Genomic DNA, 57,671 nt, shown 5'->3' on the forward strand with positions numbered 1-57,671 from the left:
GCGACAATGATTTCGGGCGCCGACATTTCGGCGGCGAGGCGCCGGGCGATGGCGAGCGATTCGGCAAGGCTCGTCGCCACATGCGCGCCGGGCGCGGCGTAGCCGGGGCTCCGCGTGACGACGACGCTCTCGCGGCCAGGCAGGGGGCGGCCGATCGATTCCCAAGTGCGGCGGCCCATGATCATGGGCCGGCCCCAGGTGCGCGCCTTATAGCGCTGGAGATCGCTGGAGAGACGCCAGGGGAGGCCATTACCGACCCCGATGACGCCGTTCTGGGCCCGGGCGACGACGGCGACGAGTTTGGGGGTCATGCGACTCCTTTATACGGCAATCGGCGCGGCAATGGCCGGCCAGGGGTCGTAGCCTTCTACCGCAATGTCTTCATAGCGGAAGTCGAGGAGCGAGGCTGCTTCGGGGTTCAGCGCGAGGCGGGGCAGGGGCCGAGGCACGCGCGTGAGCTGCAGGTGGGCCTGCTCGATGTGGTTGAGATAGAGATGCGCGTCGCCGAGGCTGTGGATGAAATCGCCGGCGACGCAGCCGGTGGCCTGCGCGACCATGTGCGTGAGCAGCGCATAGCTCGCAATATTGAAGGGCACGCCGAGAAAGACGTCCCCCGAGCGCTGATAGAGCTGGCAGGACAAGCGCTTTTGTCCGTCCACCTCCGCCACATGGAATTGGAAAAGGCAATGGCAGGGCGCGAGCGCCATTTTGTCGATTTCGGCCGGATTCCAGGCCGTGACGACGAGGCGGCGCGAGAAGGGGTTTCGCTTTATTTCCTCGATCAGCCAGCCGATCTGGTCGATCGTTTCCCCGCCGGGCGAGGGCCAGGCGCGCCACTGCGCGCCATAGACGGGCCCGAGATCGCCCTTCTCATCGGCCCATTCGTCCCAGATAGTGACGCCGTTTTCCTTCAGATAGCCGATGTTGGTCTCGCCCTTGAGGAACCAGAGCAGCTCGTGGATCAGGGATTTCAGATGCACCCGCTTGGTGGTGACGAGCGGAAAGCCCGCCGAGAGATCGAAGCGCATCTGATGGCCGAAGATGGAGAGCGTGCCTGTCCCCGTGCGGTCCTCCTTGCGGACGCCCTCGCGCAGGATCTTGTCGAGAAGGGAGAGATATTGGCGCATGGGGTATTTAAGGGGCCCGGGGGCGGGAGTCTTGGAGTTGGGAAGATTTACTTGGGGGAAAAGGGCCCTCATCCGACCCTCGCTGACGCGAGGGCCACCTTCTCCCGCGAGCGGGAGAAGGAGAGAACCCCTCGGTTGCCGATGATCCAGAAATCTGCCGCCGCGACTCCTTCTCCCGCGCGCGGGAGAAGGTGGCCGCCGAAGGCGGTCGGATGAGGGCGACATCCCAATTCCCCCGCCCCCGCCTTTGCAGCTCCGTCATCCTCTCCCTATATTCTCTCCCCGAGGGGAGCGACGCTCCCCAATAAGAGGGAAAACTCATATGCTGCGGTTTCTTGCGCAAAAGCGCGGATCGCTGATTTCATTGGCTTTCGCGGCGCTGTTGGCGCTGGCGCCGGCAATTGCCGAGGCGCGCATGGGCGGAGGCGGGAGCGTCGGCTCGCGCGGCTCCAAGACTTGGTCGGCGCCGCCGTCGACCCGCACGGCGCCCGGAACGGCCTCGCCATTCGAGCGCAGCGAGACGCCGCGCCCGAGCTATGGCCAGAGCCAGCCGGGTTACAATAATCCGGCTATCGGCGGTTCGTCCTTCGGCCGCGGCCTGCTTGGCGGTCTCGCCGGGGGCCTGCTCGGGGCGGGGCTCTTTGGTCTCCTGACCGGCAACGGGTTCTTCGGCGGCATGGGCGGCTTCATGTCGATCATCGGCCTGCTGTTTCAGATCGCGTTGGTCGCCTTCCTGGCCCGCATGGCCTTCGTCTGGTGGCAGAGGCGCAATGCGCCGGCCGGCGTCGGTCCTCAGGGCTCGACCTTCGGCTTCATGGGCGGCGCGCCTTTCGGCGGGCGTCCGATGGGCGGCTCCGGCGCGGGCCCGATGGGCTTTGGCGGCGGGGCGCCGCAGCGTCCGCGCGCGACGCCGATACAGATCGCGGCCGCAGACTTCAACGCCTTCGAGCGCCTGCTCGGCCAATCGCAGGCCGCCTATAGCCGCGAGGACGCCGGCGCGCTGGGCCAGATCGCTACGCCGGAAATGGTCCGCCATTTCGACGACGAGCTGGACACGAACCGCCGCAAGGGCGTCGTCAACCGCGTGACCGACGTCAAGCTTCTGCAGGGAGACCTCTCGGAAGCCTGGCGCGAGGGCTCGGATGAATATGCGAGCGTCGCCATGCGCTTCTCGCTGAACGACGTCCTGGAGGATCGCGCCACCGGCAAGCCGACGCCGGGCTCCACTGGCCCGACTGAGGCGACCGAGGTCTGGACCTTCCGCCGCCCGGCGGGCGCCGGCCCCGACGCCTGGAAGCTTTCGGCGATCCAGCAGGCGGCGTAAGGCAAAGACTGCTATTGAGAGGCGCTCCCTCCGTGAGGAGGGAGCGCCTTTTTTGTGATCTGCGGTCGGGCGAGTAGCAATCTGGCGCCGTGAGCCACTCAACCTCCCCTTTACGGGGAGGTCGGCGGTCGAAGACCGACGGGTGGGGCTCTCGCCGCTACGACAAGGGTTGGGGCGTTACCCCACCCAACCGCGCTTGCGCGGGGCCACCCTCCCCGTAAAGGGGAGGGATGAGCTCGCGCCCGGCATTCGCCAGATTGCCTCGTTGTCGAGACGAAGTTGACACGCCCACAGGACGCTCTCCCCATCGACGCCATGCTGTCCGATATTCGGGCGGCGCTCTCGGCCTCTCCTAATCTCGTGATCGTCGCGCCGCCCGGCGCCGGCAAGACCACGCGCGTTCCGCTGGCGCTGCTCGACGCGCCATGGGCGAGGGGCGGGAAGCTCATCCTGCTGGAGCCGCGCCGCCTTGCCGCCCGCGCCGCCGCGAGCCGCATGGCGGCGACGCTTGGCGAGCAGATCGGCGAGACCGTGGGCCTGCGCATGCGGCTCGAGTCCAGGGTCTCGGCCAAGACTCGCATCGAAGTCGTCACCGAAGGCGTCTTCGCGCGCATGATCCTCGACGATTCGGCGCTCGATGGCGTCGCCGGCGTGCTCTTCGACGAATATCATGAGCGCTCGCTCGACGCGGACTTGGGCCTCGCTCTGGCGCACGACGCTCAATCGGGGTTGCGCGACGATCTGCGGCTTATCGCCATGTCAGCGACGCTCGACGGCGCGCGCGTCTCCGCCTTGATGGGTGACGCGCCGACGGTCGTCTCCGAGGGGCGCGCCTTCAATGTCGAGACGCGCTATCTGGGCCGCGATCCCAATGAGCGCATGGAGGACGCCGTCGCCCGCGCCGTGCTGCGCGCCCTCCATGAGGAGAAAGGCTCGGTGCTGGCCTTTCTGCCAGGGCAGGGCGAGATCCTGCGGACTGCCTCCCGCCTTGCAGAGGCGCGGTTGGAGGACGTGGACATCGCGCCGCTCTATGGCGCGCTTGATCGCGGCGAGCAGGACCGCGCCATTTCGCCCTCGCCTCCAGGGAGGCGCAAGGTCGTGCTCGCGACCTCCATCGCCGAGACGTCGCTGACCATCGAAGGCGTGCGCGTCGTCGTGGATTGCGGCCTGTCGCGCGTGCAGCTTTACGAGCCGGATTTGGGCCTCTCGCGCCTCGAAACGGTGCGCGCCGCGCGCGCCAGCGTCGATCAACGGCGCGGCCGCGCCGGGCGCACGGAGCCGGGCGTTTGCTACCGCCTTTGGGACGAGCCGCAGACGGCGTCGCTTCCCGCCTTCGCCGCGCCTGAGATATTGGCGGCTGATTTGTCGAGCCTCGTGCTCGATCTCGCCGCTTGGGGCGTGGCCGATCCGGGTCAGCTCGCCTGGCTCGACCCGCCGCCGGCGCCGGCCTGGAAGGAAGCCGTGGCGCTGGCCCAGGAGCTTGGGGCGCTCGACGCCGATGGGCGGCTCACGGAAGAGGGCAGGGCGTTGCGCGCGCTTCCGCTGCCGCCGCGCCTTGCGCGCATGGTGCTGGAGGCGGCGCGCCATGGGGAGGCCGAGCGGGCTGCGGAGCTCGCCATGCTGCTGTCCGAGCGCGGGCTCGGGGGGAATGACGCGGATTTGTCGCATCGGCTGGACCGGCTGCAGTCGGATGGCTCGAAGCGGGCGAAGGACGCGAGAAGGTTGGCGGGAAATTGGGCGAGGATGGCGAAGGCGGCTTTGCCCCCTCCCCAACCCTCCCCCGCTAAAGCGGGAGAGGGAGCAGATCGCGGCCTTCATCGAGAGTGTGGCAGTGCTGATCGCGAGCGTTCCCTCTCCCGCGAGAGCGGGGGAGGGACAGGGAGGGGGCCTATCCGCAACGCCACCGCCGCGCCTCTCTCCGACGGCGCCCTCATTGCGCTTGCCTATCCCGACCGCATCGCCAAATCGCGGGGGGCCAATGGCGATTTCCTCATGGCCAATGGCCGCGCCGCTAGCCTTCCGGTCGAAGACCCACTGTCGCGCGCGCCCTTTCTCGCCGTCGCAGAGCTGACGGGCCGCGCGGCCCAGGCGCGTATTCTTGCGGCCTGCGCCCTCGACGCGGAGGAGGTGGAGAGAATCGCCGGCGCGCGTATCGAGGCGCGCGACGAGACAGTCTTCGACCCTGCGACCGCAAGCCTGCGACGGCGCCGCTTTCGCCGCCTCGGCGCGATCCGCTTGAGCGAGCAGAACCTCTCCGTCGAGGCCGACGAGGAGAGCGCGCGGGCGCTGGCGCGGGGGATCGCCGCGCTCGGCGTCTCGCGCCTGCCCTGGACCAAGGGTCAGACGCAGCTTCGCGACCGCGTGGCTTTCTTGCGCCGGGCGGAGGGTGAGGAGTGGCCCGACGTCTCGGACGCGGCGCTGGCCGAAGGCGTCGAGGCGTGGCTCGCGCCTTACATCGTCGGCCGCGTCAGGCTGGGCGACATCGCCCCGGGCGATCTCGACGCGGCGCTTACCCATCTCTTGCCCTATGATCTCATGCGCCGCCTCGACGCCGAAGCGCCCACGCATTTCGAGACGCCGGCGGGCTCCCGCCATGCGCTCGATTACGCCGCGCCCAACGGGCCGCTGCTCTCCGTGCGGGTGCAGGAGCTTTACGGCCTTTCGCAGCATCCGGCGCTGGCGCGCGGCCGGGTTCCGCTGACATTGGAGCTGCTCTCGCCAGCGCATCGGCCGATCCAGACGACGTGCGACCTGCCGAGCTTTTGGGCGGGCTCGTGGAACGACGTGAAAAAAGAGATGAAGGGCCGCTATCCGCGCCATCTTTGGCCGGACGAGCCGGCCAAAGCCTTGCCGACCACGCGAGCGAAGCCGCGAGGAACATAGGAAACCCGTGACTCCTGCCGGCCGTTTAAGAGGCTCGCAAACTTTTGTCCCGACGATGGCGCGAGGCCTATTCGCCAGCTCGCATCGGCACGCCAGGGGGCGTCATGCTCGGAAAGCAAGTTTCATATGCGGTGATCGCAGTGGTCGTCAGCGTGATCGCGGCGAATGTGCTCATGCGTCTTGGTCCTCGTTTGGGCGCAGACGTTGCGCCGCAGAACGCCAAGCCGCGGCCCGTCGCTCAGACTGTGGCGCCCACGCGCGCCGCGCTCCCTCTGCGCATGGGAGAAATGCGCATCTCGGCCGATCGGAGAGGGCAATTCTCGACCGACGCCGAAATCAATGGCGCCCGCATCTCTGGCATGATGGTCGATACCGGCGCGACACTCGTCGCGCTCTCATATGAGGATGCTTCTGCCGCCGGTCTCTTTCCGGCGCCGGCGGACTATAAGTATCAGGTCAACACAGCAAATGGCGTCGCCCATGTGGCGCGTGCAACCCTCAACGACGTGCGCATCGGCAATATCGTGGTTCATAATGTAGAGGCGGTGGTCGGCGAGCGCGGCGCGCTGTCAGGGAGCCTCTTGGGCATGGCCTTCCTCTCCAAACTGTCGCGCTTCTCCGTGGAATCGGGAGCGCTGGTGCTGCAGCAATAGCTTAGGCTTAACGGTCTGGGGGATGAGGAAAATTTGGCCGGCGCGGCGGGACGGTGTAAAGGGAGCGCCGTCGTTTAGCTCGCAAGGACCACCCATGCTGCCCAAGCCCGTTTCAGCATTGACTCCAAATACTTTCGAATATGAACAAAAGCCTCTTGTGAAGCCGACAGGCTTTCGCGAATACGATGCGCGTTGGCTGTTCGGGCCCGAACTTAATCTGATGGGCGTGCAAGCGCTCGGCATGGGTCTCGGCACGTTGATCCACGAAATGGGCGTCGCGCCGGACATTGTTACCGGCCATGATTATCGCGCCTATTCTTCCTCCATCAAGCTCGCCTTGGTCGCCGGCCTCATGGCCTCGGGCGTGCGTGTGCGCGACATCGGCCTCGCCCTTTCGCCCATGGCCTATTTCGCGCAATTCGAGCTCGACGCCCCCGCCGTCGCCATGGTCACAGCATCGCATAACGACAATGGCTGGACCGGCGTGAAGATGGGCGCGCAGCGGCCCGTGACTTTCGGACCGGACGAGATGAGCCGCCTGAAAGAGATTGTGCTGTCCGGCAAGTTCCGGCAAGCGGGCGGCGGCTCGTACCACTTCATCGAGAATTTCGGCGCGCGCTATCTCGACGATCTGACCCGCCGTCCGGCCTTTGGGCGCAAGATGAAAGTCGTCGCCGCCTGCGGAAACGGCACGGCCGGCGCCTTCGCGCCGCAGATGCTCGAACGTCTGGGTTGCGAGGTGATACCCCTCGACGTCGAGCCTGACTATAACTTCCCGCGTTACAATCCCAATCCCGAAGACATGGAGATGCTGCACGCCATCGCGCATAAGGTGCGCGAGACGGGCGCCGACGTCGGGCTCGGCTTCGATGGCGACGGCGACCGCTGCGGCGTCGTCGACAACAATGGCGAGGAGATTTTCGCCGATAAGATCGGCGTGATGCTCGCGCGCGATCTCTCCAAGGTCTATCCCGGCGCGAAATTCGTCGTGGATGTGAAGTCGACGGGCCTCTTCGCGACCGACCCCGAACTCGTGTCGCGCGGCGTGCACACAGATTATTGGAAGACCGGCCATTCCTATATCAAGCGCCGCGTGAACGACCTCAACGCGCTCGCCGGCTTCGAGAAGTCGGGTCATTTCTTCTTCAACGCGCCGATCGGCCGCGGCTATGACGACGGGCTGCTAACGGCCGTGCATGTTCTGGAGATGCTCGACCGCAACCCCGACAAGAGCATGGCTGATCTCTACACCGACCTGCCGAAGACCTGGGGCTCGCCGACCATGTCGCCGCATTGCGACGACGAAAAGAAATATGAGGTCGTGAAAAAGGTGACCGCGCGCATCGAAGCCATGAAGGCGCGTGGCGAGACGCTCATCGGCCAGCCGATCCGCGATGTTGTGACGGTTAATGGCGTGCGCGTGACCGTCGCTGACGGCACATGGGGGCTGGTGCGCGCCTCGTCCAACAAGCCGGAGCTGGTTGTCGTGGTCGAGAGCCCGGCGTCGGAAACGCAGCTGCGCGAAATGTTCGGCGCGGTGGACGCTATCCTTCGCGAAAATCCTGAAGTCGGCGCCTATAATCAGACGATTTGATCACCCGGCCACCAAAAGGCTGGCGCTCGCACGCCCGCCTTTTTTAATTGATGGAATCGGCTTCGTTTGGTCTGCCGTCATTCCCGACGCTCGCGAATCGAGTGATCGGGAATCGAGAGCAAAACTAGCGCATTTTGGCACTGGATTTCCCGGCGGGCTTTCAGCCCGCCGGGAATGATTCGGCTAGCAAGCCTTCCAACGGAAATCGCATCATGGCGTCGAGCCGTTACAATTCGTTCCCGACGTCATGTAATACTGAATGTGAGGGGGTGAATATGTGTTGCGGACAGGCCCATAGCTCGTTCGCTGCATGACCCAGGTCGGCGACGAGCTCCATTTGAACATCTCGAAATGCACGCCCGGCGTGTAGGCGTAGACAACGTCGGCGACGATCATCGGCCCCGTGGTCGGATTGACGCCATTCGTGACCTGAACATAACTCGTCGGGATCGTCGTGACGGACACGGGCGCCACATCCGCCGGCGAGAGAACCTGGCAGGGGCGCGCCGTCGCGCCGTTGCGGGTGACCGACCAGCTTGTTTTCCCCTGCCATGTGGTTGCCGTCACCGCGGTGATGTTCACCTCGGAAATCGTCATTTTCATAGACGTGTCGGTGGTTGGCAGCCCCATCAACACATTCGCAGCCGAAAAGATCGACGTGATGTCCGCTTCGCTCAAACCCGCTTGCCCGCTTGCGCAAGTCGTAGCGGAATTGCCCGCCGCGGGATTCGGGCAATCGATCTTTTGAGCCGTCAGATCGGCGAGCGTGTGCGCGACGAGATCTAGCCTCTGAGAGGTGCGCATGCCGCGCGACAATTCGACGAGCCCCATATAGATCACGAGCATCAGGGGCAGGATCAAGGCGAACTCGACGGCCGCCATGCCGCTGTCGTTGAGATTTGGCCGGCGGCTGTTTCCACTAATACGCATCGTCAATTATCCTGGCTCGACACGGAATGCGGCGATCCCCATGATCATATAGCTCCAGGCGCCGTTATATTGGGTTTGACCATTGCGGATTTGCGAGAAGCCGCCGCCTCCGGCAAGCGTGCTGCCGCCCAGGAAGCCCATGATCACCGAGGTCGGATAGACGACACGGACGATGGCGATTTGTCCGGCAGTGGGCATTGTGATCGTGGTCGAGCGGGGAGCCGCAGTAAAGGTGTTGCCGGTGCTCGCGGTCGCCCAGCTCGTGGGACTGCTGATGTCGACCATAAGTTGCGAGCAGTCGAACATGGTAGACAAGGTCCCAGGCTTGACCACGCCGCTGGCCTGCCAGGTACAGAGATATTGATCGACAAATTGCTGGTAGGTCAGATTCGCGGCCGTGCTATGCGTCAGCACTGCGCGACTTGCCATCTCGGTTGCCATCTGCAATTGAGCGGTCCGAAAATAAACTGTGCCGGTCTCGAAGATGGCGCCGATGAGCCCGATGAAGGGCACGCTGATCATCGCAAATTCGACGGCGGTCACGCCCCTGCGGTCGACAAGGAAGCGTTTTGGCGCCAGTCGCACTGCGTATCGTATGAGTCTGTTCGTCAAGCGAGCCGCCATCTCTATTTCCAGCGCGTTCCTTCGAAACAAGCTGGCGCCTGAGGGTTTCCGACCCGTTACGAAATCTTCGCTGTTGCGGTCTGTATCGATCGAATTCTTGGCTACGGCTTCCGTAGCCCACTTCAGCGACGCGCAGACGACGCGGCGGCGTCATGCGCCTTAACCGCGTCGATCGTCGTATTCATATATTGCACGTCATCCGCCAGATCGACGGCCTTCGCACATCTTGGATTGCAGGAGAGCGACTCGCGATGCAGCCCTCGTTGAACGACGATCTTGTCTTCCGAGGGCACGACAGTGACGATAGACTCGCCGACCTGCGCGCCGCTGCGATCGAGAACGATGAGATTCGTCGAGCCGAAGCTCTTCCCCGTGATGACCATGAGCGGGCTGTTCTTGAGCATCGTCACGTCGGCGATCAGCGGATTGCCGATCACCAGTGTCTGCGCGCCTTGGGGGATCTTCACGATACGCGCATAGTCGATGTCCACGCGAATGGCGCGGTCATCGGCGGGCGCGGCCGATGCTGCCGCGTGAAATCCTGCGACGCTGACGATCACAAGCAAAGCCTCACGCAAGAGAAGCAGAGACAGATTCATTCGGTTCACCATGCAGCGGGCCTGTCGGCGGCTTCCCGCGGGCTGGAGGCTTCCGCGCTGTTCGGGTGAACGAAAAAGCGAGGCGGCTCCGCTGATCAACTAAACCAGCTAATGGTGAAGGGATCGCTAAAAATGTATCGATTTCAATCCGAGATCCGAGGCATGCGAACAACGACGAAAGAAGCTAGAATTTTCTCGGTTAAACAAGCGAATGGATGAGGCGTCTTCACGCCAATGACGCAAACAAAAACATGGCGCTACGCTCCGAATGCGATCAACGAACTTGAAAGGTTTGCAGGGTAGCTTGCAATTATTCGCTCGAGCCAAGACACACGGAGCGGCTCGACGGATCGGGAAAAACAATTCGGAGCAGGGAATATGAACAAGATCTTCGCGCGTTTCGTGAAGGATGAGTCTGGCGCCACCGCGATCGAATACGGCCTGATTGCGTCGCTCATCGGCGTCGTCATCATTGGCGCAATCACGACCCTCGGCACCAAGCTTTCGGGAACCTTTTCGAAGGTTGCCGGCAACCTCGCCTAACGACCTCCTTCTCATGGAAGCTTGGGGACGGCCCCGCGACGGGGCCGTCGTCGTTTCGAGCTGTATATTTCCTCCTGCGTGCTTAACGGCAGGTTAATGGTTCAATCATAATTTTGCCCGCGGCGCCTTCACACGCCCTCCCTTGCGATTCCAGGCAGGACCTACATGATCGAGACAGCCGCACTCATCATCTTCCCGACACTGATGATCTTTGCGGCCTTCTCCGACCTTTTCACCATGACGATCCCGAACCGCGTTTCGCTCATTCTCATCGTCGTCTATTTCGCTCTCGCGGCCTATATCCCGCTTTCCTGGAACACGGTTGCGGTGCATGTCTCTTGCGGGCTTGCCGTTCTGGCGCTGACTTTCGTGCTTTTTCAGCGCGGCTGGGTCGGCGGTGGCGACGCCAAGCTCGCGTCGGCGACCGCGCTCTGGCTCGGATGGGAGAATCTGCTCGACTATGGCCTTATCGCATCCATTGCCGGCGGCGCGCTCACCCTCGTGATCCTAATCATGCGTTGGAACGAGCTGCCCAACCGCTTGCTCGCCGTAAAATTCATCGCGCGTCTTGCCGAAAAAACGAATGGCGTGCCTTATGGAATCGCGCTGGCGATCGCCGGCCTGCTCATCTATCCGCAGACCGCGCTCTGGAGCCGCCTCGGCGGGCTGTAATCGTCCACGCTTGATTGGCGTCCGCGCCAACACTCTTACCTCTCTGCAAACAAGTTGCATGAGGATTTGCCTCCTCGCAGAGGCTAAACCGCGAAAAATACTAATCTCGTAAGAACTAATTAACCCTAATTTGACTTTTCTGCGCTTGAATTTCAACCAACCGCGGTGTGGCGGGGCGTTGGATTCGGCACGATGAATAAAGCACAAATCGTAGTTCTGGCCGTCGCGGTCGCCGCTGGCGGCGCGGCGTTCATGATGATGAACGCCTCCAGCCCGCCCTCGTCTCCCGTCGAAGTCGCAGCGCCTCCGCCGCCGGTCAACGTCGATCAAGTGCTCGTCGCCGCCCGCGATCTTCCTTACGGGACGGAGATCGCCGACGCCGACACAAATTGGGTCGATTGGCCAACTGCCGCTCTTCCTCCGGGCGCACTGACGAAAAGCGCGGCGCCGAACGCCAAAGAGGATGTGAAATCCTCTTATGTGCGTATCCCCGTCTCCGCGAATGAGCCTGTGCGCAAGGAGCGCCTGGTCAAGGGCGTTACTGCCGGTCTGATGTCGACCATGGTGGCGCCCGGAAAGCGCGCCGTGGCCATCGATGTGACGCTCAACAACACGGCCGGCGGCTTCATCCTTCCCAACGATCGTGTCGACGTCATCCGCACTTATCGCGACGTAGAGGCCACAAAAGATCTGGGGCATGAGGTCTATGGCTCGGAGGTCGTCCTTTCCAATGTGCGGGTCCTGGCGATGGGCCAGACCATCGAGAAAAAAGGCTCGGAGCCCGTTGTAACCGGTTCGACGGCCACTCTGGAACTCGATCCCCATCAGGCCGAGCTCGTCGTGCTCGCTCAGCGCACGGGCCAGCTCGTCCTTACCCTACGACCAATCACCGACGCGATTGCAAAGGATGCGTCGGCCGAAGCCCCAAACGACGGCTCGGTCGAGGACAGCTTGACGGTCGTCAAGCATGGCGTCTCAACAAATCTTCGAATGAAGTGAGCGCCCTCGATGAAAGCCTTGGCCCTGTTCCAACAACTTTTCGCGGAGCGCCCATGAGCCGTTTGACGCATAATCTGATCGGCGCGGCAATGGCCTCGATTGCGATCATCTCCGGCGCCGGCGCGCCAGCATTGGCGCAGGGGCCGCTTCCAGGCGGAATCGAATTGGATAGCGGCGCCACGCTTTCGCGCCGCATCATGATGGGCGTCGGCAAATCCATGATCGTCGATTTGCCGCGCGATGTCTCCGAGGTGATCGTCGGCAATCCGAAAGTCGCCGACGCGGTCGTTCGCACGCCGCGCAAGATATATTTGATTGGCGGTGAAAACGGCCAAACGACTGTCATCGGGCTGGATGCGAACGGGCGGCAGGTGGCCAATCTCGAAATCAGCGTCGGGCGCGACGTTGGAGAATTGATGCCTCTGCTGAAAGCGGCGTTGCCGAAGTCGAACATCATCGCGCGCACCGTCAACGACGTCATTATTCTCACCGGCAATGTCGGTTCCGCCGGCGAAGCTCAGCGCGCCGTGGATATCGCCAAAGGCTTTGCCTCTCGGGTCATGGGTTCGTCGGGCGGGGGAGGCGCAGCTTCGTCTCCCGTGCAGGGCGGCGCCTCGGCGGCCGATGGATATGTCGTCAACGCGATGACCATTCGCGGCGAAGAGCAGGTGATGCTCAAGGTCACTGTCGCCGAGGTCAACCGAAACGTCATAAAGCAGCTCGGTTTCTCGCCGCAAGCGGGTGGCGATCTGCTGTTGAATGGCGGTTGGGGCAAATTCGTGCAGGAAAATCCCTTCGCCGTGAACGGCGGATTGAGCGGCACCGCCCTTACGATCAACGGACCCAACAACACGGCCGCGACGCTGAAGGCGTTCGAGCGTTACGGCGTGTCGCGCATCCTCGCCGAACCGACAGTCACGGCAATCTCGGGCGAGCAGGCGAAAATGCTCGTCGGCGGCGAAATTCCCGTGCCTGGGTCCTGCGGCGCGACGTCGAGCGGCTTCTGCGTGAACCCCGGCATCGTGTTCAAGCCCTATGGCGTGTCGTTGAACTTCATTCCAGTCGTGCTTTCCGAGGGGCGAATCTCCTTGCGGCTGTCGACCGAAATCACCGAGGTCGACAAGCAGAATTCCTACACTTACGCCAATGTGACCGTTCCCGGTTTCAAGAGCCGCAAGAATGAAACGACGGTCGAGCTACCATCGGGAGGCTCGATCGCCACTGCGGGGCTGCTCTCGCATTACACTCAGCAAGCGATAAACGGCGTTCCGGGTCTTCTCAACCTGCCCATTCTCGGCACGCTATTCCGATCCCGCGACTATCAGCGCAACGAGTCGGAGCTGCTCATCATCGTCACGCCCTATGCTGCGCGCGCGCTTACCCAGCAGGAGATTTCGAGACCCGATGACGGTTTCGCCGACGCGTCGGACCCGCAGGCCTGGTTGCTGGGGCGCGTTAACCGCATTTATTCGACCCGCAGCAATCCGCAAATGATGCAGAACTTCAAGGGTCGCATCGGCTTCATTCACGACTGACGCGCGACGGCCGCGAGGGATGAAAAATATGTCCATGCAGATGCAGACTGCGAAGGCCCCCGGCGTCTTCGCGCAGAAATCCGGGCCCAGCGCGAGACGCCTCAGCGGGATTTTGGCGGCGCTTCTTGCGGCGCCTCTCGGCGCCTGTGGGGTTCAGCGGACCTTGCCGCCCCCGGTGACGCCTTACGATCATCATGACCGGCATCCTGTCGTGCTGAGCGACGCGCCGCAGGTTCTCGATATATTTCCCTCGTCGCTGCACGGTCGGATCGACAATGACACGCAGGGACGCATCAACGAATTCGCAGCGCGTTACAGGCAATTTGGACACGGTCAGATCACCATGTTGACTCCCGTTGGAAGCCCTGCGGCTGTTGCGAGCGCCGGGGAGGCGAATGCGGTGCGCCGCGCGCTCGCTTTCGCGGGGCTTGGCGGAAATTTCACCACGGGCACCTACCCGGTCACCGATCCAAAGCTCGCCGCGCCCATCCGTCTCTCTTTTCAATCCTTGAAAGCGAAGGTCGCTGGTCGTTGCGGCGAATGGCCAAGGGATCTTGCGTCGGGTTCATCTGTGGACGGCTGGGAAAACCAGACCTATTGGAATTTTGGCTGCGCCTCGCAGGCGACGCTCTCCGCGCAGATCGCCGATCCACGGGATCTTGCCAATCCGCGCGGCGAAACGCCATCTGATATCGAGCTGCGCATGCGCAACATCAATAAAATGCGCCGCGGCGAAGAACCAAGCACAATGTGGCGGCTCAAGGCGACCGACATCAGCCAGGTCGGCGGAGGAAGCTAATCATGTCCGACAAGCACAGCGAACGCGCATATGGCGACGCTGGGACTCAGATCGCGCCGGTGCCGCGGATTTCGATTCAGGGATTCTGCGAATCTCAGGACGTCGCGCAGGTGATCGAAAACGCGGCGAGCGATCGCCGAATGAGCAAAGCCCATGTGAAGGTTCACATGGGCGGCATCGCCGCCGCCATCGAAGCCTATCGTACCGCCCCGACTCCCAATCTGATCGTCCTCGAGACTTTCGCGGATCGGGCGGTGCTGACGGAGCAGCTCGATAGCCTTGCCGAGTTTTGCGACTCGGGAACGAAGGTGATGGTCATCGGCCATGAAAACGATATTGCGCTTTATCGTGAGCTGACGGCGCGCGGCGTCAGCGATTATGTCGTGGCGCCGCTCGATGTTCTCACCTTCATCGCTCAGGTGTCGCACCTCTATAACGGCCCTCACGCCGAAGTAATTGGGAAACTGATCGCGGTCGTTGGCGTCAAGGGCGGCGTCGGCGCTTCGACAATCTGCCACAACCTTGCTTGGTCGGTGTCGCGGCAGCTCGAGTGCCAGACCGTCATCGTCGATCTCGATTTGCCATTTGGCACCGCGGGGCTCGATTTTAATCAGGACCCGCCGCAAGGCATAGCAGACGCCGTGTTCTCGCCGGAGCGGTTGGATACGGCCTTTGTCGATCGCCTTCTGTCGAAATGTAGCGATACGCTCAGCATTCTGGCCGCCCCGGCTACTGTGGAGCGCCTTTACGATCTCCAGGAGCAGGCCTTCGACGCGACGCTCGATATTCTACGATCGACGACGCCGTGCTCGATCTTGGATGTCCCACATCAATGGTCGGGCTGGACGAAGCGCGTGCTGGTCGCGGCGGACGAAGTGGTTCTCGTGGCCTCGCCCGATCTCGCTAATCTGCGAAATGCGAAGACGCTTATGGATGCGCTTCGCGCCCAGCGCGTAAATGATCCAACCCCTCGGCTCGTGCTCAACATGGTTGGCGTTCCCCGGCGCCCGGAAATCGCCATCGCGGAATTCGCAAAGGCGATAGAGGTGGAGCCTGTCGGCATCGTTCCATTCGAGCCGAAGCTTTTCGGCACGGCGGCGAATAACGGCCAGATGCTCGCGGAGGTCGAGGCGGGTTCGAAAATCGTCGAAGCGCTCGATGACATCGCCCGGCAACTGATGGGGCGCGTTGCGGTGCGGCGCGCCAAGAAAACGCTGCTCGCGCCGCTGCTGGAACATTTCGTGCGCAAGAAGGCGAGCTGAAGATCTTCCAAAACATCCTAAGCGCGGGCCAAGGATAATCGGCAATGTTCGGAAAGCGTACGAGTGTCGGCGATATGGCGCAGCGGCCCCGCGGGCCGGCTTCTGCGTCCATGGCCAAGCCGCAACTGCCTTTGCCTGCGGCTCCAAGCTATGAAGCTTCGGTCCCGGCCCCCGCTCCGGCGCCCGAGCAAAAGAAGTCCGAAGAATATTATCTGACGAAGAGCGTCATCTTCGGCGCGCTGATCGAGGCGATCGATCTGGCGCAGCTGTCGAAGCTCGACCCGGAGAACGCACGCGAAGAAATCCGAGACATCGTCAACGAAATCGTCGCCATCAAAAATGTCGTGATGTCGATCGCCGAGCAGGAGGAGCTGCTCGACGACATCTGCAACGATGTTCTGGGATATGGCCCGCTCGAGCCCTTGCTCGCCCGCGACGATATCGCGGACATCATGGTCAATGGCGCCTTCAGGACCTATATCGAAGTCGGCGGCAAGATCCAGCTGACGAACATACGCTTTCGCGATAATTCGCAGCTGATGAATATCTGCCAGCGTATCGTGTCCCAGGTTGGCCGCCGTGTCGATGAATCGTCGCCGATTTGCGACGCGCGCCTGCTCGACGGTTCTCGCGTCAACGTCATTGCCCCGCCGCTTGCGATCGATGGCCCGGCGCTGACAATTCGTAAGTTCAAGAAGGACAAGCTCACCCTCGACCAGCTGATGCGCTTTGGCGCAATTTCGGCGGAAGGCGGCGAGGTGCTCAAGATTATCGGCCGGGTTCGCTGCAACGTGCTCATCTCCGGCGGCACAGGCTCGGGCAAGACGACGTTGCTGAACTGTATGACGAATTACATTGACGGCGACGAGCGCGTCATCACCTGTGAGGATGCCGCGGAACTGCAACTCCAGCAAGCGCATGTCGTCCGACTTGAAACCCGTCCGCCGAATCTCGAAGGGCAGGGCGCGGTCACGATGCGCGATCTGGTCAAGAACTGCCTGCGTATGCGCCCCGAGCGCATCATCGTCGGCGAGGTTCGCGGACCGGAAGCGTTCGATCTTTTGCAAGCGATGAACACCGGTCACGACGGCTCGATGGGCACTCTCCATGCCAATTCGCCACGCGAGGCTCTCGGCCGCCTCGAGTCGATGATCACCATGGGCGGGTTCTCGCTGCCGGCGAAGACCATCCGGGACATGATCGTCTCGTCTATCGATGTGATTATTCAGGCCGCTCGCTTACGTGACGGCTCGCGTCGCATCACACATATCACCGAAGTGCTCGGCCTCGAAGGCGACGTCGTAACGATGCAAGATCTTTTCGTTTACGAAATCCTCGGTGAAGACGCGAATGGAAAGATCATCGGCCGACATCGTTCGACAGGCATCGGCCGTCCAAGATTCTGGGAACGCGCGCGGTACTATGGCGAAGACGAACGACTCGCGGCCGCGCTCGACGCCGCGGAAGTCGACGACCTAGAAAAGTAAACTTGCTGAGGGGCGAGGGTATGGATCGGCAGATTATTGTCGTGGCGTTGATTGGGGTCGCCGTCGCGGGCCTGATGTACGCCTTCGTCTATCCCTATCTCTCGGGAGATATCAAAGCCCAAAAGCGTCAGGCGGCCTTGGTCGGCGGCCCCTCTGACCGTGCAGCCAACACGAGAGTCGGCGATCCGGCGAAGCGGCGCAAGGCGATCGCGGACAGCTTGAAGGAAGTCGAGGATCGCAACAAGAAGCAGCGGGTCACGCTCGAGCAAAGTATCGCCCAAGCGGGTTTGACCTGGTCGAAAACGGCTTTTCTTGCCGGGTCGGTTGGGTTTGGGCTGCTTGTTGGATTTCTGGTGTTCGTCGTCAACGGCGACATGCTCGTCGCATTGGGCGCCGCCGCCGTCGGCATATTCGGATTGCCGAACTGGATGCTCTCATTCTTGCGCAAGCGTCGCATTATGAAGTTCGTGGACGAGTTTCCGGGGGCGATTGAGGTGATCATCCGCGGCGTCAAGGCGGGTCTGCCGGTAGCAGATTGCTTCCGCATTATTGCGTCGGAGGGTCAGGAGCCGGTTCGCAGCGAATTCCGACGCATTGTCGAATCTCAAGCGATTGGTCTTTCGCTCGGCGAAGCAGTCGACCGCTTCACCGAGCGCGTTCCTGTGGCCGAAGTGTCGTTCTTTTCTATCGTGATCAACATTCAGCAGAAGTCGGGCGGCAATCTTTCGGAGACGCTGTCAAATCTGTCCGGTGTCCTTCGTGATCGCAAGAAGATGAAGGGAAAGGTGCAGGCGATGTCGTCCGAAGCAAAGGCTTCCGCAGGCATCATCGGCAGCCTGCCTTTCCTCGTCGGCGGAGCGGTGTTTTTTACGACGCCGTCCTACATGATGATCCTGTTCACAACTACGATCGGCAAAATCATCATTGGAGTATGTCTTTTGTGGATGGCTATGGGCGTGTTCATCATGCGTAAGATGATCAATTTCGATATGTGAAAAAAGATAGTAATGCGAGGGCGGCGAGATGGACGGGATTGTAGAGAAGATCACAAACACGCATTTCCTCGTCAGCGCGCTGACGGCGATTGCGGTGATCGCGACCATCATAACGCTGGCCATGCCGCTGCTGAGCGACGACTCGCTCGCCAAGCGTATGAAAAGCGTCTCCAGCGAGCGTGAGAGAATCCGTCAGCGCGAACGCGCGGCCGCAAAGAGCCAGCAGCAGATCAAGGGCCTTCGCCACGAGTCGAAGACCTATATGAAGAATGTTGTCGATAGATTTTCCCTATCGAAATGGCTGAATACGGAGGACGCGAAAATGAAGCTCGCGTCTGCGGGCTTTCGCGGGCCGCAGGCGGAGATTGCGTTTTTGTTCTTTCGGCTCGTGACTCCGATCGGTTTTTTCCTTGGGGCGCTTTTTTGGGTTCTTGTCCTCAGCGACCCCGAGACGGGTATGCTTTTCAAGGTCGGCGTCGTGCTCGCGGCGACCTATCTCGGCATCAAGGCGCCGGAGCTGTTCATCAGCAATACGATCGCCCACCGTCAGCAATCGATGCAAAAGGCCTTTCCGGATGCGCTCGACCTGATGCTGATCTGCGTCGAATCCGGCATGTCGATCGAGCACGCTTTTCGCAAGGTCGGCCAGGAGATCGGCGCGCAATCGCTTCCGCTCGCTGAGGAGTTCGCGCTCGCGACGGCTGAGCTTTCCTATCTTCCCGACCGGCGCACGGCCTACACCAATCTTGCGGCGCGCACGGGTCTTGACGGCGTGAAGCAGATCTCCACTGTTCTGATCCAAGCCGAGAAATATGGCACGCCCCTCGGTCAAGCGCTGCGCATCACGGCGCAGGAAAGCCGCGACCATCGCCTGATGGAGGCGGAAAAGAAAGCCGCAGCCTTGCCGCCGAAATTGACCGTGCCGATGATCATCTTCTTTCTGCCGGTGCTGATGGTTGTCGTGCTGGCGCCCGCGGCGATTCAAGTCATGCAGACGTCCGGCTGACGCTTCATGGACGAGGCGCTCGACAAAAAGCGGCGCCTCGTTCATGAAGCGCGCATGGCCTCGACCTTTGTCCGTGATATTCGCGCTTGTCTGCGGTTTTATTCACGTCTTCCGGTTCCCCTGGGAGACGACGGCCACGCAATGCCTGATTTCGCGCGCGTGAGCTGGGCTGCGCCTTTTGCGGGGGGCGTTATCGGGGCTATCGGCGCCGGCGTGGTCTTGATAGGCGTATTCCTGCATCTGCCGAGCCTTGTCGTTGCGGCCTGTGCAGTGGGCGCGCTGACCTTGGCGACGGGTGGGTTGCATGAAGACGGTCTTGCTGATCTCGCGGATGGATTCGGTGGAGGCGCGACGCGCGAACAGAAACTCGCCATCATGCGCGACAGCCGGCTGGGCGCCTATGGCGCGCTCGCGCTCTGCTTATCGCTGCTGCTGCGTGTTGTGGCGGTAGCGGCGACGCTCGACCGAAGCGCGCTCTTGGCGGCTTTTGCCATAGTCTCGGCGTCGGCGCTCTCCCGGGCGGTGGGGCTTATCCCGATGATCGCGCTTTTACCCGCGCGGATCGACGGCGCCGGCGCCTCGGCTCCGACGCCTTCGTCCTCGGCCATGCGGCGGGCTCTTTTAATCGGAAGCATCATCGCGCTGGCGCCCTGGCTTTTCGGCGCCACTTTGGCCCAGACTGTCGTCGCGCAGATAGCGGCGATGACGGCGACGCTTGCTGTAACCAAATTGGCCCAGCGACAGATTGGCGGCTATACGGGCGACGTGCTCGGCGCATCGCAGCAGGCTGCCGAGATTGCTCTGGTCGTGGCTATTTCAGCGGCATAAGCGTCAGGCGGCGGCCTCGCGCATGCGCGCCACCGCGCTTTTGACTTCCGCGACCGCGGCCTCCAGAACCTCGACGCCTGCTCCCGGCCCCACGGCTTCGAGCGCCAGACGCCGGCGAAAAGCGCGGGCGCCCGGAAGGCCGTTGAAGAGACCGAGCATGTGCCGGGTCATATTGGAAAGCTTTTCCCCTTTGCCAAGCTCGCGCTCGATGTAAGGCGCATAGGCGTCGACAGCCGCGAATATGTCCGGGTAGGGCGCTTCCTCGTGGAAGAATTCGGGATCGACCGACAGGAGGAGGCCGGGGTCGTGATAGGCGGCGCGGCCGATCATCACGCCGTCCATGGTCTCCAGCTGCTCGTGCATTTCGGGCAGGCGCGTCAATCCGCCATTGATCGAGATAAGCGTTTGAGGGAAAGCGCGCTTGAGCTTGTGCACAAGCGCATAGTCGAGCGGCGGCACATCGCGGTTCTCTTTGGGCGAAAGCCCCTTGAGCCAGGCTTTGCGCGCATGGACGACAAGCGCGTCGACGCCCGCGTCGACGCAGTGCTGCGCCATTGTGAAGAGCGCCGCCTCCGGTTCTTGATCATCGACCCCGATGCGGCATTTCACGGTCACGGGCAAAGCGACGGCGTCTTTCATCGCCTTCACGCAATCGGCGACGAGGGCAGGGCGCAACATGAGGCAGGCGCCGAAGGCGCCGTTCTGCACGCGATCGGACGGGCAGCCGACGTTGAGATTGACTTCGCAATAGCCGAAGTCTTCGACAATCTTGGCCGCGCGCGCCAGCTCCGCCGGGTCAGAGCCGCCGAGCTGAAAGGCGACTGGCTGTTCAAAGGGGTCGAAGCTCATGAGACGGACCCGATCGCCGTGGATGACGGCGCCGGTCGTCAGCATCTCCGTGTAGAGGCGCGCGCGGCGCGTCAGTAGCCGATGGAAGGAACGGCAGTGCCGGTCCGTCCAATCCATCATAGGCGCGACAGAGAAGCGGACGTCGCTGTTTTTGATTGTTTGTTGTTTTGTTTCAGTCATTTGGTTTCTCGGAAATCGCCCGATTTGTTCCGGCTTTATTCCGATTTTGCTCATTTTGGGTCCGGGGTTACAGCATGCTCTAACTTTGAGGGCTCGTGCTGTCGTTGGGAGCCGTCATCCCGCAGAAGCGCAAGGACGGCTCGATTGGCTTTATGGCGCAAACAGCGATCCGACGCGATGGTCATGTCCAACGTGAGACAAAGACTTTTGACCACAAGCAGGCCGCCTTCAGCGGGCTCGAAATACGCGAGCACGAGCTTGAGAAGCTAGGAGCCATAGAGCAAGCCAAGGGCGCGGACCCCATCTTGGCTGAGACGAAGGGCGTTCACATCGACGACTTGGCAAACTGGATCGACGAGCGGCGCGCGGCCGCCATGAAGGAGTTGAAGAAGATGACGGAGTAGGGCGGCTTCAAGAGCGTCGATGTCGGAGTTAGCAATGCGCCAGAAGCGGACGATCGGGCTCGGCTGATGTGCCAAAAACGGGCATTCCAAGAGGCGTGCTCCTGCGTGTCGCGGCGCCTACCGCAGCCGTGCCTCGCTTCAATTGCGCGGGCGCCAAGGACGCGGCCTGGGTCAAAGGCGAGCTCAATCGCAATCAGGCGCGCCATCCGCCGCCAGAAAGAGGAGAGGCGCTAGCGCGAGAATTCGCCCAAAGCGGCTAACTCCTTTGCGTTCGCCCGATTCTGGCGCGGCGCGCCACCGCCGCAAGCCTGCATGGCACGTTGTTTGAAGCCCTCCCGGTCGAGGCTCGCCGCAATTCCATTTTGGAACAGGGAGGGAAGCCCTACGTCAGCGCGGAAGCCATCGCTCAACTGACGTTCTCGCAGAGGAGTAGCTCTCAATGAGCATCGGAGTGCAAGAAGCGGCTATCGAGCGCAACTATAAGGAATGCTCGGAGGAGTCCTACCAACAGACCATCGATGAAATCTGCGATCTCAATTGGAGCGGCCTCTCGCGTGAGGACCTCATCAACACGGCCTGGACCTATTACTATTTCTCAGTTCAGTTCCGCGAGAACGTCGGCATCGCGCGCCGCATGTTTCCCGACGACGCTCTCCTCGCGGAACTCGACGCCGGCGAGCGCAACACCGACAATCTCTCGCCTTGTCCCGGCGTTGTCGCCGTCGGCGAGCGCGTGGACCATGACGAATTTATGCGACGCACGCTGCAGCTTGAATCTATTGATCCCGTGCGCGAGCGTCGACTGAAGGCGATCGGCGAAGCCTATCTCGCACAGGCCCGCGCCGTAGACGACAAAACTCGCGTGCTGAGCCTCGCAAGCTACGAGGACGGCGGGTTGGAACGAACCTTCCGCGCGATATTGCAGGCCAAGCGCTGGGACGGCCCGTTGCTACACGCGTTCAAGCATTTCCTTGAGGGACATGTCACACTCGATAGCGATCCCGATCATGGGCATGGCTCGCTGTGCCGACACTTCATACCAAGCAAGCACGTCTACGACCTCTGGGTCGCGTTCAAGGAGAGCCTCATCGCTGGCGCGCCGGGATTGGTGAAGTAGCTTTAGGGCGCAACGCCGCGCTTTGCCTTTGCGTCCCGCGGCGGCGCTTGCCTTAAGCTCTAAGTGCTTGGTTCCAAGTGCTGGCTCAACCAAGGCTATGGGAAGGTCCGCATCGGTCTCAGGAGCGGCCTTTCGTGTAAGATTGCCAAGCCCACGGTGCTGAGGGTCCAGCCTCCTCGCCTATGCGCTCGTCAGCAAGTGTCGCGGCGAGTTGCCAGCATTCAGATGAATGCACGTTGAATTCAGCGAGGGACCGGTCGTCGCCCGCTTTGAAATGGGCTGGTGGTCGGCGGCTCGTTTTTGCATGTGTTCACGATGCGCCAATTTCGGCCTGTCCAAACCCGCGTCATGCATTCGAAGCATCGCAGCGACTGGGACCTGTCGCCGCCCCATGGACAATAGTCGTCACCCTGAGCCGCGGCCGAAAACGTAAGGCCAAGCGTCGATGTTGCGATCACGCACAGAATGATGATGCTTGTTCTTTTCATAGATGCCGCCTGCGCTCCGCACTCATACATGAGACCCCGTATTCGGGGCTTATAACCTATGTAGGGCGGGCGGCGGATCCATTCGCATCTTCAGCGCGACCGAGAAAGGGGCGTTGCCGATGCTATGCGCACTCGAAGTCGCTCGCGTGCCCGCAGATCTCATGGCGCTTGGGCAAACCACGAGCACAGCGATCGTATTCACGCGCAGTCCGACAAGAGCCCCCCTCGGAAAGGGCTTGGGCTTATGGCTTTCCGCTCGCATGGTCTCATGCGAGCGACAGGACGCCGCGCATTCTTCCACTTATGAGGAATGCGCTCTGACGCGCGCCTCAGTTCGGCTCGTAGCCGAAGTAAAACACTCGATGCGGCGCCTTGCAGGTGTTGACCCAACGCCACTCGCCGGCGACCTGCACGAGCCTCTGGCAGTCAAAGCATTTCATGGATTCGCCGTTGTCGCCGCCCCAACGGCAGACGTCATCCTCCGCCGCAGTGGATACGCCGAGGCCGAGGACCGAAAAGGCGATCAAGCCGGCGAGGGTCAAGGCAAAATTCCTCATATCCAGCACTCCTTGTGTGACAGTATTATGAAGATGTGACGATTTGTGGCGGCTTGCAAGCAAAAAAAGGTTTTCTTTAGGTCGTCGACCAGGAAGCTAAGCGCGGGCGCTAGGGCGGCGCCATGAGCGATAAGTGACGCTAACGCCTCAATTCTTGGGCCTCGCGTCTTCTCGGCAAAACGGCGCCTTGGCTGGGGCAATTGGGGTCTATGCGTAGGCCTGAAGCCAAACAGCGCGCTTGGGAGCTTTTCTGAGACGCATCCGGCCAAGCTTTGCTCCGATTCGCCGCCACCCCCGAGAAGGCATTCGCGGCTAAACGCCAAATATGACAGTGATCTGTTGGAACTCTGCAACAGTTGTAGTGATAAATTTGCAACGCTTGGGCTTTTGTTAATTTCTCTTCTCCGATGGCTCCGCCAAAGCCGTCGTTTGACACGGAACTGTCATGAACGGCGCCGTAAAGCTCGCACATAGACTTGTGCCTAACCATTGGGGGAAAGAAGATGCGACACAAGGTTGACTGGCGAGCGCTCAGTATCGCTGCTTTTGGAATGATCGCGGCGTTGCCCGCGACCAGCGCCTCGGCTGAAAGCACCAGCGAAGAAATTCGCCTGCTGAAGGCTCGGCTGAAACAGCTCGAGGCCAAGGTCGGCCAGCAGGAGCGCGCGGCGAAGGTCGAAAAGGCGCGTCCTGGCCATGCGGCTCCGGGCGTTGTCGTCGCGGGCCTTCCTGGTCCCGACCACATTTACTTCAAGGGTCTCGAAGTCACGCCCGGCGGCTTCTTCGCGGCCGAGACGGTCTATCGCGACCATTGGATGGGCGCGGACATCAACACGCCGTACCAGAACATTCCGTACGGCTTCCTCTCCAGCGCGCATACGTCCGAATGGCGCGCCAGCGCCCGTCCGTCGCGTCCGGCCATCATGATCAAGGCCGATCTCGACAAGCAGACGCACGTGATGGCTTATGGCGAAGTCGACTTCCTCGGCGCCGCCCAGACCGCGAACTCGAACGGTTCGAACTCCTATAACCTCCGCCTGCGTCAGGCGTACGGCAACGTCGACTTCGACGAATGGGGTTTGCACGCCGCCGCCGGCCAGATGTGGTCGCTCGTGACGATGAACTCGGTCGGCATCCGCCCGGATACGTCCCTGCAGCCGCCGGTCATCGACCACCAATACCTGCCGGGCTACAACTGGGCCCGCCAGGCCGGCTTCCGCATCACCAAGGACATCAACAAGCAGTTCTGGGCTTCGTTTGCGGTCGAAAGCGGCGCGACGACGATCGCCGCTCCGGGCGGCGCGTTTGCTCCCACCCCTGGATTGGCCGTCACTAACGGCATCTTTGGCCCCGTGGCCGGCGTCTATCCGACCGTCCTGTCGGCTCCGGCTGGCGGCGGTCTGTTCTTCAACGGCAACAACTATTCCTACAACCGCCTCCCCGACTTTATCGGCAAGCTGGCGTGGGATGGTCAGTTGATCGACCGCAAGATCCATGTCGAAGGATTCGGCATTCTGCGTGACGCCACCAGCCGCGTCTACGGCGGCAATCACAGCCAGTGGGGCGGCGGCGGCGGCGGCGGCGTCGTTGTCCAGCTGATGCCGAAGCTGCTCGACTTCCAGTTCTCTGGCATGATCGGCAATGGCATCGGCCGTTATGGCTCGGGCGGTCTGGCGGACGCCACCTGGACGCTCACGGGCGCACCTAAGTTCCTCTTCCAGCGCACTGTAATGGCGGGCCTGACCTTGCACGCCACGCCGCAGACGGACGTCTATGCCTTCGCGGGCGGCGAATTCTCCAGCGGCGCCTCGCAAGTGGCTCGGGTCGGCAATACGCTTTTCGCCTCCGGCTACGGCAATCCGCTCTACAACAACCTGGGTTGCGGCGTGGAGCCCGGCACGGTTGCGGCGGCCAACGGCGTGGCGTCTGCTGGCGTCCTCGGCGCCTTCGGCGGCTTCAACTTCCAGTGCGTCGGCCAGACGAAGGCCCTGCGTCAGCTGACCGGCGGCGTGTGGCATACGTTCTACAACGGCCCCGCCGGCAAGATCAGAGGCGGCATCCAGTATTCTTATACTGTGAGAAACGGCTTCGACGGCTACGGCGGCGCGCCGCGCGGCGTCGAGAACATGGTCTTCACCAGCCTTCGCTACTACCCCTTCGACGGCACGATGCCGACGCCGGTGCTCGCGAAATACTGAGCTGGATAAAGCCAGACACAGGAAAGGAGCCTCGGCCGAATGGCCGGGGCTCAATTTTTTTATTCGGGCGTTCCGACTCGTTTTTTTAAGCGCTTGTGCTTTGAGGATTGATTAGGCGCGAGGGCAGAGCGCGGAAAAACGCACATTGCCGAGCGGGCGCCGGCAAAAGGCGATCGCCAAGGAGGACGCAGCCCCGCGCGTTTTTATGCCGATCCATGATGCTTGAAGATAGGCGCTAACGCGGCTTGTCGAACGCGGCCCAGCAATCGCTGGGCCGCCGCAGATCCATATTCACGGATGCGCGTCAGTACTCGTCAAACATGAAGCATTCGAAATCACGATCATCGCCATAACGTGGCGGCTCTCTGTGGGGGGCGCGTTCGTTGGAATCGCATTGGCCCGCATAGTGGCGGGCGCTTGTCGTTTCGTTGGTATGCCGCTCGAAGTTTCGGTTGGGCTGTGCGCTCAAAGCCCCTGTGACAGATATCAAAAGGGCTATAGCCGAAGGAACGACAGCCCTGAGCCTAAGACGTGAAAGAATTCGATAGCTCATTGCGTCTTTCCTTCCTTAAAGGCAACGCAATTAGATTTATATGGAGCGCGTCTAACTCTGCGACTAAATTTTTTTTTATTTAAAACAGCAAAGAGTCTGATGCTTAGCTTCGGGAATGAGTTTCACTTCATCTGGATTGCTGAAGGTCAAGCGATAATTGCCGGGGGCAGGATCGGACCCGTTAGTCTTGTGACGCGACGCGGCGGGCGTGGCCACGATGACGCGCTCTGCGCAACTTACTTCGATGGTGGAGAGGTCGAGCGGCGGGCGTGAGGGGTTGCGCGAGCAGGGGGAGGTCCACGAGCTGCAGCCGGGATGGACTCTCCGTTGGCTCTCAAGCGCACGCTCGATGGTGGCGTTTTCGAAGCTCGAGTTCCGATTTTGGCGCGATCGAGTTGGCGCCCTTATCGTGCGTCGTCTGCCTGCGCTTTTTAATGCGCTCTGGCGCAGCCGCTCATGTGCCAGCTATCGGAACCCGGATGAGCGTCCGACCGACTCTTGGCATGGTATCGGGCGGCGCCGCACTCAAAGCATGCCGCGAGCGAAAAAGCGTTCGTCGTCGACACGGCGATCTAATAGCCAAGAGCCCAGGGCGCACCGAAGGGCTTTATGTTTGTGACCTTTGTTGGAAGGCTCTCAGGAAGGTGGAAACGCCTGCCTCCATCACTCTTCGGGCTTCCTCCTCGTTGGGGAGGTCGAGGCCCAGGGCGACGCGCATCGGCAAATCGCATAATACCAGATTGAGAAACTGATTTGCGGCGACATGAGCGTCGTCGAAGGCCAGCGCGCCCGTCGCTTTGGCTTCCTCAAGAAAAGCGGCGACGAAATCCACGGCCCTCTCTCGCCCAGTGTTGAAAAAAAGTCGGCACAGTTCGGGGAAACGCGCGCGTTCGCTGGACACAGCCTGGAAAAAGGCCGTCTCATCCTTGACGAGAAAATGGGTCACGAATTTCATGCCCATGGTGCGTAGCGCCCCCTCGATGCCGTCATCTAGAGACGGCGCCGTGAAGAGGATGCGTTTCGCTTCGCATTCGTGCCCGATCAGATGGCTGAATAGGGCCTCTTTACTGGGGAAATAGGCATAGAGCGTCGCTTTCGACACATTTGCGGCGCGCGCGATCGCCTCCATGCTCGTCTCCGAGAAGCCTTGCTGGAGAAACGCAGTTCGAGCCGCATTCACGATCTGCGCCTCTTTGGGGCTCGAGCAGTTTTCGGGCGCATGCGTTGGATCTGGCGTCAATGCGTTCATTCCGAACGATCCGAGCCTAAATATCGCTTGTTCGCCATCGGCGACGTTCCTCTCCCTCTCGCGGCGACCGCCGCCGTTCCCCGGGCGCGCGCCGGCCTTTTCTTTATCCTGTTCAACAGGATGAGTGCGATCAAATTTCATTTTCTCACTCCCGCTCACGGGAATTTCTCCTAAACTGCACCGTTCAGTTTAGCATTGACTTGGCCGCCGCGCAGCAGCATATTCTGCCAAACTAAACGGTTCAGTTTAATCTTGAGCAGGATCAATGGCGCGCGCAACTATTTATTTTTCAGCGGCTTCTCGGCTGCGTGCCGGTAGCGGTCGGCGAGAGCTGGACCGTGACGAGTCGCCGCCGGAGAGGGCTCCGGCGGTCAGGCGCGCCGTTCCTTTCGTTGCCTGCGCTGTCGCCGCCACCCTCGGCGGATGCGCGGTGGGACCCGATTTCGTTGAACCTGCCGCGCCCGAGGGCGCTGGATACGCCCGAAAGCTATCGAAGGGCGTTGCAGATTCGCAGACGCCAGGGGGCGTCGGGCAGCGGCTCGAGCTGGGTCGCGACGTGCCGGGCGAATGGTGGAAGCTTTTCCGCTCGAAGCAGATCTCGGCGCTGATCGCCGAGGCGGTTCAGAATCACCCCAATATCGCTTCGGCCGAGGCGGCGTTGCGCCAGGCGCGCGAAACGCTGGAGGCTGACGCGGCGTCCTTTTTGCCCTCCGCGACAGGGACCAGCGCCGTTACTCGCCAGCAGCTTTCTCCGGCGCAGTATGGTTCGTCGGGCTCGAGCTCGTCCTCGTTTTCGACGCTCTATACGCTGTTCAACTCCAACGTCGCTGTCTCCTTCACTCCGGACGTTTTCGGCAAGACGATCCGCACGGTCGAGGGCGACGCCGCCGCGGCCGAATATCAGCGCTTCCAACTGGAGGCCACTTATATCGCGTTGACGGCTAATGTGGTCTCGGCCGCCATCACCGACGCGTCCTATGCCCAGCAGATCAAAGTCACTGAGGGGCTCGTCTCCGATTATCGCGCCCAGCTCGACATTCTCCAGAAGCGGTTCGACCTCGGCGCCGTCAGTCTCGCCGACGTCACGTCCGAGCGCACATTGCTTGCGCAGGCCGAAGCGACATTGCCGCCCTTGCAGAAGGCGCGGGCGCAAACGCGCAATCAGCTGATGGCCTATCTCGGCCGCTTCCCAAATGAAGATAAAGGCGAGGCGATCGATCTCGAAAATTTGCATTTGCCCAAGGATCTGCCGCTCAGCCTTCCCTCGAAGCTGGTGCGGCAGCGCCCGGACATTCTCGCCGCCGAAAGTCAGCTGCATCAGGCCAGCGCCAATGTCGGCGTCGCCACCGCGAATATGTTGCCCCAGCTCACGCTATCTGCTTCCGGCGGCAGCCAGGCGCTGACGGCGGCGCAGCTCTTCTCGCCGCAAACCATGGCTTATAGTCTGGGCGCTTCCGTCTCCGGCCAGATCTTTGACGGCGGCGGCTTGTTCCATAAGCGCGAGGCGAAGGTTGCCGCTTTCGAGCAGGCGATGGCGCAGTATCAGGGGACGGTTCTGACCGCCTTCCAGAATGTCGCCGACGCGCTGCAGGCAATCAAGCATGACGCCGCGACGCTGCGGGCGCAGGTCGCGGCCGAGAAGGCCGCCGCCGAAAGCTTCCAGATCGCGCAGATCCAGTATCGCGCCGGTTCAACGACCTATCCGACGGTCATCAATTCCGAGCAGAGCCTGCTCAACGCCCGCCTCAACCGCGTGAAGGCCCAGGCGGCGCGTTTCTCCGACACGGTGGCGCTGCTGCAAGCCTTGGGCGGCGGCTGGTGGAATCGCAACGACGAAACGCCCGCCGCACGCGCGAAACCTACCGATCCCATTTCGATGTCGCCGATAGCCGCTGCCTTGCGCGCGCAGGCGGAGGAGTCAACCAATGCTCACTAGCACTCGGACAATTGCAAAAGATCGCCTGGGGTCGTCGCTCAAGCCCATGCTCATCATGCTGGCGAGCGTCGGCCTTGTCTTCGCCGGCCTTTACGGCTTCATCACCTTCCGATCGATCATGATCGGGCGGTTTCTCGCCTCGATGGCCAATCCGCCGCAGACCGTTTCGGTCACGACCGCGAAACTGGAGGAATGGCGGCCGACGCTGGCGGCGATCGGCACCTTCAGGGCCGTCAGCGGCGCCGATCTCGCGCTCGAAGCCTCCGGCGTCGTCGAGAAAATATTGTTCAAGTCGGGCGAGGATGTCGCCGCCGGCCAGATTCTTCTGGAGCTGCGGAAAGACACTGACAATGCGCGACTGGAATCGCTCAAAGCGACGGCGGAGCTCAACGAGATCAATTTGCGCCGCGATCAGGCGCAATTGAAGCTCAAGGCGGTGAGCCAGGCGACCGTCGATTCCGACCTTGCGAATCTGAGGAGCGCAAAGGCCGAGGTCGCGCAGCAGGAAGCCGTGATCGCGCAGAAGACTTTGCGCGCGCCTTTCGCTGGACGGCTCGGCATTCGCTCCGTGGACGTCGGGCAATATATGAGCGCGGGCACGGTCGTCGTCACCCTGCAAGCGATCGACATTCTCTATCTGGACTTCGTTCTGCCCCAACAGAATTTGAACGGCCTCGACGTTGGGCAAAGCGTCTCGGCTGCTATCGACGCCTATCCGGGACAGAGCTTCGTCGGCCAAATCACGGCGATCAACTCGAAGGTCGACCAGGCCAGCCGAAACGTCCAGATTCGCGCCACCTTCCCCAATCCCGACCGCAAGCTGAGGCCGGGCATGTTCGCCTCTGTCTCGATCTCCGTCGGCAAGTCCGAGCGCCTCGTCACTGTGCCGCAAACCGCCATCGTCCATGCGCCCTATGGCGCGTCGGTCTTCCTTGCGCAAAAGAACGCATCGGGAGGGGAGGCGGCGAATGCCGAGGGCGGCGGCCTCGTTGCGCGGCAGAGCTTCGTGCAGCTTGGCGCGACGCGCGGCGATGAGATTGCGGTGGTCGAGGGTCTCAAAGCCGGCGAGGTCGTCGTCACCGCCGGCCAAATGAAGCTGCGCAACGACGTGCCGCTCAAGATCAGCAGCACGCCTCATCCGCCCGTCAATCCCGATCCGAAGCCGGTCGACCGCTAAAGGGAAAGCCGCCGATGTCTTTTACCGACATTTTCGTTCGACGCCCGGTCCTGGCCACCGTGGTGAGCCTGTTCATTCTCGTGCTCGGTCTGCGATCGCTGAGCGTTTTGCCAGTGCTGGAATATCCGCGCACGCAAAACGCCGTCGTCACCATCTCCACGCAGTATTTCGGCGCCGATCCCGCGACGGTCGCGGGCTTCGTCACCACGCCGCTGGAGAATGTCATCGCGCAGGCCGACGGCATCGACTATATGACGTCGACGAGCCAGATCGGCACGAGCACAATCACTGCCTATCTGCGGTTGAACTTCGACTCCGGCAAAGCGCTGACGCAGATCAGCACCAAGGTCGACTCGGTGCTCAATCAATTGCCGGCCAATGTTCAGCGCCCCGTCATCACCGTCAAGATCGGGCAGTCTACCGACGCCATGTATATCGGCTTTCGAAGCGACATCCTCTCGCCGAGTCAGGTCACCGATTATCTGATCCGCGTCGTGCAGCCACGGCTGCAGTCTGTGACGGGCGTGCAGACCGCCGAGCTCATCGGCGCCAAGACCTTCGCGCTTCGCGCCTGGCTCGACCCGGAGAAGCTTGCGGCTTACGGCCTCACCGCCACCGAAATCTCCGCCGCGATCTCCGGCAATGACTATATCGCCGGTCTCGGCTCGACCAAGGGAGAAATGATCCAGGTGAATTTGGCGGCGTCGACGTCGCTGCATACGCTGGAGGAGTTTCGCAATCTCGTCGTCAAACAGGTCAATGGCGCGAATGTGAAGTTGAGGGACGTCGCCAATGTAACTCTCGGGTCGGACGACTATGACTCCTCTGTGTCCTTCAATGGGAAACAGGCCGTCTATATCGGGATCCAAATCGCGCCGACGGCCAATCTGCTCGACGTCATCAAAGGCGTAAAGGACGTCTATCCCCAGATCGAGAAGGCGCTGCCTGCGGGGCTCACGAGCGAGGTCGTCTATGACTCGACGGACTTTGTGAACAGCTCCATCGACGAAGTCGTCCATACGCTTATCGAGGCGGTCCTGATCGTGACCGGCGTGGTCTTTCTTTTCCTTGGCTCGTGGCGATCGGTGCTGATTCCAATCGTGGCGATCCCGCTTTCGCTCGTTGGCGCTTTCACGATCCTGCTCGCCTTCGGCTTCTCAATCAATCTTTTGACCTTGCTGGCGCTGGTGCTGGCGATCGGGCTCGTGGTCGATGACGCGATCATCGTCGTCGAGAACGTCAACCGCCATTTGGCGGACGGCATGACGCCCTTCAACGCCGCGCTGCAATCGGCGCGCGAGCTGACCGGTCCGATCATCGCGATGACGATCGTGCTGATCGCGGTCTATGTGCCGATTGGATTCCAAAGCGGTCTCACAGGCGCCCTTTTCGTTGAATTCGCCTTCACGCTCGCTGGCGCGGTCGCTGTCTCCGCGATCATCGCTTTGACGCTCTCGCCGGTTAGTTGCTCGGTGATCCTCAGGGTTCCGCAGCCCGAGACCTTGGAAGCGCGGATCGTTGCGGCGATCGACCAGACGATGGACCGCCTGCGCGAACGCTATGTCCATCTCCTTGGCGCCTCGCTGCGGCATATGCCTGTGACGCTGACCTTCGGCGCGCTGGTGCTGCTGAGCACCTATTGGCTTTACGCGAATTCCAAAAGCGAGCTCGCGCCAGAAGAGGACAAGGGCCTTATTCTCACGCAATCGACCCCGGCGCCGAACGCGACGCTGAAGCAGAAGCTGTTCTATGGCGATCAGCTCTACAAAATCATGGCGAAACATCCCGAGACAGATAGCGTCTTCCAGATCAACTCGGCCGCGATGAATCTTTCGGGCATGGTGCTGAAACCGGCCGACAAGCGCGACACCGGGGCAGGGGCGCTCCAACGCATCATCCAGGGCGAGCTCTCGGAGGTCCCGGGCTTGCGCATCGTCGCCTTCCAGGAGCCGCCATTGCCCGGCGCGATGGGCCTGCCGATCCAATTCGTCATCCAGAGCCCGGATTCCTTCGACAAGATGGACGCCGTGGCGCGCGATCTGATGTCGCAGGCGATGGCGACGGGCAAGTTCATGTTTCTGGATACGGACCTCAAGATCGACCAGCCGCAGGAAAAGCTCGTCATCGATCGTGAGAAGGCGGCGCAGCTGGGCCTCAGGATGAACGACGTCGGCGGCGCGCTGACCATGGCGCTCAGCGGCGGTTACACGCAATATTTCGACCTCGACGGACGTTCCTATAAAGTCGTGCCGCAGGTTGCCCAGCGCTTCCGACTGAACGCGGATCAAGTGCTGAATTACTACATCAAGACCGGCGACGGCTCGTCCGTGCCTCTGTCGACGGTCGCGAAGCTGCGCGCCACGACCGAACCCGAGTCGCTCAACCACTTTCAGCAGGCGAACGCCGTCACCATTTCCGGCGTCGCCGCGCCCGGCGTCATCGCGGGCGAAGCGCTCGATACTTTGAAGGAGATCACCAATCGCGTCTTGCCGCCTGGCTATATCGTCGACTACGCCGGTCCGTCGCGCCAGTTCATTCAGGAGTCGAGCGGCTTTGCGACCACTTTCGGATTCGCGCTCATCATCATCTTCCTCGCCCTCGCAGCGCAGTTCGAAAGCTTTCGCGACCCGCTGATCATCCTCGTCTCGGTTCCTATGTCGATCGCGGGCGCGCTCGTTTTCATCATGTTGGGCTTTGGCGGCGCCAGCATCAATATCTACACGCAGGTCGGCCTCGTGACGCTGATGGGCCTGATCAGCAAACACGGCATATTGATTGTGGAATTCGCCAATGAGCTGCAGGAAACCGGCATGGGGCGGCGGGAGGCGATCATAGAGGCGGCGTCCATCCGCCTGCGACCGATTCTCATGACGACGGCCGCCATGGTGCTCGGCGTTCTGCCGCTGATCACCGCCAGCGGCGCGGGCGCAGCCTCTCGCTATAATATCGGGCTCGTGATCGCGTCCGGATTGTCGCTCGGCACGCTATTCACCTTGTTCGTGCTGCCGGCGGTCTATCTGGCGTTGGCGGCGCGGCATACGCACGCAGCTTCGGCTCGGGATGTCGAAGCATCGCATCTGGCAGGCGCATGATCACGATATTCAATCGCGCAGAAGGTCTATGCGGCCGTCGACGAGGTTATACACGCGGTCGGCGAAGTTGCGGGCTTTGGGGTCATGGCTCGCCATAATGACGGCCTTGCCCTTCTGCTTGGCGAAATGGCGCAACAGGTTGAAGACCATTTCGCCATTCGCCGTGTCGAGACTTGCCGTCGGTTCGTCGGCAAGCAGGATGAATGGGTCGCCGGCGAAGGCGCGGGCGATGGCGACGCGTTGCTTTTCGCCGCCGCTCAAGCTGGCCGGATAAAAATCCATCCGGTCTTCGAGGCCGCAATGCGTCAGAAGCTCGGTCGCCCGTTCCCGGCGAGGTCCGGCGGCGACATTTCGCAGCCGCAATGCCGCTTCGACGTTTTCGCGCGCCGTGAGAAACGGGAAGAGGTGAAAGGATTGAAACACGAATCCGAAGCACCTCGCACGAATGCGCGGCAGATACTGGTCCGGTAGGTTGCTGACATCGTGGCCGCCCAGCTGGATTGCGCCGGAGGAGGGGCGGAGGATGCAGCCGAGCATCGACAGCAGTGTCGACTTGCCGGAACCCGAGGGCCCGATGATCAGGGCGATCTCGCCTTTGGCGAGCGAGAATGAAACAGACTCGACCGCGGCGACCGCCACCGAGCCTTGCTGGTAATGTTTGGAAAGCGCGCGGGCTTCGAGCAGCGGTCTCATTCTAGCTCCTGAAGATCGTCGCTGGATCGAGTTTTTGCACGCGCCGAATCGAGAAATAAGCGGCCGCCAGCGCCGTCACGAGCGTGATCGCGAAGAGGCTGGCGACGAGCGTCAAATCGATTGCGAGCGTAACCCCCGTTTTCTCCAGAGGCGCTTTGCTGAGCAGCGCCAAGGGGACAGCGATCCCGAAGCCCAAACTCGCGTCGATCGCTGCCTGGGCCAGAATGATCGTATTGAGATCGCGTGCGGTCGCACCCATCGCTTTGAGGGTCGCGAACTCGCGCAGATGCTCCATCGTATTGGCGAAGACAGTCTGGCCGATCGTTCCGGCCCCGACGACGAGGCCGAGCAGCGCCGTCAGACAGAAGGCCGCGCCCATTCCGGTCTGCACCGTCCAATAAAGGATGGTCCGCTCGACGAAGGCGCGCGTCGTCAAAACCTCTTTGTCCTTGAATTCGGCCCGCAGGCTGTCGGCGACACGCTCGATGTCGGCGGGGTTGCGGAGCTTCAAGGCAAAATAAGCGGCGGCCGTCTGATGGGAGATGTCGGGCGACAGTTCCTGCGCAAGCTGGTAGGAGGTGAAGACGACCGGCGCCGTGGTGAAGGTCCTCGCCGAACGGGACAGGCCCACAAGCTTGAGCGAGCGGTCATTGAGCTCCCAGGCGCTGCCGAGGCGAAGCTCCCCCAGTCGCTGGGCGGCGCTCTCATCGACAATCATCTTGTCCCCGTCGCCCACGTCGCGCGCGGCGCCGCGGGCCATTTCCCAAGGCCCACCCACCGGGGCCGCGGGGTCGTAGCCGATGATTTCGACGAGCTCCTGGGCGCCGTCGGGAAGCTTCAGAAAGCCCCAGCTCAGGCTGATCGGCTTTGCCCATGACAACTCTGCGCGCCCCTCGAGCGATTTTATGCGCGCGTCGGGAAAGGGTCTGGCGAAGTCAAAATTCTGAACCCCCTTGGACGCCACCCACAGATCGGCGCCCGCATGGCGGATGACGGAGGTCGCCGTATCCATCATCCCGATGTAGAGGGCGGTTTCCGTGAGCGTCAGATAGGCGGAGAACACGACGCCGAAGAGCGTCGCCGCAAGCCGCGCGCGATTGTGAAACGCAAGACGCGTCGCGAGCCAAATCATGGCTTTCCGTGTCCATGCCAGAATAAAGAGGCGCGGAACTGCAAGGTTACGACCAAGTTTTGGCTGGGCCGGAAAGTGGCCGTAGGCCGGCGCACGCCAGAAGAACCGGGCGCATCGCGCCCGTCAGTCGATCACAAAATTTCATTGCCCGCCCGCCCTGGCCGGAGGAGGTCCCGCCCGCCCCCCGGTGTCTGGCTCTGCAATATACGTCCAATAGCGCTCGTCAAGCGCTCCCACGCTCCCGCCGGCTTTGTGAGGGCTGGGCGAACGCCGTCGCCAGCCTGAAGACAGCGCTGGCGCAGATGGTCTGGAAGGGAGAGCAGCAAGAAGGGAAAAGCCGTGGTTAGGTTCGTGGGTGCGCTCGACAAAGAGCCCGAATGTGCTGCGTCGATCCTGGGGCTGGCGACGATCGCGCGAATGGCCACCAATGGCGTCGATCTGGCGCCGCTCAAGACGGAGCTCGTGCAGAAGGCGGCGCGAGAGGGCGAGGCGGGCGCCTTGTTCGATCTTTCGATTATCGAGAGGCTGAGCGGCAATCCCGAGTCGGCGGACGTCTTTCAGGCGGCGGCGCTGCAGAGAGGACGACGGTTTCTGGCGCCATTGGCCCGGGACGCGGTCGACCCGGTTCGCGTGCTCGCTTTGGCGGCGCCGGGCGACTTCATGTCGAATACGCCGCTCGAGTTTCTCGTCGAAGGCCACAACTTGGCGCTCGAGACGCTCTATTTGCGCCCCGACGAAGATTTCCCCGCGACTTTGCCGGAGCATGACGTCACATTCGTCGCCGTTGCGGAGATGGACGCCAATCAGATCATTCTGGAAAAGATCGATGGGGCGATGCGGGCGTCGGCGCGCAACATTGTTAATCAACCGAGCCTGATTGCGCGGCTGACGCGCGACGGCGCATGGAGCCTTCTCCACGACGCGCCAGGGGTATCGTTTCCGCCGAATGCGCGCGTCGATCGCCAGCGCCTCGTCGCGATGGCGAACGGGGATGTTTCCGTCCTTTATCCGATCATTGCTCGACCGGTCGGCTCACACGCTGGCGACGGTCTGCGCAAGATCGACAGCGCGAAGGAGATCGTTGCGTTCCTCGGTGAGCAATCCGCCTCGCAGTTCTATATCGCGCCTTTCGTGGATTACCGCAGCGGCGATGGCTTGTTCCGCAAATATCGGATCGTGCTGATCGAGGGCGTCCCCTATGCCGTTCATATGGCCGTTTCCAAGAATTGGATGGTCCATTATCTCAACGCGGACATGTTCGAAAATGAAGCGAACCGCGCGGAAGAAGCGCATTTCATGGCGGCCTTCGATGCGGAATTTGCGACACGGCACGCTGTCGCTCTGGCGGAGGTTCACCGCCGGACAGGACTGGATTACGTGCTTCTGGATTGTTCAGAGACGCGCGACGGCAAGCTGCTGATCTTCGAGGCGGGGACGGCGATGGTCATCCATACGCTCGATCCCGACGTCGTCTTTCCCTATAAGCGGCCCCAGATGGAGAAGATATTCGACGCTTTCGAGCAAATGCTTCGGCGAAGAGTGCCGGGGTGCTGAGTTTTCTGCTTGAATTGGGCGTTGATGCCCCTCGCGCTTCGAGACGGCTGCTGCGCAGCCTCCTCAGCATGAGGGGCTTCTGCATTCTACGTGAAACACTTAGGCGTCATCCTGAGGAGCGAGCGAAGCTCGCGTCTCGAAGGACGAGGCCGCTTCGGAAGTTTGCCAACAAACTGACGGCTCCTCAGGCGGCCGCCATTTCCAACTCCTTGGGAGCGCGGTCGACGATATCGAGGAAGGCGTCGATACAGGCGGGTTTTCCAATCAGATACCCCTGAGCTTCGTCGCAGTGCTCGCCTGCGAGGAAGCGCAGCTCCTCCGGCGTTTCGACGCCCTCGGCGACGACGGGCAGGCCGAGGCTGCGCCCGAGACCGAGCACGGCGCGCACGATGGTGGCCGATTGATCGCAATTCGTGACCGAGCCGATGAAGGTGCGGTCGATCTTCAATCGGTCGAAGGGAAAGGTCCGCAGATAGGTCAGCGACGAATAGCCCGTGCCGAAGTCATCCATCGCGATCCTGACTCCCATCGCCTTGACGCTCAGCATTGTCTCGAGCGCCCGCTCGAAATCCGCGATCAGCGTCGTCTCCGTGACTTCCAACTCGAGGCGCGCGGGATTGAGGCCAGACACAGAGAGGATGTTCTGCAGGATCGTCGGGAAGTGGCGGTTGTGCAGGCTGGCGGCCGAAATATTGACGGAGATCGAGAGCGGGTTGCGCCATTTGGCGGCTTCGCGGCAGGCGGCGGCCAGCACCCATTCGTCGAGACGCAGCATGATCCGGCTCTCCTCGGCGATCGGGATGAAATCCGCGGGGGGAATGTTGCCGCGCATAGGATGCGTCCAGCGCAGCAGCGCTTCGAAACCGACGATTTGGTTCGTCGATATGTCCGTCTGGGGCTGATAGACGAGATGCAGCTCGTCGCCGTCAATGGCGTTGCGAAGGTCCTGTTCGATGGCGCGACGGTCGTGAATTCTCACCGCCATGACCGGGTCGAAGAGTCGATAGCCGCCGCGCTTCTCCGCCTTCGTCTGATAAAGCGCCATATCCGCATGGGCGAGCAGGGATTCGCGGTCGCGGCCGTCAGCGGGATGAACCGCGACGCCAATGCTTGCCGACATGACAGCGCGCGATTGGCTCGCCTGGTTCTCGGCCCGGATCGCGTCGATGATCGCCTGCGCGACGCGCACGGCGGCGTCACGATCGGCGATATCGGGCAGGATGGCGGCGAATTCGTCGCCGCCGAGGCGGGCGAGCGTTCCGCTCGGGCCCAACACGGAGGAGACGACGCGGGCGAAGGATTTGAGCATGGCGTCGCCTTCGGCGTGCCCGAAGAGGTCGTTCACTTCCTTGAAGTGATCGAGATCGATGACCATCGCGGCCATACGCCCGTTTGAATGGACCGATCGGGCGATCTCACGGTCGAGGATATCGTAGCAATGGCTGCGGTTGGGTAGACCGGTCAGGACGTCGTGATGCGCCAGAAAGCGGATGTGATTTTCGGCTTCTCGCCGCCATCTTATGTCGCGAACAGCTATGGCGATATGCGGGTCGCCGCCGAAGTCGATCATCCGACACAACAGTTCGACGCGGATTCGAATGCCGTTTTTGCAGGCGAGAACGGTTTCGACAGGGATTTTGCTTTCAGCGTCTTCAATCTCGCGGATGGCCTCTGCGGGAAAGAAGGCCGAGAGATTTGCGCCTCGGATGGTCGCGAGATCCATGCCGACAAGAGCGAGAAAACTGTCATTGGCGGTCGTGACCACGCCTTTGCAGCACACGAGAAGCCCTTCGACCGCTGCGTTGGCAAGGCCACGCATCCGCTCGGCCTCCGCCGCGCGGCGCCGACGATCGTTCTCATATAAAAGGCCGAAGAGCGAAAACGTCATGATCAATATGCTCAACACCGCGCCCGCGATCGCCACCGCCGATTGGGGAATCGTGTTTTGAGGAATGGCGATGGTTGGGTCCGGGGCAATGGACATGGCGGACATGCTGGCGAAATGGAGACCGCCGACCGCAGCCATCAAGAAGAGCGTCGCCGCGGCCATCATGGAGTTGGCGCGAAGGGCCGCGCTCACGCCAAGCGTTGAAAAGACTGCGCTGATGAGGAGCGAGGCGACGACGAGCGCGTCATCCCAGTGAATCCGGCCCGCCACCTTGAAGGCCGCCATCCCGAGATAATGCGTCACCGCCAGGCCGATCCCGAGGAGCAGGCCGCCGAGAAGCGCATTAAATGCGGACGGCGCCGAAAGGGCCACCCGGAAAGCAAGCATGGTCACTGCGACTGACGCAGCGAGAGAGGCAAATGTGAGTGTGGCGTCGTAGCCGTGATCGACGCCTGGGGAATAGGCCAGCATGGCGATGAAATGGGTGGACCAGACGCCGAGTCCGATGGCCATGGCGGCGACGGTCAGCCAGGACGGGCGTTTGCCTGCGCTCGTCTCAGCCGCATGAGCGAGCAGTTTGACGGCTGCGAATGAGGTCAGCGCACAAACGCATGCGGCCACGAAGACGAGCCAAGGATCGTGCTGCTCTAGCGTAAAGATGACAGACATGAGCGGGTTCACCTCCGGCTGTCGCGGGCCGGGGCGGGAAAAACCGCGCCGTTCATGTCCGTCAACTGTGCGGCGTCATGCCGAGGGGCGGAATGCCCCTGTCCAGTCTTTTTTTTGAGCATCGCGGGTGGGAGCCTTCCGCGACGTTAAAACAAACAGAAAAACTCTCGCGCAATCAACGAAGGGTCGACTGAGGTTAACGACTAGCGGATTCCGCCAAGCCGGAAAGCGGACGTCGATTATGCCTCTCGCCGTTTTCGCGGTCGCCACCCTCCTACTGTTACGCTATAGACATAAATCAACTTTACCTACTTCCCGTCGCCGTTACAGTCTGGGAAGAATTTCCGTTCTTAGGGCGGAAAGAGTTGGCGCGAACCATGCACTTCATCGGAAAAATCCAACTGCCCCGTGCGCAGGCGCGCCTTGTTTTCCTAGGCGCGGCCAACGCTCTTCTCGCGCCGTTTTCCGCGATCGCCGCGGATGCGCCGCCGCCCGTTTTCAACTGGGGTGGCCTTTACCTTGGCGCGAGCTTCGGCGCCGGCATTCCTCTCCACCGCGGAGAGCGGCTGCAGGCGGGAAGCGGCTTCACGTCGACTATCTATGACCTCTACCCGGCGAGCCATACGCGCACTGGCGTCACGGTCGGCGCTCAAGTCGGCTATAATTGGCAGCGTGGCTCTTGGGTCTGGGGTTTCGAGACGGATTTGAGCCTGCTCGACGGCCGCCGCACGCCCAGCGGCGTTTTCCCCACATCTTTGGCCTATCCGGGCGCGCCATTCTTCACGATGTCCGCAAATGCGAACGCCACTTATTTCGCGAGCATTCGCGCCCGATTTGGTTTCGCCTATGACCGTGCGTTGTTCTATCTGACCGGCGGCGTTGCGGCGGGCGGCGCACGCGGGCCGGCAAAGCTTTCCTTCGGCCCCGGCGTCGATTTCACGGCGGACTGGTCGCAGTCGTCGCGCGCGAAATACGCCGTCGGCGGCGGCTTCGAATACGCCTTCGCCGCCGATTGGTCGGCGCGCGCGGAATATCTCTTTCTCAGCCAGTCTTTGAACACGCAGGTTTTCAACAACGGCTCCAACAATCAATATTTCTCGCGCATTCGCAACGAGAACCATATTCTGCGCTTCGGCTTGAACTACCACTTCGGCGAGAACGAGTTCATCCCCGGTCAGTTGGAGTATGGCGGCCGCAGAAGCGCCGACGCGGGCGATAAGGAAGAAGTCAAGACGGAGCGCTACAGCGTCCATGCCCAGTCAACCAATGTCGTTCAGGCGATTCCGAAATTCTATGCCAGATATGACGGGCCCAAGAGCTTTCCCTCCAAGGGCGTGGGCGATGTTTTGACCCAGAACGATCTCTTCCTGGGGCTTCGCCTTTGGGAAGGCGGGGCCGTCTATGTCAATCCGGAGATCAACCTGGGTTATGGGCCGGGGAATTCGACGGGCTCCGCCGCTTATCCGGACGGGCTCGCCCAAAAGATCGGCCGCGATGCTCCCTATATGCGCTTCCAGCGTTATTTCCTGCGGCAGATCATCGGGCTGGATTCGAGCGGCGATCGCGTCAACGATCCTGACGAAGGTTCGCGGAGCGAAGTGCTGGAATCGGTGCAGAACCAGGTTTCCGGCAAGGTCGACAAGGACCGTATCATCATCACGCTCGGCAAGTTTTCGGTGGGCGACGTCTTCGACGACAACGTCTATGCTCATGATCCCACGACCGGCTTCATGAGCTTCGCGTTCAATTATATGGGCGCCTTCGATTACGTGTCCGACGCCTGGGGTTACACCAATGGGCTTGCCGTCGAGTGGAAGCAGAATTGGTGGACGCTGCGCGCCGGGACGTTCCAGCAATCAACCGTTCCCAACGGCAACGACATCGAGCCTCGACTGTTCAACCAATATATGGGCGTTCTCGAATTCGAAGCGCGCTACGAGCTTCTCGGCCAGCCCGGCGCGATCAAGTTTCTTGCCTATGGCGACAACGGCCGTTTCGCTAAATTTCAGGACGTGATCAATCTCGCCTTGGCGACCGGCAATCTGCCGCCGGACGTCACCGCGCTTCAGCAACGTCACTTCAAGGCGGGCGGCGGCATCAATATCAAGCAGCAGGTTATGGATAATGTGGGTTTCTTCCTGCGCGCGAGCATGGCGGACGGGCGTTATCAGACCGTCGACTATATCGATAACGACCGTCAGGTCTCTGCCGGCTTTGTCTTCGACGGCTCGCTTTGGAACCGTCGCGACGACGAGATCGGCATCGCGGGCGCGATGGCGGGGCTTCACGGCGACCATGTGCGTTATTTCGAGCTTGGCGGCATCGGCACCTATATCGGCGACGGCGCGATGAGCTACGGCGGCGAAAAGAATATGGAGACCTACTACAAGCTCGGTCTCAGCAAGAATTTCGACGTTACCTTCGACTATCAGTTTTTTGTCAATCCGGGGCACAACATGGCGCGCGGGCCGGTCAACGTCTTCAGCCTGCGCGCGCGTGCGGCCTTCTGAGGCGCCGCAACGCGCGTGATTGCAAATGATGGATAATGCGATTATGCGGGGCAAATCCTTCGGAGAGCCCGTGACCGCGCATGACTCGCTTTGACGACCAGGATCGAATTGACGACTACCTAAGACGCCAGGTCTTCGAGGAAGAATGTTTTCTTCGCGCCTATGAGATGGACCCCTATACGCGGATCGTTTATCGGCGTCTTCGCGAGCTGTATTGGACTGTTTCGAGGCTTTTGAAACGTGATAACCACGCGACGGCGTCGAGCGCGTTTGGCAAGCCGATCTTTGCGGGCGTTGCGCAGCTCCTGCCAGGACCGCGCATCTTCATCGACGCGACGGATCTCGTGAGAAGCGGCAAGGCGACGGGCATTCAGCGCGTCGTCAAGGAGATTTCCGTCAACGCCGCTGCGCTCGGTCTGGGGCTGCCCGTTGTCGTTCAGGACGGGCGGCTTGCGGCGGCTTGCGCAGGGTTCGAGAAAATCGAGTGCCGAGAGGGCGACATATTGCTGCTGCTCGACGCCGGCTGGAACCGGCTCGACGAATATACGCAGCTCCGGCAGGATTTCCGAGCGCGGGGCGGTAAGATCGTCGCCTGCCTCTACGATCTCTTCCCGCTGCTTTATCCGACACTTTACAACCCGACGCTGATTGCGAATTTCCAGGCCTGGACGCATCGAGTCTTGCTGGATTGCGACGCGATCGTCGCGATCTCGAAGAGCGTGGCCGATCGTTTCGCCATCTATATCAAAGGGCTCGAGCGCGAGCCGCGAGATGGTATGAAGCTGGGGTGGTGGCGGCTCGGCGCGGATTTCAAGCAAGAAGACAATAAAGCTCCCGCCGCTTCGGTTGAGGCGCTCGCGCGGCGCGCGCCGTTTTTTCTGAGCGTCGGCACCGTCGAGACGCGCAAAGGCTATCCGGTGGCCTTGGAGGCTTTCGAAAGGCTCTGGGCCGAGGGCGTAGACGCGAATTTCATCATCGTCGGTCGTCCGGGTTGGAACGCGGCGGCCTTCGAAAATCGGCTACGCGGGCATCACGAGAAAGGGCGTCGGCTTTTCTGGCTCGACGATGCAAGCGACGAGGATTTGGCTTTTCTGTATCGGGAAGCGCGTGCAGTGGTTCTGCCGACGATGGCGGAAGGCTTCGGTCTGCCGCTGGTCGAGGCGGCGCATTTCGGCGCGCCTGTGATCGCGAGCGACATTGATGTGTTTCGTGAGATCGGGGGCGACGCCGCGTGTTATTTCGATCTTCTCGACGCGGGGAGCCTTGTCGAGCGAATTCGCCAAATGCTCGCCACGGAGAAATACGCGCCGGATATCCCCTCGTTGAGTTGGCGCGACTCAACTGTCGAGCTGATGAAGATGCTGCGCGAGGGTCGGTACCAGCGCAGCCTCGGTTGATCGCGTCTCATATCATTTCCGTTTGAACAGCTCGCATTGGGGCTTGTCATTCCCGGCGGGCTGAAAGCCCGACCGGGAATCCAGAGCCACAAAAGCGCTGGTTTTGCTCTGGATTCCCGATCGCTCGCTTTGCGAGCGTCGGAATGACACTGAACCAATCAAGCGGCTCTCGTATCAGAAGCGGAAAGCCCCGAGAATGTAATCTGGTTGTTTCGGCGAGCAGGGCGCGTCCAGCGGCGTCGGAAAGGTTTCCTGGCTCGGCTCGAAGCGATAGCGCGCTCTGCTGGCGAACGAGATTTCCAGAACGTCTGGGAGCGGAATATTCGCGATGAGACTATAGGGCACGCAATTATTTGCGTGCACATGCGTCACGGCAAAAAGCCGGTGGAGCTTTTCTAAGACGCGCTTGGCGCGGAAATAGAAATGCGGCGAGGCAAGCTGCGAGAGGTCGTGAAATTCGCAGACGATCTGCGCGTGCTTTGCGAGAAGATGGTCCGGAGTAGCGTCGAAGACCTCCCATTCCCATCCTTCGATGTCCATTTTTAAGAAAAGGTCGGGCGCGTCGCTCTTGGAAAATTCCGAGACGAGCGCCGCAAGCGACTCGCTGTCCGGGCCCGGCTGGGCCGTAATCATCTTGCGGTGGAAGCGCAGGAGCGGGTGCGATGAAGGCGCGTTCTCGACCGAGTGGTCGAATTGCTCGACAGGAACGCCAGCCTGCGCCATCGCAAGATCCCAGGCGTCATCGTCGCAAACGCCGAAGGAAAAAGCGTGGATCACGCCGGCAAGATCGTCGAGCTGAACATAGCCGCCATCGCCGGCCGAGCCGACGCGCGCCTTGGCGACGCCGATGGCCTTTTGAGGCTCGAGCAGGCGTAGCGTCGCGCGTAATTCATCTTGCAGCGCCTGCGTCCAGCTCGTCGAACTTTGCGGGAAATGAGGGACCAGCAGATCTTTTATCTCGATGAGGCGTGCTCGAATTTCCTCGTGACGCCAATCCGCGTCATCAATCGATTGCGGCAAAGTCTTGCGTCGCCATTCGTTGTATTTCTTTCCGAGCTCCCCCAGCGTGGTCATTTAGCCCCCTCAGCCCCGTCAGAACGGGTGATATTGGTACAACCAATTCTCCGAAATCACTGTATCGCCGTTCTTCAGGTAGAGGCGCATCTCCACCGGGTCGGTCCCGTCGACGGTGAGGTCGAATTGGGCGCGCCAATGGCCGGGCACGCCGTCAAAAACCGCTTCCGTATAGATGTAGGAGAAGCTCCCGCGCGAGGCCCAGAGGATCGGCTCGGGCTTCACGCCGAAGGGGAGCTTGGCAAGCGGCTCGCCCAGAAACTCTACCATGAATTTACGCACGCCCTTGGGCCGGGGCTTGCCCGGCTGGCCGCCATTGCCGAGCCGCGTCGCGACGCAGCGCGCAAGACCGCTGGGGTAGGGCTCGTCGGCGAGCCAATGTAGGCGATAGGAGAATTCAAAAGCCGCGCCGGGAACCGCGGGCTTTTCGGGAACCCAGATGGCGACGATATTGTCGTGAATTTCGTCGTCGGTCGGGATCTCGATGAGCTGGACGGCGCCCTCGCCCCAATCGCCCTTCGGCTCGACCCAGACGCTCGGACGACGGTCGTAGAAGACATTGTCCTGGTAGTGGTCGTAACTGCGGTCGCGCTGCATCAGGCCGAAGCCCTTCGGATTATTGTCGCCGAAGGCCGAGGCGATGACGCGCGGCGGGTTGTTGAGCGGCCGCCACAGGCGCTCGCCGCTCCCGGTCCACATGCTGAGGCCGTCCGAGTCGTGCACCTCTGGACGCCAATCCACGGCGGTCGGCTTCACGGTCTCGGAGAACCAATACATGGAGGTGAGCGGGGCAATGCCGAAACGGGTGAATTTGCCGCGCAGATAAAGCGCGCAGTCGATGTCCATCACGACGCCCTTGCCGCGCGTCATGAGGAACTTATAGGCGCCGACGATCGACGGGCCTTCGAGCAGGGCGTGGAGCACCACGCCGTCCTCAGTCTCCGGGCCGACATAGATATGCGTGAAATCGGGGAATTCCTCGCTGGCGCCCGCCTGCCAGGTATCGAGCGCGACGCCGCGCGCCGACAGGCCATATTGGCGCAATTCGCCGATGGCGCGGAAATAGGAGGCCCCGAGAAAAGCGACCCAGTCGTTCTTCTTCCAGTCGAGCGAGCCTTCCTTCGATTCCTGGATGCGGAACCCCGCGAAGCCCGCCCCCGGCGGCAGCTGCCGCGCAACGGAATCCTCGGGCATGTTGAAATAGCTCGTGTCGTAAAGGATCTCACGCGCCGCGCCGTTTTCGACGACGTGGATATGCACGGCCTTTTTGAAGAACATGCCGAGATGGAAAAACTCGATCGGAAACCGCTCCTTCGTGTCGGCGAAGAGCGCGTGATCGGTGTTGTAGGTGATATGACCCCATTTCTCGTAGTCGATCTGCGAGGTGATTTCCGGGGCGGGGATATTGGGCTTGCGGTAGGTCTCCCTGACGAGCCGCTGCGCTTCCTGTTTCAGGGCATCGTAGGAGAAGGGCGCTGGCTCGCCGAGCTTGACGTTGGAGATGCGCGACGCCGCGGCTTCGGCCGGCCGGGCGCCGACGGCGCCGAGCGCGCCCGTCGCGGCCGCGACTTTGAGGAAGGAACGGCGGTCCTGCTTCTCGATCATCTCAAGTTCCCTATCGACGAAAACCAAGGAGCCTATGGCGTCGCAATGCGGCGCTCTCTGGGCGGAACGCTTGACGCTTCAACGAGGGTTTTGGCGCTTTCAGCCGCGGATCGGCTCGTTGCGGATCGCGGTCTTCATGAAGAAATAGAGGCCGATGAGGCCAAATGCGGCGAAGACGATCTCCAGGCCATGGCTGATCATCGGATCGAGCTGGAACAGACCGCCGAGCGCCCAGCCGGCCGCCCAGGACGCGCCGACAAGCTCCGTCCCGACGAGGATCGCGACGGCGACCAGCGTGGAAAGGTGCAGGTAATTGATCGGCTTCTGGCTCATGTCCGGCTCTCGAGGGCGGCGCGGCGCCGCGTGCCGCGCATAAGCCCTGCTATATCAAAGGAAGGCGCGAGGCAATACCGCGCCTCCCACGGCGGGTCGCTCGGCGTGGCTCAGAACGGAATGTCGTCGTCGAGCTGGTCGGAGAGGCGGCCGCCGCCCGCGGGCGGGGCCGGGCGGCGCTCGGCTGGCGCGCGCTCCATGGGGGAGGAGCGGCCGAAGGAGCCGCCGCCGCTCTGGCCATAGCCGCCGCCTTCGTAATCGCCCTCGCCGCGGCCGCCGCCCTTGCTGTCGAGCAGCGTCATCTCGCCCCGGAAACGCGGCACGACGACTTCGGTCACGCGACGCTGATTGCCGTCCTTGTCCGTATATTCGCGGGTCTGGAGCTGGCCCTCGAGATAGATCTTGGCGCCCTTGCGGCAATATTGCTCGGCGATCTTGCCCAGAGCCTCGTTGAAGATCTGGATATTGTGCCACTCGGTGCGGTCCTTGCGCTCGCCCGTGCTCTTGTCCCGCCAGGACTCGGTGGTGGCGAGCGAGAAGGAAACGACGCGGTCGCCTGACGGGAAGGTCCGCACTTCCGGATCGCGGCCCAGATTGCCGACCAGAATGACCTTGTTCACGCTACCCGCCATGTCTCTCTCCACTTGCTTTCTGCGGAGCACTCTAGTGCAACGGTTTGCCTATCTCGCGCGCGGGAATCATTTGTCCACAGATGTTGGACGTCGCAAGGCTTATGTTCTTTTTTTGTTCTAGCATCCGGTAAGCGTCGGCGCAAGCGTCATTGACTTGGTTCGCCCTCATCCGACCCTCGCTGACGCGAGGGCCACCTTCTCCCGCGTGCGGGAGAAGGAGACGCGTTGAAAGATTTGTGATCCGAAACTTGGACGGCTCTCCCTTCTCCCGTTTACGGGAGAAGGTGGCCCCTGCGTCAGCAGGGGTCGGATGGGGGCGCTCCACTTCAGGCGGACGGCGACGCCAGCTCCTGTTTCAGCTTCTCCCGGTCGAGCTCGCCCTCCCATGCCGAGACCACGATCGTCGCCACGCCATTGCCGATGAAATTGGTCAGCGCGCGGCATTCGCTCATGAATTTGTCGATCCCCAGCACGAAGGACATGCCCGGCGCCAGCGACGGATCGACGGCGGTGAGCGTCGCTAACAGCGTCACGAAGCCCGCGCCGGAGACCCCGCTCGCGCCCTTGGAGGTCAGCATGGCGACGACAAGGATCGTCGCCTGATGGGTGAAATCCAGCTCGGCGCCCATGGCGCGAGCGATGAATAGGGTGGTCAGCGTCATATAGATATTCGTGCCGTCGAGATTGAAGCTGTAGCCGGTGGGCACGACGAGGCCGACGACGGATTGGGAGCAGCCGAGGCGCTGGAGCTTCTCCATCAAGGCGGGCAGGGCGCTTTCGGAGGAAGAGGTGCCCAGCACGATCAACAGCTCGTTCTTCAGATAGGCCAGGAAACGGAAGATATTGAAGCCGACCGCCGCCGCGATGACGCCGAGCACGATGGCGATGAAAAGCGCCGAGGTGAGGTAGAAGGCGCCAATCAGGCCGCCAAGCGACAGAAGCGCCGCCGAGCCGTATTTTCCGACCGTATAGGCCATGGCGCCGAAGGCGCCGATTGGCGCGGCCTTCATCACGATGCCGATGAGCGCGAACATGGCGTGGCCGGCGTCGTCGACCCAATGGCGCATGGGTCTCCCTCTCTCGCCGAGCGACAGCAGCGCAAAGCCGAAGAGCAGGGAGAAAAGCAGCACCTGCAGAATATCGCCCTTGGCGAAGGCGCCGAGAGCGCTCTCTGGAATGATGTCGAGAAGAAAATCGACGCCGTTGTGTTTCGCGGCGGCTTTGGCATATTTGGCGACCGCCGCCGCGTCCGGCTTGCTGGCGAAATCCGCGCCGGGCTGCAGCAGATTGCCGACCAGAAGCCCGATCGCCAGCGCGAAAGTCGAGACGATCTCGAAATAGAGGAGCGCCTTGACGCCGACGCGGCCGACTTTCTTGGCGTCTTCGATGTGCGAGACGCCCGAGACCACCGTGCAGAAGATAATCGGCGCGATCGCCATTTTAATGAGCTTCACGAAACCGTCGCCGAGCGCCTTCACCCAGTCTGCGGCAGCGATCTCCGGCGCGAGCCAGCCGAACAGCGCCCCGAGCGCGATCGCCACGAGGACCTGGACGTAGAGCAGGTGGTGGAGGGGTTTTTTCATGCCGGTCTCTGGCGCAGCCTCTATTGGCCGCGCTTATGGCGGCAAAATCCTGTCCCGTCCATCGCCCGGAAGATTGTTCGCGGGCCGGGGCGTCGCTAAGATTCAGCCGGATTCCAAGGGGAGGGGCGCATGAGCACGGGCGATAATGAGACCTCATTTCTCGGGCAGGGCATCCAGGGCGGCGGCTCCTTTCTCGGGGGCGGCGGTCTGACGCAATGGAGCGCCGCCGCGCCGGCGCCGCAGGCGGGCGAGGGCCTCGCCTTCGAGATCAAGGGCCATGAGCTGCAGTTCCTCGAAGCCGAGCTGCGCCCCGGCGAGGCGATGATCGCCGAAGCCGGCCAGATGATGTTCAAGGATGCCGCGGTCTCCATGGAGACCATCTTCGGCGACGGCAGCGAGCAGAACACCGGCTTTTTCGGCAAGCTCCTCGGCGGCGCCAAGCGGGTGCTTTCGGGCGCCACCTTGTTCATGACGCGCTTCGCCAATATCAGCGGCGGCCCCGCGCGCGTTGCCTTCTCGGCGCCCTATCCGGGCAAGATCCTCGCGCTGCGGCTCGACCGTTATGGCGGCGAATTATTCTGCCAACGCGAGACCTTCCTCGCCGCCGCGCAGGGCGTGAAGATCGACGTGGCCTTCCAGAAGAAGATCATGACCGGGCTCTTCGGCGGCGAGGGCTTCATCATGCAGCGCCTCGCTGGGCAGGACTGGGTCTTTGTCCACGCCGGCGGCATGGTGGTCGAGCGCGAACTCGCGCCGGGGGAGGAGATTCACGTCGACGCCGGCTGCCTGGTCGCGCAGACTGCGACTGTGAGCTTCGACGTCGTGCCCGTCGGCGGGATCAAATCCATGATCTTCGGCGGCGAGGGCTTCTTTTTTGCGCGGCTGATCGGGCCGGGCCATATCTGGCTGCAATCCATGCCGGTTTCGCGGCTCGCCGGGCAAATCCTCTCGCGCGCGCCGGCGCATGCCGAGGTGGGCGTGGGCCGTAGCTGGGGCGGGGGCTCCGGAGGATCGTCAGGAGAGTCAGCGTCTTTCGGCTCCTGGGGCGACTCTTCGGGTTCCGGCGGCGACGACGCCTGAGGTCTCTCACTGTCCTCTCCAAAGCTTGGGGAGTCACAGATTTCGGGGGGCCGTTATGGCCGGGCTTGCGGCCACCCACACCGAGGGGCACGGCCCAGCTGGACGTGCTCTCGAATGACAAAGTTCAGGCAGGGCTTCGCGATGCTCCTAAGTCCCGTTCCTCAAGCTGATTCATTGCACGACGACGTACGCCCAGCGGTCGCTGTTGTTTGCGCGCGTGGGTGGCCGGGACAAGCCCGGCCATGACGTGGTGTGCATGCGGTAGCCCTCTAGGGGAAGGTTTGGCTGGGCGAGCCTGACCGACGAAGCATAAGTTATGAACGCTATTTTTGACGCGCGAGTTCGAAATGAAACATATCGAGCTGATATTGGCGTTGGGCGCGGGCATTTTCTTCGCAGGCGTGGCTCACGGAGCTGGGGAGGGCGCTGGCTGCCAGCCCGGCAGCGAAAAATGCCCGCTTATTTTGAAGATGAAGCGGGGCTCGGACGCGATTTCGTTCTCCTGCGTGTTGTCAAACGCGAAGCCGGGCTGTGCGGCGAGGTTCGAAGCCCGCGCCGGTCAGGCTGCAACCCTGCAGGGCGATCCAATCGCGCGTAAAATTTTGGTCTTTCCCAGCGGGGACGGCACGGACGAACTCGAATTGGGCCCCTATACCCTGCCGGAAACAGGGACGTACACGCTCAAATTGTCCTATGGCGCTTCCATGATGTCCCGCGACGCAAACGACCGCCCGGCCAAATACAGCTGGACGCTGCGCATCCATTGACCCCTTTCGGGGGCCCAGTGCCTCGCCCGTGATTTTCCGCAACGCAATAAGTGGCGTTTGTTCCCGGCAGCGCTTAGATTGACGTTTCCCGCGTTTTTACCAGCCTTCGGCAAATGGCGAGCACCAGCAAAAAATCCGCGCAGACGCTAGAGAAGACCTTCGACGCCGCCAGACGCGCGGCCGATGAAAAGACCATCTCCATCCGAGGCGCCCGCGAGCACAATCTCAAAAACGTCGACCTGACGATCCCGCGCGACAAATTCGTCGTGTTCACGGGGCTGTCGGGCTCCGGCAAGTCGTCGCTCGCCTTTGACACCATCTATGCCGAGGGGCAGCGGCGCTATGTCGAGTCGCTCTCGGCCTACGCCCGCCAGTTTCTGGAGATGATGCAGAAGCCCGACGTCGATCAGATCGACGGGCTTTCGCCGGCCATTTCCATCGAGCAGAAGACGACCTCCAAAAATCCGCGTTCGACTGTGGGCACGGTGACGGAAATCCACGACTATATGCGCCTGCTGTGGGCGCGCGTGGGCGTGCCTTACTCGCCAGCGACCGGCCTGCCGATCGAGAGCCAGACGGTCTCGCAGATGGTCGACCGGGTGCTCGCTTTGCCGGAGGGCTCGCGGCTCTATCTGCTCGCGCCGGTCGTGCGCGGCCGCAAGGGCGAATACAAAAAAGAGATCGCGGAATTTACCCGGCGCGGCTTTCAGCGCTTGAAGATCGACGGCGCCTATTACGACATCGCCGACGCGCCGCCGCTCGACAAGAAGTTGAAGCACGATATCGACGTGGTCGTCGACCGCATCGTCGTGCGCAAGGATATGTCGGCGCGCCTTGCCGATAGTTTCGAAACGGCGCTGGATCTAGCCGGCGGGCTGGCGGTGATCGAATTCGCCGACAATAAAGCGGGCGCGGAGCTCGCGCAGGCGGCGGCAAATGTCTCGACGCATTATGCGCCGGGCCATATCGTCTTCTCGTCGAAATTTGCTTGCCCAGTGTCGGGCTTCACCATCCCCGAGATCGAGCCGCGGCTATTCTCCTTCAATAATCCGTTTGGCGCCTGTCCGACTTGCGGCGGCATCGGCTGCGAGCAGAAAGTCGACGCCGATCTGGTCGTGCCCAATCCGAAGCTGACCCTGCGCAAGGGCGCCGTCGCGCCCTGGGCGAAGTCATCCTCGCCCTATTACATGCAGACGCTCGAAGCGCTGGGGAAGCACTACAAATTCCGTCTCGATACGGCTTGGGAGGACCTGTCCGAGAAGGCGAAGAACGTCATCCTCTTTGGTTCCGGCAAGGAGGAGATCAAATTCTCCTACGAAGACGGCTTCCGCGCTTATGATGTGAAGAAGCCTTTCGAAGGCGTCGTCATCAATCTGGAGCGGCGTTTTCTCGAAACCGATAGCGAATGGGCGCGCGAGGAGATCGGGCGTTTTATGTCGGCGACGCCGTGCCTTGCTTGCGAAGGCTTCCGCCTGAAGCCGGAAGCGCTCGCGGTGAAGATCGCCGGCAAGCATATCGGCGAGGTGTCGGAACTCTCGGTGCGCATGGCGCTGGAGTGGTTCACCAAGCTCCCAGGCGAACTCGACAAGAAGAAAAACGAGATCGCCTTCCGCATATTGAAGGAAATTCGCGAGCGGCTGACCTTCCTTGTGGACGTGGGCCTCGATTATCTGACGCTCTCGCGCAACTCCGGCACGCTGTCGGGCGGCGAGAGCCAGCGCATTCGTCTTGCCTCGCAGATCGGCTCCGGCCTGACAGGCGTGCTTTACGTTCTCGACGAGCCTTCGATCGGCCTGCATCAGCGCGACAACGACCGCCTACTCGATACGCTGCGCCGGCTGCGCAATCTCGGCAACAGCGTCATCGTCGTGGAGCATGACGAGGACGCCATTCTCGCCGCTGATTATGTGGTGGACGTCGGGCCCGGCGCGGGCATTCATGGCGGGCGGATCGTGGCGCAGGGCACGCCGCAGGAGATCATGGACAATCCTGTCTCGCTGACAGGCCAATATCTCACCGGCGAGAAGCAGGTGCGCCTCGCCCACAAGCTGAGAAAGCCCACGCCGGGGCGTTGGCTCAAGCTCTCCGGCGCGCGCGGCAATAATCTCAAGAACGTCGACGCCCAAATTCCGCTCGGGCTCTTTACGGCTGTGACGGGCGTCTCCGGCGGCGGCAAATCCACGCTCGTGATCGAGACGCTTTACAAGGCCATCGCGCGGCGTCTCAACAACGCCCATGAGGTTCCGGCGCCTTTCGACAGCCTCGAGGGGCTGGAGCATATCGACAAGATCATCGACATCGACCAATCGCCCATCGGCCGCACGCCGCGCTCCAATCCTGCGACCTATACCGGCGCCTTCACGCCGATCCGCGAATGGTTCGCAGGCCTGCCGGAGGCGAAGGCGCGCGGCTATGCGCCGGGGCGCTTCTCCTTCAATGTGAAGGGTGGGCGGTGCGAGGCCTGCCAGGGCGACGGCGTCATCAAGATCGAGATGCACTTCCTGCCGGATGTCTACGTCACTTGCGACGTGTGCAAGGGCAAGCGCTACGACCGCGAAACGCTGGAAGTGAAGTATCGCGAAAAGTCGATCGCCGATGTGCTCGACATGACGGTCGAAGAAGCGGCGACGCTGTTCAAAGCCGTCCCCTCGATCCGCGACAAGATGGAGACCTTGAAGCGCGTCGGCCTCGACTATGTTCACGTCGGGCAGCAGGCGACGACGCTCTCGGGCGGCGAGGCGCAGCGCGTCAAGCTGTCGAAGGAGTTGTCGCGCCGCTCAACAGGCCGGACGCTCTATATTCTCGACGAGCCGACGACGGGCCTGCATTTCCACGATGTGGCGAAATTGCTCGAAGTGCTGCACGAGCTTGTGGAGCAGGGCAATACGGTTGTCGTGATCGAGCACAATCTCGAAGTGATCAAGACTGCTGACTGGATCATCGACATGGGGCCGGAGGGCGGCGACGGCGGCGGCGAGCTCGTCGCGGTTGGGGCGCCTGCCGACATCATCAAGGAAAAGCGCAGCCACACGGGCCGCTATCTGGCGGAAGTGATGTCGCGGCGCCCGCTCGTCAGTGAGAAGAAGCCGGCGCGGCGAGGCGCGAAGGTGGAGTAGGGGGCGATTCGCCCTGAAAGATCCATCTCTGCCGCAGCGCTTCGAGGCCCCAGACGGCGCCAAGCATGAAGAAGACGAAGCGCCAGTGGTCGACATCGATCTGGAAGCCTTGCAGGAACAGTCCGATCGCCGCAGGTACGACCCCCTGCGCCTGGCTCTGCGCGGGCGAGGGCGTGAACATCAGCCGCAAGCCGATGAAGACCGTCGCGCCGATAAGCAGGATGAAGAGGAGGCCGCCGAGCCAGCCATTGTTGGCGAAGGCGCCGACATAGGAATTATGCGGCTCGAGGTCGAAGACGAGGCGAAAGCGCAGCGGACCGAATCCCATGAAGCGATCAAGCAGCATCGGGATCGAGCGGAGCTGATTGCCGAAACGGCCGGTCGAGCCTTCGTCATAATCCTGCGTGGCGGCGGTGCGCTGAGAGAAGAATTCCCGCGTCTCGGGAACTGAGAGTACCACGGCGATGACGACGCCGATCATCGCCACCGCGCCGAATGCAGCCATGGCGATCCGGCGCTTCATCTTCCTGTTTGTCGAGGTGACGAAAACGGAGGCGAGCATCAGGACGAAAGCGACGAGCGTCGCCCCATAGGAGCCGCGCGAAAAAGAAAGAAACATGCCCAGGAAGACGGCAAGGAGCATCGCGCCGGTCAGTATGACGCTGCGGGTTCGTCCGACAATCAGCCGATGCGCCAGGCAGATGATCGGCAGCACGAGAAAGGAGCCGAGAACGTTGGGGTCCTTGAACGTGCCCGAGGCGCGGCCCGCATGGAGAAAGACGCCCTCGCCGAGGCCGGGAATGCCAGAATAGCCGAGAATGCCTGCTATCGACGCAACCAACGAGCCAGCGATATAGCCATTGAGACAGAGGTCCACGCGACGGTTCGTTTCATTGCCCATGAAGAGCGCAAAGAACAGGCCGGTCAGAACGAGATAAGCCGACTGATATTGATAGAGCGACGAGTCGGCGCTGTCCCAAAAGGGAATGAGCGCCAGAAAGCCCATGATCGTATAGACGACGATCAAAAAGGCGAAGACGAGAAAGCTGCGGTTGATGGAAAAGCCGCCAAGGAACCAAAGCGGCATGGCGATCAGCGACGCGAAGTCGTAGGGCGAGGGTTCGATGATGGCGATCGCGCCGCAGGCCACGAAAACAAAGACCGCGACGTCGACGAGACGCTGATAGTTGATGACTAAGCCCGTTTTATGCGCGGCGTCGCTGGCGTGCGTCATCCGTTGCGGCCTTCAGTGACCAGCTGCTCGCGCCGCAATGGCGTCGCGATAGCCTTGCAGCACATCGTCCACCATGCGCGAGACGGAAAAGCGCGAGGCGACATAAGCCGAGAGCGCCCGCGCCTCTTCACGAAGCGTCTCCGGCGATTGGGAGAGCAGACGCGCGAGAGCGTCCGCGAGGATTTCCGGGTTGTCGGGGCGAATGAGGCGATCCGCGTAGGGGCCGAAGATTTCCGGCACGCCCCCCACATTTGTCGCAACCAGCGGAACGCCCGCCGCCGCCGCTTCCAGCACGATATAGGGCAAGGATTCGAAGCGGCTCGGCACGACCATCGCGCGCCCCAAGGAGAAAGCCTCGCGCGCGGGCCGGGGGTTCCCGAAGACAATCCTGTCCGCCAGGCCGGCTCGTTGCGCCTGCTCCTGGAGAACAACCCGATTTGGTCCGCCGCCGATCAGAAGAAGGCGCGGGGTCAGGCCTCGGCGACTCAGCAAGATCATCGCGTCGATCAGCGTGTCGATCCCTTTGGCGTCGCGCAGCTCGCCGACATAAAGCAGATCGGCGGCGTCCGCCTGCGGCTGCACGGGCGCAAATTCTTCCCCCGAAACGCCGTTGGGAATGATGCGCGCGAGGCCCTTCGGATTGCCGACAAATTCTTCGAAGCGCGAGGCGATGAAGGCGCTCTCGAACAGGAGCGCGTCGGTGCGCGTAGCCAGCAGCGCTTCCATCGCCATGAAGATGCGATGACTGAGAGAACCTGGCTCGTAATTGAGGCTTCCGCCGTGCGGCGTATAGATGCGGACGGGGCTCTCTCTCCCCGAGAAAAGGCCGGTCGCGCGCGCATAAACGCCCCCTTTCGAGCCATGACCATGGACGACATCAGGCCTTAACGCCGCGATGCGCCTATTGATGGCAAAGGCTGCCGGGAGGTCGGATGGATGCGGCAGCCGATGAATCGGCAAGCGCATAAGCCCAAGAGAAAGATGGGGACGCAGATCGGCGAATCGTTTCTCCGCCGTCTCGCCGCCGGTGGTGGCGTCGGCGATCAGGCCGACCGCATGACCACGCGCGATCTGGCCTTTCGTCACGTCCAGCACATGACGAAACAAGCCGCCCACTGGGGCCCGAAACACATGTACAATGCGTAGCGGCGCTTCCGAATTTCCTGCGGAATGCTGCACCAGGGATGTCCTTTTCCCTCTGCTTTATCGCGCCGCCAAGCAGAGTCGCCCGTTTTTGCCCCAGGTGACTATTTTGCTTCTTGCTTAAGAATAAGTTAGCGGCGCCCGAGGATCGGGCGCCGCTGCGGGAATTCTTCCTGTTTGAAAGCTGCCGTCAGTCCCGATGGGCCATAGGCCCGATCGGGAATCCGGGGTCAAAGCGGTGCGCGTTGCGCTGGATTCCCGATCGCTTCGCTCTCGCGAAGCGTCGGGAATGACAGTCAGTTGCGCACGGAGGCCGGCTTCGGATCGGGTTCCGACGAACCGGAGTCTCCGGCCGTCGCCTCTGCCTCGTCCGCGCTCGCGCGCTTCTTGCCGGCCTCGATGATGTCGCGCTCCGGACGCGGCAGCACGGGGCCTTCGGGGAAGACGAAGCCAAGCGTCTTCTCGCCCTTGTCGTCGCCGACGACCACGACGCGCACCGCGCCGCCATTCTTGAGGCGGCCGAACAGCACCTCGTCGGCCAGCGGCGTCTTGATCGACTGATGGATGACGCGGGACATCGGCCGCGCGCCCATCGCTTCGTCATAGCCGTGCTCAACGAGCCAGCTGCGCGCCTCGTCGGTGAGCTCGATGGTGACATTGCGGTCGGCTAGCTGCGCCTCGAGCTGCATGATGAACTTGTCGACGACGCGCTTGATGACGTCCACCGGCAGATGGCCGAAGGGCACGATCGCATCGAGACGGTTGCGGAATTCCGGCGCGAAGAGTCGGTTGATCGCCTCGCTGTCGTCGAGATGGGCGCGGGTGCGGGTGAAGCCGATCGGCGTGCGGGCGAGATCGGCGGCGCCCGCATTGGTCGTCATGATGAGAACGACGTTGCGGAAGTCGATCGTCTTGCCGTTGTGGTCGGTGAGCTTCCCGTGGTCCATCACCTGCAGGAGGATATTGTAGAGATCGGGATGCGCCTTCTCGATCTCGTCGAGCAGCAGCACGCAATGCGGATGCTGGTCGATCGCGTCGGTCAGCAGGCCGCCCTGGTCGAAGCCGACATAGCCGGGAGGCGCGCCGATGAGCCGGCTCACCGTGTGGCGCTCCATATATTCGGACATGTCGAAGCGCACCAGCTCGATGCCGAGCGAGGTCGCGAGCTGGCGCGCGGCTTCCGTCTTGCCGACGCCCGTGGGGCCGGAGAAGAGATAGCAACCGATCGGCTTCTCTTGGTCGCGCAAGCCGGCGCGCGCGAGCTTGATCGCCGAGGTGAGGGCGCCGATCGCTTTCTCCTGGCCGTAGACCACGCGCCGCAGCGTCTCGTCGAGATGGGCGAGCACTTCGGCGTCGTCCTTCGAGACCGTCTTGGGCGGGATGCGGGCCATGGTGGCGATCGTCGCTTCGATCTCCTTCAGGCCGATCGTCTTCTTGCGCTTGTTCTCGGCGAGCAGCATCTGCGCCGCGCCGGTCTCGTCGATCACGTCGATGGCTTTGTCGGGAAGCTTACGGTCATGAATGTAACGGGCGGAAAGCTCCACCGCCGCCTTCAAAGCGTCGTTGGTGTAGCGGATCTTGTGGAACTCTTCGAAATAGGG

45 protein-coding genes (2 of these 45 cut by a window edge) are annotated in these 57,671 nt (G+C 62.0%); 26 read left to right on the forward strand and 19 right to left on the reverse strand.

Annotated features, from left to right (window positions below):
• Positions 1 to 311 carry the 5' portion of a dihydrofolate reductase gene (locus OGR47_RS06520; RefSeq protein ID WP_165048030.1) on the reverse strand. Its footprint begins 220 nt before the window's first position, so the window shows 311 of its 531 coding nt (coding positions 1–311); its start codon is at positions 309 to 311; its stop codon lies off the left edge, out of view.
• A gap of 9 nt (positions 312 to 320) precedes the next feature.
• Entirely contained in the window at positions 321 to 1,127 is an 807-nt protein-coding gene (locus OGR47_RS06525; RefSeq protein ID WP_165048416.1) for a thymidylate synthase, read from the reverse strand.
• Positions 1,128 to 1,449: 322 nt separating this feature from the next.
• Here OGR47_RS06525 and OGR47_RS06530 point away from each other — a divergent pair, with 322 nt between their 5' ends.
• From OGR47_RS06530 to OGR47_RS06545, 4 genes are all read left to right on the forward strand, one after another.
• A complete protein-coding gene (locus OGR47_RS06530) occupies positions 1,450 to 2,451 on the forward strand; it encodes a TIM44-like domain-containing protein (protein WP_165048033.1) in 1,002 nt (333 codons plus the stop codon).
• Positions 2,452 to 2,766: 315 nt separating this feature from the next.
• On the forward strand, positions 2,767 to 5,334 hold the full coding sequence (hrpB, locus tag OGR47_RS06535; RefSeq protein WP_165048418.1) for an ATP-dependent helicase HrpB: 2,568 nt from the start codon (positions 2,767 to 2,769) through the stop codon (positions 5,332 to 5,334).
• A gap of 104 nt (positions 5,335 to 5,438) precedes the next feature.
• Positions 5,439 to 5,987, forward strand: coding sequence for a retropepsin-like aspartic protease family protein (locus tag OGR47_RS06540; protein WP_165048035.1), 549 nt, complete (start codon positions 5,439 to 5,441; stop codon positions 5,985 to 5,987).
• Positions 5,988 to 6,081: 94 nt separating this feature from the next.
• Positions 6,082 to 7,581, forward strand: coding sequence for a phosphomannomutase/phosphoglucomutase (locus OGR47_RS06545; protein ID WP_165048037.1), 1,500 nt, complete (start codon positions 6,082 to 6,084; stop codon positions 7,579 to 7,581).
• A gap of 210 nt (positions 7,582 to 7,791) precedes the next feature.
• Here the strand turns inward: OGR47_RS06545 and OGR47_RS06550 are convergent, their stop codons facing one another.
• The 3 genes from OGR47_RS06550 to OGR47_RS06560 all read right to left on the reverse strand — a co-directional run bounded on the left by OGR47_RS06550 (position 7,792) and on the right by OGR47_RS06560 (position 9,734).
• Positions 7,792 to 8,511, reverse strand: a complete 720-nt coding sequence (locus OGR47_RS06550) for a TadE/TadG family type IV pilus assembly protein (RefSeq protein WP_165048039.1) — start codon at positions 8,509 to 8,511, stop codon at positions 7,792 to 7,794.
• A 6-nt stretch (positions 8,512 to 8,517) separates the two neighbouring features.
• On the reverse strand, positions 8,518 to 9,054 hold the full coding sequence (locus tag OGR47_RS06555) for a TadE/TadG family type IV pilus assembly protein (RefSeq protein WP_246729521.1): 537 nt from the start codon (positions 9,052 to 9,054) through the stop codon (positions 8,518 to 8,520).
• 203 nt (positions 9,055 to 9,257) lie between these two features.
• Positions 9,258 to 9,734 carry a pilus assembly protein N-terminal domain-containing protein gene (locus OGR47_RS06560; protein WP_165048044.1) on the reverse strand — a complete coding sequence of 159 codons (477 nt, stop codon included), beginning with the start codon at positions 9,732 to 9,734 and terminating at the stop codon, positions 9,258 to 9,260.
• A 378-nt stretch (positions 9,735 to 10,112) separates the two neighbouring features.
• On the opposite strand from OGR47_RS06560, the gene OGR47_RS06565 reads away from it, so the two are divergent.
• The 10 genes from OGR47_RS06565 (at position 10,113) to cobS (ending at position 19,860) form a co-directional block, all read left to right on the forward strand.
• Complete coding sequence (locus OGR47_RS06565) at positions 10,113 to 10,277, forward strand: Flp family type IVb pilin (RefSeq protein ID WP_165048046.1); 165 nt, start codon at positions 10,113 to 10,115, stop codon at positions 10,275 to 10,277.
• A gap of 165 nt (positions 10,278 to 10,442) precedes the next feature.
• Positions 10,443 to 10,949, forward strand: coding sequence for an A24 family peptidase (locus tag OGR47_RS06570; RefSeq protein ID WP_165048048.1), 507 nt, complete (start codon positions 10,443 to 10,445; stop codon positions 10,947 to 10,949).
• A gap of 192 nt (positions 10,950 to 11,141) precedes the next feature.
• Positions 11,142 to 11,948, forward strand: a complete 807-nt coding sequence (gene cpaB, locus OGR47_RS06575; protein ID WP_165048050.1) for a Flp pilus assembly protein CpaB — start codon at positions 11,142 to 11,144, stop codon at positions 11,946 to 11,948.
• A 53-nt stretch (positions 11,949 to 12,001) separates the two neighbouring features.
• Positions 12,002 to 13,483 carry a type II and III secretion system protein family protein gene (locus OGR47_RS06580; RefSeq protein ID WP_165048052.1) on the forward strand — a complete coding sequence of 494 codons (1,482 nt, stop codon included), beginning with the start codon at positions 12,002 to 12,004 and terminating at the stop codon, positions 13,481 to 13,483.
• Positions 13,484 to 13,511: 28 nt separating this feature from the next.
• Positions 13,512 to 14,282, forward strand: a complete 771-nt coding sequence (locus OGR47_RS06585; RefSeq protein ID WP_165048055.1) for a CpaD family pilus assembly protein — start codon at positions 13,512 to 13,514, stop codon at positions 14,280 to 14,282.
• Positions 14,283 to 14,284: 2 nt separating this feature from the next.
• Positions 14,285 to 15,544 carry an AAA family ATPase gene (locus OGR47_RS06590; protein WP_165048057.1) on the forward strand — a complete coding sequence of 420 codons (1,260 nt, stop codon included), beginning with the start codon at positions 14,285 to 14,287 and terminating at the stop codon, positions 15,542 to 15,544.
• 44 nt (positions 15,545 to 15,588) lie between these two features.
• On the forward strand, positions 15,589 to 17,031 hold the full coding sequence (locus OGR47_RS06595; RefSeq protein ID WP_165048059.1) for a CpaF family protein: 1,443 nt from the start codon (positions 15,589 to 15,591) through the stop codon (positions 17,029 to 17,031).
• Positions 17,032 to 17,051: 20 nt separating this feature from the next.
• Positions 17,052 to 18,026 carry a type II secretion system F family protein gene (locus OGR47_RS06600; RefSeq protein ID WP_165048061.1) on the forward strand — a complete coding sequence of 325 codons (975 nt, stop codon included), beginning with the start codon at positions 17,052 to 17,054 and terminating at the stop codon, positions 18,024 to 18,026.
• A gap of 28 nt (positions 18,027 to 18,054) precedes the next feature.
• The gene (locus OGR47_RS06605) at positions 18,055 to 19,032 is read left to right on the forward strand and encodes a type II secretion system F family protein (RefSeq protein ID WP_165048063.1); all 978 of its coding nucleotides are present in this window, start codon (positions 18,055 to 18,057) and stop codon (positions 19,030 to 19,032) included.
• A gap of 54 nt (positions 19,033 to 19,086) precedes the next feature.
• Positions 19,087 to 19,860: an adenosylcobinamide-GDP ribazoletransferase gene (cobS, locus tag OGR47_RS06610; RefSeq protein WP_165048421.1), complete on the forward strand. Its 774-nt coding sequence runs from the start codon at positions 19,087 to 19,089 to the stop codon at positions 19,858 to 19,860.
• A gap of 3 nt (positions 19,861 to 19,863) precedes the next feature.
• Here the strand turns inward: cobS and dusA are convergent, their stop codons facing one another.
• A complete protein-coding gene (gene dusA / locus OGR47_RS06615) occupies positions 19,864 to 20,889 on the reverse strand; it encodes a tRNA dihydrouridine(20/20a) synthase DusA (RefSeq protein ID WP_165048065.1) in 1,026 nt (341 codons plus the stop codon).
• A gap of 95 nt (positions 20,890 to 20,984) precedes the next feature.
• Here dusA and OGR47_RS06620 point away from each other — a divergent pair, with 95 nt between their 5' ends.
• Both OGR47_RS06620 and OGR47_RS06625 read left to right on the forward strand, forming a co-directional pair.
• On the forward strand, positions 20,985 to 21,293 hold the full coding sequence (locus OGR47_RS06620) for a hypothetical protein (protein ID WP_165048068.1): 309 nt from the start codon (positions 20,985 to 20,987) through the stop codon (positions 21,291 to 21,293).
• A gap of 439 nt (positions 21,294 to 21,732) precedes the next feature.
• Positions 21,733 to 22,410, forward strand: coding sequence for a hypothetical protein (locus OGR47_RS06625; protein ID WP_165048070.1), 678 nt, complete (start codon positions 21,733 to 21,735; stop codon positions 22,408 to 22,410).
• A gap of 817 nt (positions 22,411 to 23,227) precedes the next feature.
• Here OGR47_RS06625 and OGR47_RS06630 read toward each other — a convergent pair.
• Positions 23,228 to 23,455 carry a hypothetical protein gene (locus tag OGR47_RS06630; protein ID WP_165048072.1) on the reverse strand — a complete coding sequence of 76 codons (228 nt, stop codon included), beginning with the start codon at positions 23,453 to 23,455 and terminating at the stop codon, positions 23,228 to 23,230.
• Positions 23,456 to 23,958: 503 nt separating this feature from the next.
• Between OGR47_RS06630 and OGR47_RS06635 the strand changes: the two genes are divergently transcribed.
• Positions 23,959 to 25,653 (forward strand): hypothetical protein, encoded by a 1,695-nt coding sequence (locus tag OGR47_RS06635; RefSeq protein WP_246729522.1) that lies wholly within the window; start codon positions 23,959 to 23,961, stop codon positions 25,651 to 25,653.
• Positions 25,654 to 26,813: 1,160 nt separating this feature from the next.
• On the opposite strand, the gene OGR47_RS06640 is transcribed toward OGR47_RS06635, so the two are convergent.
• The gene (locus OGR47_RS06640; protein WP_165048074.1) at positions 26,814 to 27,455 is read right to left on the reverse strand and encodes a TetR/AcrR family transcriptional regulator; all 642 of its coding nucleotides are present in this window, start codon (positions 27,453 to 27,455) and stop codon (positions 26,814 to 26,816) included.
• Positions 27,456 to 27,720: 265 nt separating this feature from the next.
• Between OGR47_RS06640 and OGR47_RS06645 the strand changes: the two genes are divergently transcribed.
• Genes OGR47_RS06645 through OGR47_RS06655 form a run of 3 tightly spaced genes read left to right on the forward strand, consistent with a single transcriptional unit; the run spans position 27,721 to position 33,660 of the window.
• A complete protein-coding gene (locus OGR47_RS06645; protein WP_165048076.1) occupies positions 27,721 to 29,391 on the forward strand; it encodes an efflux transporter outer membrane subunit in 1,671 nt (556 codons plus the stop codon).
• Positions 29,381 to 30,568 (forward strand): efflux RND transporter periplasmic adaptor subunit, encoded by a 1,188-nt coding sequence (locus OGR47_RS06650; protein ID WP_165048078.1) that lies wholly within the window; start codon positions 29,381 to 29,383, stop codon positions 30,566 to 30,568. The genes OGR47_RS06645 and OGR47_RS06650 overlap by 11 nt, the downstream gene beginning before the upstream one ends.
• Before the next feature lie 14 nt (positions 30,569 to 30,582).
• Positions 30,583 to 33,660: an efflux RND transporter permease subunit gene (locus tag OGR47_RS06655; RefSeq protein ID WP_165048080.1), complete on the forward strand. Its 3,078-nt coding sequence runs from the start codon at positions 30,583 to 30,585 to the stop codon at positions 33,658 to 33,660.
• A gap of 9 nt (positions 33,661 to 33,669) precedes the next feature.
• Here the strand turns inward: OGR47_RS06655 and OGR47_RS06660 are convergent, their stop codons facing one another.
• Both OGR47_RS06660 and OGR47_RS06665 read right to left on the reverse strand, forming a co-directional pair.
• Positions 33,670 to 34,353, reverse strand: coding sequence for an ABC transporter ATP-binding protein (locus tag OGR47_RS06660; protein ID WP_165048082.1), 684 nt, complete (start codon positions 34,351 to 34,353; stop codon positions 33,670 to 33,672).
• A gap of 1 nt (position 34,354) precedes the next feature.
• Positions 34,355 to 35,485, reverse strand: a complete 1,131-nt coding sequence (locus OGR47_RS06665; RefSeq protein ID WP_165048085.1) for an ABC transporter permease — start codon at positions 35,483 to 35,485, stop codon at positions 34,355 to 34,357.
• 339 nt (positions 35,486 to 35,824) lie between these two features.
• On the opposite strand from OGR47_RS06665, the gene OGR47_RS06670 reads away from it, so the two are divergent.
• Positions 35,825 to 37,039 (forward strand): RimK family alpha-L-glutamate ligase, encoded by a 1,215-nt coding sequence (locus tag OGR47_RS06670; RefSeq protein WP_165048087.1) that lies wholly within the window; start codon positions 35,825 to 35,827, stop codon positions 37,037 to 37,039.
• 184 nt (positions 37,040 to 37,223) lie between these two features.
• Here the strand turns inward: OGR47_RS06670 and OGR47_RS06675 are convergent, their stop codons facing one another.
• A complete protein-coding gene (locus OGR47_RS06675; RefSeq protein ID WP_165048089.1) occupies positions 37,224 to 39,596 on the reverse strand; it encodes an EAL domain-containing protein in 2,373 nt (790 codons plus the stop codon).
• A gap of 377 nt (positions 39,597 to 39,973) precedes the next feature.
• Between OGR47_RS06675 and OGR47_RS06680 the strand changes: the two genes are divergently transcribed.
• Positions 39,974 to 42,106 carry a carbohydrate porin gene (locus tag OGR47_RS06680; RefSeq protein WP_165048092.1) on the forward strand — a complete coding sequence of 711 codons (2,133 nt, stop codon included), beginning with the start codon at positions 39,974 to 39,976 and terminating at the stop codon, positions 42,104 to 42,106.
• Between the two features lie 80 nt (positions 42,107 to 42,186).
• The gene (locus OGR47_RS06685) at positions 42,187 to 43,503 is read left to right on the forward strand and encodes a glycosyltransferase family 4 protein (protein WP_165048094.1); all 1,317 of its coding nucleotides are present in this window, start codon (positions 42,187 to 42,189) and stop codon (positions 43,501 to 43,503) included.
• Positions 43,504 to 43,677: 174 nt separating this feature from the next.
• Here the strand turns inward: OGR47_RS06685 and OGR47_RS06690 are convergent, their stop codons facing one another.
• The 5 genes from OGR47_RS06690 to dctA form a co-directional block, all read right to left on the reverse strand.
• Complete coding sequence (locus OGR47_RS06690) at positions 43,678 to 44,577, reverse strand: FkbM family methyltransferase (protein WP_165048097.1); 900 nt, start codon at positions 44,575 to 44,577, stop codon at positions 43,678 to 43,680.
• An 18-nt stretch (positions 44,578 to 44,595) separates the two neighbouring features.
• Positions 44,596 to 46,182 (reverse strand): glucan biosynthesis protein, encoded by a 1,587-nt coding sequence (locus OGR47_RS06695; protein ID WP_165048100.1) that lies wholly within the window; start codon positions 46,180 to 46,182, stop codon positions 44,596 to 44,598.
• 99 nt (positions 46,183 to 46,281) lie between these two features.
• A complete protein-coding gene (locus tag OGR47_RS06700; RefSeq protein ID WP_165048102.1) occupies positions 46,282 to 46,515 on the reverse strand; it encodes a hypothetical protein in 234 nt (77 codons plus the stop codon).
• Positions 46,516 to 46,625: 110 nt separating this feature from the next.
• Positions 46,626 to 47,147 carry a single-stranded DNA-binding protein gene (gene ssb, locus OGR47_RS06705; RefSeq protein WP_165048105.1) on the reverse strand — a complete coding sequence of 174 codons (522 nt, stop codon included), beginning with the start codon at positions 47,145 to 47,147 and terminating at the stop codon, positions 46,626 to 46,628.
• Between the two features lie 326 nt (positions 47,148 to 47,473).
• Positions 47,474 to 48,730, reverse strand: a complete 1,257-nt coding sequence (gene dctA, locus OGR47_RS06710) for a C4-dicarboxylate transporter DctA (RefSeq protein WP_165048107.1) — start codon at positions 48,728 to 48,730, stop codon at positions 47,474 to 47,476.
• Between the two features lie 129 nt (positions 48,731 to 48,859).
• Between dctA and OGR47_RS06715 the strand changes: the two genes are divergently transcribed.
• The 3 genes from OGR47_RS06715 to uvrA all read left to right on the forward strand — a co-directional run bounded on the left by OGR47_RS06715 (position 48,860) and on the right by uvrA (position 53,693).
• A complete protein-coding gene (locus OGR47_RS06715; protein WP_165048110.1) occupies positions 48,860 to 49,810 on the forward strand; it encodes an AIM24 family protein in 951 nt (316 codons plus the stop codon).
• A 347-nt stretch (positions 49,811 to 50,157) separates the two neighbouring features.
• Positions 50,158 to 50,577 (forward strand): hypothetical protein, encoded by a 420-nt coding sequence (locus tag OGR47_RS06720; RefSeq protein WP_165048112.1) that lies wholly within the window; start codon positions 50,158 to 50,160, stop codon positions 50,575 to 50,577.
• A gap of 113 nt (positions 50,578 to 50,690) precedes the next feature.
• Positions 50,691 to 53,693, forward strand: coding sequence for an excinuclease ABC subunit UvrA (gene uvrA, locus OGR47_RS06725; protein WP_246729524.1), 3,003 nt, complete (start codon positions 50,691 to 50,693; stop codon positions 53,691 to 53,693).
• Here the strand turns inward: uvrA and OGR47_RS06730 are convergent.
• From OGR47_RS06730 to clpA, 3 genes are all read right to left on the reverse strand, one after another.
• Positions 53,650 to 54,927 carry an O-antigen ligase family protein gene (locus OGR47_RS06730; protein WP_165048115.1) on the reverse strand — a complete coding sequence of 426 codons (1,278 nt, stop codon included), beginning with the start codon at positions 54,925 to 54,927 and terminating at the stop codon, positions 53,650 to 53,652. The genes uvrA and OGR47_RS06730 overlap by 44 nt on opposite strands.
• Positions 54,928 to 54,939: 12 nt before the next feature.
• The gene (locus tag OGR47_RS06735) at positions 54,940 to 56,106 is read right to left on the reverse strand and encodes a glycosyltransferase family 4 protein (protein WP_165048118.1); all 1,167 of its coding nucleotides are present in this window, start codon (positions 56,104 to 56,106) and stop codon (positions 54,940 to 54,942) included.
• A 260-nt stretch (positions 56,107 to 56,366) separates the two neighbouring features.
• Positions 56,367 to 57,671, reverse strand: the 3' portion of a protein-coding gene (clpA, locus tag OGR47_RS06740; protein ID WP_165048121.1) for an ATP-dependent Clp protease ATP-binding subunit ClpA. It continues 1,128 nt past the right edge of the window; 1,305 of the gene's 2,433 nt are visible here — the last part of the coding sequence; its start codon lies off the right edge, out of view — the gene reads right to left on this strand; the stop codon is at positions 56,367 to 56,369.

The sequence above is a fragment of the Methylocystis sp. MJC1 genome (genome assembly GCF_026427715.1).
GTDB lineage: Bacteria > Pseudomonadota > Alphaproteobacteria > Rhizobiales > Beijerinckiaceae > Methylocystis.

Bases quoted from the DNA above. Each gene is read 5' to 3' on its own strand.
- OGR47_RS06525 (WP_165048416.1), bottom strand. From the start codon at position 1,127: ATGCGCCAATATCTCTCCCTTCTCGACAAGATCCTGCGCGAGGGCGTC.
- OGR47_RS06530 (WP_165048033.1), top strand. From the start codon at position 1,450: ATGCTGCGGTTTCTTGCGCAAAAGCGCGGATCGCTGATTTCATTGGCT.
- hrpB (WP_165048418.1), top strand. From the start codon at position 2,767: ATGCTGTCCGATATTCGGGCGGCGCTCTCGGCCTCTCCTAATCTCGTG.
- OGR47_RS06540 (WP_165048035.1), top strand. From the start codon at position 5,439: ATGCTCGGAAAGCAAGTTTCATATGCGGTGATCGCAGTGGTCGTCAGC.
- OGR47_RS06545 (WP_165048037.1), top strand. From the start codon at position 6,082: ATGCTGCCCAAGCCCGTTTCAGCATTGACTCCAAATACTTTCGAATAT.
- OGR47_RS06550 (WP_165048039.1), bottom strand. From the start codon at position 8,511: ATGCGTATTAGTGGAAACAGCCGCCGGCCAAATCTCAACGACAGCGGC.
- OGR47_RS06560 (WP_165048044.1), bottom strand. From the start codon at position 9,734: ATGAATCTGTCTCTGCTTCTCTTGCGTGAGGCTTTGCTTGTGATCGTC.
- OGR47_RS06565 (WP_165048046.1), top strand. From the start codon at position 10,113: ATGAACAAGATCTTCGCGCGTTTCGTGAAGGATGAGTCTGGCGCCACC.
- OGR47_RS06570 (WP_165048048.1), top strand. From the start codon at position 10,443: ATGATCGAGACAGCCGCACTCATCATCTTCCCGACACTGATGATCTTT.
- cpaB (WP_165048050.1), top strand. From the start codon at position 11,142: ATGAATAAAGCACAAATCGTAGTTCTGGCCGTCGCGGTCGCCGCTGGC.
- OGR47_RS06580 (WP_165048052.1), top strand. From the start codon at position 12,002: ATGAGCCGTTTGACGCATAATCTGATCGGCGCGGCAATGGCCTCGATT.
- OGR47_RS06585 (WP_165048055.1), top strand. From the start codon at position 13,512: ATGTCCATGCAGATGCAGACTGCGAAGGCCCCCGGCGTCTTCGCGCAG.
- OGR47_RS06590 (WP_165048057.1), top strand. From the start codon at position 14,285: ATGTCCGACAAGCACAGCGAACGCGCATATGGCGACGCTGGGACTCAG.
- OGR47_RS06595 (WP_165048059.1), top strand. From the start codon at position 15,589: ATGTTCGGAAAGCGTACGAGTGTCGGCGATATGGCGCAGCGGCCCCGC.
- OGR47_RS06600 (WP_165048061.1), top strand. From the start codon at position 17,052: ATGGATCGGCAGATTATTGTCGTGGCGTTGATTGGGGTCGCCGTCGCG.
- OGR47_RS06605 (WP_165048063.1), top strand. From the start codon at position 18,055: ATGGACGGGATTGTAGAGAAGATCACAAACACGCATTTCCTCGTCAGC.
- cobS (WP_165048421.1), top strand. From the start codon at position 19,087: ATGGCCTCGACCTTTGTCCGTGATATTCGCGCTTGTCTGCGGTTTTAT.
- dusA (WP_165048065.1), bottom strand. From the start codon at position 20,889: ATGACTGAAACAAAACAACAAACAATCAAAAACAGCGACGTCCGCTTC.
- OGR47_RS06625 (WP_165048070.1), top strand. From the start codon at position 21,733: ATGAGCATCGGAGTGCAAGAAGCGGCTATCGAGCGCAACTATAAGGAA.
- OGR47_RS06630 (WP_165048072.1), bottom strand. From the start codon at position 23,455: ATGAGGAATTTTGCCTTGACCCTCGCCGGCTTGATCGCCTTTTCGGTC.
- OGR47_RS06635 (WP_246729522.1), top strand. From the start codon at position 23,959: ATGCGACACAAGGTTGACTGGCGAGCGCTCAGTATCGCTGCTTTTGGA.
- OGR47_RS06640 (WP_165048074.1), bottom strand. From the start codon at position 27,455: ATGAACGCATTGACGCCAGATCCAACGCATGCGCCCGAAAACTGCTCG.
- OGR47_RS06645 (WP_165048076.1), top strand. From the start codon at position 27,721: ATGGCGCGCGCAACTATTTATTTTTCAGCGGCTTCTCGGCTGCGTGCC.
- OGR47_RS06650 (WP_165048078.1), top strand. From the start codon at position 29,381: ATGCTCACTAGCACTCGGACAATTGCAAAAGATCGCCTGGGGTCGTCG.
- OGR47_RS06655 (WP_165048080.1), top strand. From the start codon at position 30,583: ATGTCTTTTACCGACATTTTCGTTCGACGCCCGGTCCTGGCCACCGTG.
- OGR47_RS06660 (WP_165048082.1), bottom strand. From the start codon at position 34,353: ATGAGACCGCTGCTCGAAGCCCGCGCGCTTTCCAAACATTACCAGCAA.
- OGR47_RS06665 (WP_165048085.1), bottom strand. From the start codon at position 35,485: ATGATTTGGCTCGCGACGCGTCTTGCGTTTCACAATCGCGCGCGGCTT.
- OGR47_RS06675 (WP_165048089.1), bottom strand. From the start codon at position 39,596: ATGTCTGTCATCTTTACGCTAGAGCAGCACGATCCTTGGCTCGTCTTC.
- OGR47_RS06680 (WP_165048092.1), top strand. From the start codon at position 39,974: ATGCACTTCATCGGAAAAATCCAACTGCCCCGTGCGCAGGCGCGCCTT.
- OGR47_RS06685 (WP_165048094.1), top strand. From the start codon at position 42,187: ATGACTCGCTTTGACGACCAGGATCGAATTGACGACTACCTAAGACGC.
- OGR47_RS06690 (WP_165048097.1), bottom strand. From the start codon at position 44,577: ATGACCACGCTGGGGGAGCTCGGAAAGAAATACAACGAATGGCGACGC.
- OGR47_RS06695 (WP_165048100.1), bottom strand. From the start codon at position 46,182: ATGATCGAGAAGCAGGACCGCCGTTCCTTCCTCAAAGTCGCGGCCGCG.
- OGR47_RS06700 (WP_165048102.1), bottom strand. From the start codon at position 46,515: ATGAGCCAGAAGCCGATCAATTACCTGCACCTTTCCACGCTGGTCGCC.
- ssb (WP_165048105.1), bottom strand. From the start codon at position 47,147: ATGGCGGGTAGCGTGAACAAGGTCATTCTGGTCGGCAATCTGGGCCGC.
- dctA (WP_165048107.1), bottom strand. From the start codon at position 48,730: ATGAAAAAACCCCTCCACCACCTGCTCTACGTCCAGGTCCTCGTGGCG.
- OGR47_RS06715 (WP_165048110.1), top strand. From the start codon at position 48,860: ATGAGCACGGGCGATAATGAGACCTCATTTCTCGGGCAGGGCATCCAG.
- OGR47_RS06720 (WP_165048112.1), top strand. From the start codon at position 50,158: ATGAAACATATCGAGCTGATATTGGCGTTGGGCGCGGGCATTTTCTTC.
- uvrA (WP_246729524.1), top strand. From the start codon at position 50,691: ATGGCGAGCACCAGCAAAAAATCCGCGCAGACGCTAGAGAAGACCTTC.
- OGR47_RS06730 (WP_165048115.1), bottom strand. From the start codon at position 54,927: ATGACGCACGCCAGCGACGCCGCGCATAAAACGGGCTTAGTCATCAAC.